This window comes from Castellaniella sp. WN, from assembly GCF_054457555.1.
This window is the reverse complement of record NZ_JBTKZC010000002.1, coordinates 508,279-565,949: the sequence shown is the minus strand read 5'-3', so window position 1 is coordinate 565,949 and position 57,671 is coordinate 508,279. Positions and strand designations below refer to the sequence as shown.

Here is a 57,671-nt window from a genome sequence, read left to right as displayed (position 1 = left end):
AAGGCCGCTGCGCCTTCGAGGCCGCTCACAAGGTCACGGACGCCGACCTGCGGCGGCTCGAGCCGCTGCACCACGACCTGCGCCGCTACGCGGAGCAGGGCTCGATCGACGACTACTACGCGGCCAATGCGCGGATCCACGTCGCCATCCAGGATCTGGCCGACAACCGCTGGCTGTCCGGCCTGATCGACAACCTGCGCCAGGTGCTCAGCCTGTCGCGCCACCGCAGCCTCAGCTATCCGGGCCGGATCGACGAATCCTGCGCCGAGCATCTGGCGATCTTCGCCGCCCTGAAGGCGCGCGATCCCGAAGGCGCCGAGGCCGTGACCCGCAAGCATCTGATGCGCCAGCTCGACGCCCTGCGCGCCCTGGCGCGCAGGGACGAACCGGCCGCCGACCCGTCGGCGCTCCATGCGGCCGGGGCCGCGGAGACCCATCATGAACGTCGCTGATCCGAAGCCGGCCGCCCGCGTCGCCGACCCCGCCGAATCCTCCGGGGAGCGGGCCGTCGTCTCCGCCGCCGAGCCGGCTGTCGCCCGGTCCGGCGGCCTGCTGGCGCGCCTGGGCCGCTGGCTGGAGCGCGACCACCTGCCCGATCCGGACGCGTTGCGCGCGCTCTACGAGGCGTCCCTGACCGACGGCGGCGCCAATCAGCTGGCCCGCCAGTGGGCGGAACGCTACCGGGCCGCCGACGCCGACGAGCGCCGCTCCCTGCTGGCCTGCCTGGTGCGCGCCGGGGTGGACATCGAGCCGCGCGGCGACCGGGGCGCGCGCCTGTTCCGCCGCCTGTACGCGCAAAGCGACCGGCTGGAACTGATGGTGGAACTGCGCGCGGACATGCTGCGTTGGCGCAACCAGGTCGCCGGGCTGTCGGTCCTGGAGCAGGAACTCGCGGCCCTGCTGTCGAACTGGTTCGATGTCGGCATGCTGGAACTGCGCCACATCAACTGGGATTCGCCCGCCTCGTTGCTGGAAAGGCTGATCCGCTACGAGGCCGTCCACGAGATCCGGTCCTGGGACGATATGCGTCGCCGGGTGGCCGCCGACCGGCGCTGCTACGCCTTCTTCCATCCGCGCATGAGCGACGTGCCGCTGATTTTCGTGGAGGTCGCCTTCGACGGGCAGATGGCCGCGAACGTGCGGGCACTGATCGACCCCTCGCGGCCGGTCGAAGGGCTGGACAAGGCACGCTGGGCGATCTTCTATTCGATCTCCAACACCCAGCGCGGGCTGCGCGGCATCAGCTTCGGCAATTTCCTGCTGAAACGGGTGATCGAGGAATTGCTGGACGAACTGCCGCAGCTCAAGTCCTTCGCCACCCTGTCGCCCATCCCCGGCTTCGCCGACTGGCTGGGCCGCCAGTCCGGCGAGGACATCCAGGCGCTGCTGAAGGACAAGGCCGAGCGTCAGGCCGCGGCCGACGATGCGGCGGCAGGCGCTCACTGGCTGGAACGCCTGCGCACCGCCGCGCAGGGCGAGGCGCCGGACGCCGTGCGCCGCAGCGGATTACGGCTGGCGGCGCACTACCTGACGCAGCTGCGCGACGGCGAGCCGATCGACCCGGTGGCCCGCTTCCATCTGGGCAACGGGGCCCGCATCGAGCGCCTGAACTGGGCGGCCGACGCCTCGGCCCGGGGGCTGGAGCAATCCTGCGGCATGATGGTGAACTACCTGTACGAACCCGAGCAACTCGATGAGAATAGGGCGCGCCTGGCCGCCGGCAAGCCGCGCGCGTCCCGGGGGGTGCAATGGCTGTGAATTCCGGATCCGGCGCGGGGCGCGTGCATGCGCGTATCGAGGGCGCGGTGGCGACCGTCACGCTCGACCATCCCGGGCGGCTGAACGCCATCACGGTCGCCATGTGGGGCGAACTGGCGGACGCCTTCGGCCGCCTGTCGGCCGACCGCGACCTGCGCTGCGTGGTCGTGCGCGGCGCGGGCGGGCATTTCGCCGCCGGAGCCGACATCCGCGAATTTCCCCGCGAACGAGCCGATCTGGACGGCGTCATGGCGTACCACCGGCGCACCATCGCCCCGGCCCTGCGGGCGGTGGCGGATTGCATCCATCCGGTGGTCGCGGCGATCGAAGGTGTCTGCGTGGGCGGCGGACTGGAGATCGCCAGCCGCTGCGACCTGCGCCTGGCGGCCCGGGGGGCGCGCTTCGGCGCGCCCATCAACCGCCTGGGCTTTCCCATGGCGCCCGACGAGATGCGTGGGTTGCTGGAACTGGCGGGACGCGCCGTGACGCTGGAAATCCTGCTCGAGGGGCGGGTGTTCGACGCCGGCGAAGCCCTGGCCAAGGGCCTGCTGACGCGGGTCGTGGCGGCCGATGACCTGGAAACCGAGCTGGCGGCCACGGTGGCACGCCTGTGCGCGGGCGCCCCGCTGGCCGCGCGTCTGAACAAATCGACCGCCGCGCGCCTGGCCGGCGACCCGGCCCCCCTGAGCGACGCCGAATGGCGCGCCTGCTTCGCTTACGCCGACGGGCCCGATCACCGGCGGGGCGTGCAGGCCTTTCTGCAGGGCGCAGACCCCGCTTTCACAGGAGAATGAATTGGAACGCGACGCGAATGCGAATCTCTACAACGTGCTGCGGGGCGGCTTTCCCGCCGACCTGGACGCCGTGGCGATCGAAACTCCGGAGCGCGTCTACAGCTGGGCGGACATCGACGCCATCAGCGGCCGCATGGCCGCGCTGCTGCGTTCGTTCGGCGTCCCGGCGCACGCGCGCGTCGCCGTCCAGGTCGAGAAAGCCCCCGAGGCTCTGATGCTGTACCTGGCGACCTTGCGCGCGGGCCTGGTCTACCTGCCGCTGAACACGGCCTACCGCGAGGCCGAGGTGGCCTATTTCCTGGGGGACGCCGAGCCCGCCGTGGTGGTCTGCGGGGACGGTGCGAAAAGCTGGTGCGAACCCCTGGCGCGGGCCAAGGGCGCTGTCCAGGTGCTGACCCTGAACGCCGACGGCCGTGGTTCCCTGGCAGAGGCCGCCGCGCCGATGGACCCGGTGTTCGAGACCGCGCGCAGCGCCCCCGGGGACCTGGCCGCCATCCTGTATACCTCCGGCACCACGGGGCGCAGCAAGGGCGCCATGCTGACGCACGCCAACCTGGCTTCCAACGCGCTCACCCTGCGGGACTTCTGGGGCTGGCGCGCCGACGACGTGCTGCTGCACATGCTGCCGATCTTCCACGTCCACGGCCTGTTCGTGGCGTCCCACGGGGCGATGCTGGCGGGCGCGCGCATGATCTGGCTGCCGAAGCTGGACGTGGACCAGGCCCTGCGCTACCTGCCGCGCTGCACCCTGATGATGGGAGTGCCCACCTACTACGTCCGCCTGCTGGCCGACCCTCGTTTCACGCGCGAGACCTGCGCCAGCATGCGGCTCTTCATCTCAGGCTCCGCGCCGCTGCTGGTGGACACGTTCCGCGAGTTCCAGAATCGTTCCGGCATGACCATCCTGGAGCGCTACGGCATGAGCGAGACCGGCATGATCACGTCCAACCCCTGGGATCCGGCGCGCGGCGAGCGTATTCCCGGCACCGTGGGGCCGGCGCTGCCCGGCCAGGCCGTGCGGGTGGTGGACGATGCCGGCCGGCCCGTCGCGGTCGGCGAGCCGGGCCATGTCCAGGTGCGCGGTCCGAACGTGTTCTCCGGCTACTGGCGCATGCCGGAAAAGACCCGCGAGGAATTCACCGCCGACGGCTGGTTCCGCACCGGCGACATCGGCATGCTGGGCGGGTCGGGCATTCCCGACGATTATCTGAGCATCGTGGGCCGCAGCAAGGATCTGATCATTTCCGGGGGCTACAACGTCTATCCGAAGGAGATCGAGATGGTCATCGACGCCATGCCCGGCGTCCAGGAGTCGGCCGTGATCGGCGTGCCGCACGCGGATTTCGGCGAAGCCGTCGTGGCCGTGGTGGTGCCGCGCGCCGGAGCGTCCGTCGATCCGGCCGCTGTCCAGGCGGGCCTGAAGTCCGGTCTGGCCAATTTCAAGGTGCCGAAAAGAATTCATGTGATCGATGCGCTGCCGCGCAATGCCATGGGCAAGGTCCAGAAGAACGTGCTGCGGCAGCAGTACGCGGACCTGGAATGAGAAGGGGCGTTCGATAGGCCCCGGCGGGGCCATGGCCGCGCCCGGACCCGGGCCGGCGACCTGCATAAAAATCATCAGGAGACAACTATGAAGCGACACATGCTATGCGCCATGCTGGGGCTGGCCCTGGCGGTCGGCTCGGGCACTTCCCTGGCCGAGACCACCTTGCGGGCCTCGCACCAGTTCCCGGGCGGGCAGGGCGATCCGCGCGACGAAATGGTGCAGATCATCGCCCGCGAGGTCGAGGCGGCCAACGTCGGGTTGAAGATCCAGGTGTTCCCGGGTTCTTCGCTGTACAAGGCCAACGAGCAATGGGGCGCGCTCACGCGTGGACAGCTGGACATGGCGGCCTTCCCCCTGGATTACGCCTCGGGCCGCGTGCCGCAGTTTTCCGCCACCCTGATGCCGGGCCTGGTGCGCAACTACGACCACGCCCAGCGCCTGAACCAGTCCAATTTCATGAAGGACATCAAGGCCCTGGTCGAGAAGCAGGGCGCGGTGGTCATCGCCGATGCCTGGCTGGCGGGCGGCTTCGCCTCCAAGAAGAACTGCATCACCGGGCCCGACACCATCAAGGGCCAGGTCATCCGGGCGGCCGGCCCGGCTTTCGAGCAGATGCTGGCGGCGGCGGGCGCGTCGATCTCGTCCATGCCTTCGTCCGAAGTCTATTCGGCCATGCAGACGGGCGTCCTGGACGCGGCCAACACGTCCAACGACAGCTTCGTCTCCTACCGTCTGTACGAGCAGGCCAAATGCCTCACGGCGCCGGGCGACAACGCGCTGTGGTTCATGTACGAGCCGGTTCTGATGTCCAAGAAGGTCTTCGACAGCCTGGAGCCCGGGCAGCGCGAGGCCATCCTGGCGGCGGCGAAAAAGGCCGAGGATTACTTCACCGGCGAGGCGCGCAAGGGCGAGCAGAAGATGCGCGACATCTACGCCAAGGCCGGAGTGGAGGTCGTGACCATGACGCCCGAGGACTATCAGGCCTGGATGGCGGTGGCCAAGCACTCCTCCTACCGCATGTTCTCCGAAAAAGTGCCGGGCGGCGACGAGCTGCTGAGGAAGGCGCTGGCCGTCCAGTAGCGGCCGGACGCGGACGCCGCCGGGGAACGGCGGTGTCCGCGCGCGGTCCGTCCGGGGGATGCCGGCGGCATCCCCCGCCTTGCGCGACACACAGGGAGGTCGCATGAATCGAGTCTTTACGCGCTGGGTGGAGAGCCTGACGCGCGCCTGCGGCGTGCTGTCGGCCTTGCTGCTGGTGTTCGCGATGCTGGTGGTCTGCCAGATGATCCTGATGCGCTACGTGTTCCGCGCGCCCACGATCTGGCAGACCGAGGCCGTGGTGTTCGGCGCCACGGCGGCGATCTTCCTGGGCGCGCCTTACGTGCTCATGACCAAGGGGCACGTCGGCGTGGATTTCATCCAGATGCTGGTGGGCGACCGGACCCGCCGCTGGATGGACCGCGCGGGCGCCTGGCTGGGCCTGGCGTTCTGCGTCCTGATGACTGCGGCCACGGGGCTGCACCTGTTCGAGGCGCTGGAAGGTGGCTGGACGACCTCCAGCGTGGCGGCCGTGCCGTTGTGGATGCCGCTGGCGCCGGTGGTGTTCGGCTTCGTCCTGCTGAGCCTGCAGTACGTCGTCGAAATCATGAAACTGTCGGGAGAGCCGTCATGACGCCCACCCTGGCGGGAATCTGCATCGTCCTGGGCCTGTGCCTGATGCTGGCGACCGGCATGCCCATCGCCTTCGCCCTGGGGCTGGCCGCCGTGGCCGGCCTGTTCCTGGACATGGGGCCGGGCGTGATCTATGTGCTGGCCGAAACCATGTTCGCCGGGATCGCCAACCTGGGCTATGTCGCCATTCCCATGTTCGTGCTGATGGGGGCCATCGTGGCCGGCACGCCGGCCGGCGGCGACCTGTACAAGGCCCTGGACCGCTGGTTGCACAAGGTGCCCGGCGGCCTGGTGCTGTCGAATATCGGCGCCTGCGCGATCTTTTCCGGCATGACCGGGTCCAGCCCGGCCACCTGCGCGGCCATCGGCAAGATGGGCATTCCCGAGATGCTCGGACGCGGCTACCCGGCCTCGGTGGCCACCGGTTCGATCGCGGCGGGCGGCACGCTGGGCATCCTGATCCCGCCCTCGGTCACCATGATCGTCTACGGCATCTCGACGCAGACCTCGATCGGCCGGCTGTTCCTGGCGGGCGTGCTGCCCGGGATCATGCTGACCGCCCTGTTCATGGCCTGGGCTCTGTACGACGCCCGGCGCAAGGGCTTCCGCTTCGGCGCCGGGACCCTGAACTATTCCTGGCGCGACAAGCTGGCCGCCCTGCCCAAGGTGCTGCCCCTGCTGCTGATCATCCTGGGCATGCTCTTCGTGCTGTACGGCGGGGTGGCCACCCCCTCCGAGGCCGCCGGAGCCGGCGCGCTGCTGACGCTGGTGGTGGTCGCCCTGATCTATCGCCTGTTCCGCATGAAGACCTATGTCGATGTGTTCGGCTCGGCGATGCGCGAAAGCGTCATGATCATGATGATCATGGCCTCGGCCGAACTGTTCGCCTTCGCCCTGTCGTCGTTGTTCATCACCCAGTCCCTGGCGGCGGCGATCGCGGCGCTGGAGATCAACCGCTGGCTGCTGATGGGGCTGATCAACGTCTTTCTGCTGGTGGCGGGGATGTTCCTGCCGCCGGTGGCGATCATCGTCATGGCCGCGCCGCTGCTGCTGCCCATCATCACCCAGGCGGGCTTCGATCCCTACTGGTTCGCCGTGGTGCTGACGATCAACATGGAGATCGGCCTGATCACGCCGCCCGTGGGGTTGAACCTGTTCGTCCTGAACGCGATCGCGCCGGACGTGCCCACCCAGGAAATCCTGAGGGGAGCGCTGCCCTACGTGCTGGTGATGATGGCCGCCATCGTGCTTCTGTGCCTGTTCCCGGGCATCGTCACCTGGCTGCCCGACCTGATCATGGGGGCGGCGATCACGTAGGCGCGCCGCCCGGCCCCGCCCGCCGGGACCGGGTTCAGCCGGCCGCCGCCGGCCGGGCCCGCGCCGCCGACCGCCGCGGCGGCGCTTCCAGCGCCCGCATTTCCTCCTCGATGCGCTGCGCGGCCTTGATCATCTGGCGCAGGGGGTAGGCGATGGTCGCGTAGTCGCCCTCGGTCTCGATGACGTTGGGCGGCGCGGCCTCCCGGCCCGCCAGCGCGTCCTGCGTGGCCGTCAGCGCTTGCCGGATGCCTTCGGGTTCGTCGTCGATCAGGGCCAGGTGCGGGATCACGGCGGCGATCTGCGAGGCCAGCGTATGGTTCTGGATCAGCAGGCGGTTCAGTTCGGGCACGTGACGCTGGCGGCTGACGGGCTCGTCCATCATGCGGTAGAAGGCCGAGGCGAAGTTGCTGAAGGCGATGTGCACGTTCTTGCGGGCCAGCCGCCAGCGTACATCGGCCTCGCCGGATTCCGGGGCGTTCTCCGCGCCCGCCGCCCGCGCGGCGCGGCAGGCGTGGACGTGGTCCAGCCCGGCCTGCAGGAAGGCCTGGTTGGCGGCTCGCAGCGCCCGGGCCAGATCGCCCAGGGTGTTGCGTTCCCAGGATGGCAAGATGTAGCTGCAGGTCAGCGCCAGGATGCTGCCGATCACGGTGTCCGCCAGGCGCTCGCCCACCACCGCATTGGACCCCGGCGCCAGGAAATGGAACACCAGCAGTACGAACAGGGTGTTGAATACCGCCGACAGGGTGTAATTGACCTGGACCAGGCTGTATCCGAGGATACTGCAGGCCACCAGGATGAGCAGGTAGGCGAGGGGGTTCCGCACCAGGGCGAACAGCAGCAGCGACAGGCCGCAGCCGATCAGCGTGCCCGTCAGGCGCCAGCCGTTGCGCTGGCGGGTCAGCGCGAAGCCGGGCTTCATGATGATCAGCACCGTCAGGATGATCCAGTAGCCGTGGCCCGCCATGCCCGGGTCCAGCGCGCTCACCAGCGGGGCATGGGCCAGCAGGGCGCCCACCATCATGGCCAGCAGCGCAGCGACCGCCACGCGCAGCGCGTAGCGGAAATGCGCCGACTTGGGGTTCAGATTGCGCGTCAGCAGGTCCGCGCGCCATTTCTGCCGTGTCAGGAAGCGGTTCAGAGTCTGGCTCGCGCGGGCCGGGTCGGTTTCCGGCGGGACCGGGTTCACGGAATGGTCCGCCATGCGGTCGACCTGGCGGGTCATGTTGCGCAGCCGGCGCAGCACCTGGACCAGCAGGGCGTAGAGTTCCGGGTCGGACTGCGGCATGCCGCCCTCGCGCAGCTGCTGCAGCTCGAACTCCAGGGCGCGCAGTTCGGCCTTGACACTGTTGCGCACCCGGTGGCGGCGGTTGCGCGCTACGTTCAGGGCCAGGCCGGCCACGTTGGCGGCGAGCTTGAGCATGGCGTCGCGCACGAACAGCAGGATGTCGCTGTCGGGCAGCGCGCGCCGCAGGGTGGCATAGTCCGTGTGGGTGGCCACCATGCTGTCGAGCAGGTTGATCATGTCGACGAACAGGTTCAGCAGCCCCTGGCGCAGGCGGTCGGCGTGGGAGGCGGTGCCGCGCGGTTGCTCGCGCAGCACCATGTCGCGGGCGGCCTGGTGGGCCTCGGTCATGAGCGCCTGGCGGCGGATCAGCTTGCGGTAGCTGTCGTCCAGATCCTGGTGGATGTCGTAGAAGCGGGCCCGCGCGGCAATGTAGTCGGCCGTGGCGAACAGCGCCACGGACAGAACCTGCTGTTCCTCGCGGTGCCACAGCAGCCGGTGGGCGGCGGCGCTGTAGAGCAGGTAGAAGGCCCCGCCCAGGAACGAGGTCAGCGTGTGCTCCAGCACGTCGGCCGGTGTCAGCGGCGTGCGCAGGGTCAGGGTCATGATCAGCAGGCAGGCGAAGCCCAGCAGGCCGCCGTGCTTGCCGTAGACCGTCAGCATCGAGAAGCCGAAGCACAGGACGGGCACGGTCAGCCAGACGGCCAGGACGTGGCTGGAGGCCAGGCCGGTCAGGAACGTGGTGACCGAGCCCAGGCAGAGGGCGGCGAACATGCCGTTGATGCCGTAGCGCCGGGGGCCTCCGGGCTGGTCCAGGATGGCCACGCAGGCGGCGCCGACCGCCGCCACGAAGCCGCCGGCGTGCCAGCCGAAGACCCCGGACAGCACCAGGGCCGGCAGCAGCACGCCCGTGGCCTGGCGCAGCCCGCCGAAGAAATGGTGGCTGTAGAAGAAGCGCTGCAGCTGCGGGGTGGACAGGATCATGCGGCCGGCATCCGGTGTCGGGGTGGTGAGCGGAAGTATAGAGAACACTTGGCCGGAGTATCTAGTTACTCCGGCAGGCGGGGGCAGGTCATGAGGCCGATACCCGGGAGGGCGAGGATTCTTTATGCTTTCCATCAGTGGATTTCCCGCTGACGAGATCGAGGCGCCATGACTACTCCATCCTCCCGAAAAGCCCTGTCCGTGCTGATCTCCAGCACGTTTGCATTCACGATCTGTTTTGCCGTCTGGATGATGTTCGCCGTGCTCGGCATTCCCATCAAGACCCAGCTCGGCCTGTCCGAAACCCAATTCGGCCTGCTGGCGGCCATGCCGGTGCTCTCCGGTTCGCTGGTGCGGGTGCCGCTGGGCATCTGGACCGACCGCTACGGCGGACGCATCGTCTTTTTCATGACCATGATCGCGGCCGTGGTGCCGATCTGGCTCATGTCCTACGCCACCCAGTACTGGCAGTTCCTGGTCCTGGCCCTGTTCGTCGGCCTGGTGGGTGGTACCTTCTCCGTGGGCACGCCCTACGTGGCCCGCTGGTTCAAGCGCGACCGGCAGGGGTTCGCCATGGGCGTGTTCGGCGCCGGCAATTCGGGGGCGGCGCTCACGAAGTTCGTGGCGCCGGCGCTGATCGTGGCCGCCGGCGGCGCATGGACCATCGTGCCGCAGGTGTATGCCGTCGGCTTGCTTGTCACGGCCTGCCTGTTCTGGGTGTTCAGCGCCACGGACCCCGCCCACCTGCAGGCCGCTTCGAACACCGGCTTCCGGGCCCAGATGAAGCTGCTGCGTGATCCCCGGGTCTGGCGCTACAGCCAGTACTACTCGGTGGTGTTCGGCGGCTACGTCGGTCTGGCGCTCTGGATGGTGCACTACTATGTCGATGAATACGGCTTCAGCATGAGCACGGCCGCCTTTCTCGCGGCCTGCTTTTCGCTGCCGGGTGGGGTGCTGCGCGCCCTGGGCGGCTGGATTTCCGACCGCTTCGGCGCCTATCGCACGACCTGGTGGGTGATGTGGGTGGCCTGGGTCGCGTTCTTCATCCTCAGCTATCCGAAGACCGACTTCACGATCCAGACCGCTTCCGGGCCGCTGTCCTTCCACCTGGCGCTCAGCCCGACGATGTTCACTATCCTGATGTTCGTCGTGGGGATTGCGATGGCGATCGGCAAGGCTTCCGTGTTCAAGTTCATCTCCAACGACTACGACGGCAACATCGGTGCGGTTTCCGGGATCGTGGGCCTGGCTGGCGGCCTGGGCGGCTTCATCCTGCCGATCCTGTTCGGCGCGCTGCTGGACTTCACGGGCATCAATTCCAGCTGCTTCATGCTGATGTATGGCACGGTCTGCGTCTCCCTCGTCTGGATGCACTACAGCTTCCGCGGCGAAGGGCAGCGCGCGCCCCGGTCCCGGGCGACGGGGCTGGCCGCCGACGCCGCCTGATTCCGCCTTCTTCACTTCACCGCGCGGCCGGACTCCGCCCTCCCGAAGCGGACCGGCCCGGCAAGGAGGACTGCCGTGCACGACATCCAGCGACTCCTGGGCGGTTTCAAGGGGTTCCGCAGGCGCTACTACCAGGAAGATCCTTCCTTGTACCGGAGCTTGTGCGAAGGCCAGCGGCCGGCCACGCTGGTGATCGCCTGCTGCGATTCCCGGGTGGATCCGGCCCTGATGCTCGGGTGCGAGCCGGGCGAATTGTTCGTCGTGCGCAATGTGGCCAACCTCGTGCCGCCGTATGGCCGGGGCGAAAGCCACCAGGGGGTGCTGGCGGCCATCCAGTTCGCGGTCGAGCAGCTTGCCGTCGAGCGCATCATCGTTCTGGGGCACAGCCAGTGCGGCGGCATCCACGCCCTGATGAAGCAATCCTTCACCACACGGGCTGAAGCGGGCGTCGTGGGACGCTGGGTGTCCGTGGCCGAACCGGCCCGGCGCGAAGTCATGGCCCGCATGCCGGGCGCCTCCCTCGAGCAGTGCTGCCGGGCCTGCGAGAAAGCGGCCATCCGGATCTCGCTGCGCAATCTCGAAAGCTTTTCCTGCGTGCGCGAGCGGCGGGCGCGGGGGACGCTGTCGTTGCACGGCTGGCACTTCGACATGGCGCGCGGCGAGCTCGAGGTCTATTCCCCTCGGGTGGATGCCTTCCTGCCCTTGTGCCTGTCCGACCCCGGCACGCGGCGGGAGGCGCCGGCGGCCCGGTCCGCGAGGCCCGGTGGCGGCATCGGCCGGGCCGCCGCTATACTGGCCTGACGGGCCGTTCCCTGGTTGCGAGTCCCGTCTTTCCGGCCGCGTGCCGGGGCTTTTTCCTTCCGCATGGACTAGGGCCTGTTCACACTAATCAAGGAGATCGCGTTGGGTTTGAGCGCAGTCGAGCGCAAGGCGTCCATCGCGGCAAGACTCAATGTCTTGCGAGGATGGACATACGCGCGGCGCCAGGCGCCTTGTTCAATCTGATTTTTCATGGCTTCGCGACTCCTTGATTAGTGTGAACAGGCCCTACCCGAACCCCCCCTACCTGGATTCACCGGTCTTCCGCTATCGCCTCTCGACGCGCATCATCGCGACCTCGGCGGTGGTGCTGGTGATCGTGCTGGGGATGATCGGCTGGACCTTGTGGCTGTCCTGGCAGCTCGAAGGCGCCGGCGCGGCGATCAATGACACCGGCAGCCTGCGGATGCGGGCCAACCAGGTCGCCATCGCCCTGTTGCGCGACACGACGCGGCGGGGCGAGCCGTCCACGGCGCGCGGCGCAGCCGGTGCCGGGCCGGTGGGCATCGCCGCCGCGTCCGGTCCGCCGGATCTGGATGACCTGCTCTCGGCCCAGGAGCGGATTCTGGGACTCATCCGCGAGGGGGATGCGGCCCGACCCCTGGCCCTGCCGCACGATCCCCGGATCCGGGCCCAGATGGGTCAAGTCACAGCCCTTTGGGACGAACGGCTGGTACCCGCCGCCCGGGCGGTCCGGGCGGGCGAGCCGGTCCGCATCTACCTGGACCTCCTCCCGGGTTTCGTGGCCCAGGCCGACCACCTGGTGCGCATGATCGAGGGCGACAGCGCCCGCAAGACGAGCCGCCTGCGCTTTTCGCAGGGGATGCTGATCGCCATGGCTTGCGCCGGGACGCTCGCCCTGGTGTATCTCCTGTACCTGTGGATCATCCATCCCGTGCGTCGTCTGCAGGGCGGCCTCCAGCGCATGGCGCGGCGGGAATTCGGCGTGCGCCTGCCGGTGGACCGGCTCGACGAGTTCGGCGTGCTGGCCCGCGGATTCAACCGCATGGCCGACGAGCTGCAGGGTCTCTACAGCGACCTGGAGGCGCGGGTGGCCGAGAAGACCGCCCAGCTTGCCAGTCAGAACGAGGTTCTGTCCGCGCTCTACGACATGGCCGCCTTCCTGAACCGGCCCAACGACATCGAGGCGGTCTGCCAGGGCTTCCTGGACCGGGTGATCCAGCGCTTCGGCGCCGACGGCGCGGCGATCCACCTGCGCGGTCCCCGGGGGGACCGGGCGCGGATTTCCATGACCGCCGGGCGGGAAGACGCGAAGCGCTTTCCTGAATCGGCGGTATTCCGGGTCTGCACCCAGGAGGATGAACTGGGCGAGTTCAGGCTGTATTTTCGCGAACCGCATCCCCTGGGAGCGGAGCAGATCCATCTGCTGGAAACCCTGGGGCTGCATCTGGGGGTGGCGGTCCAGAACCGGCGCCTGAGCGGTCAGGCGCGCCAGCTGGCCATGGAGCAGGAGCGCAATCTCGTCGCGCAGGGGCTGCACGACAGCATCGCCCAGGGTCTGAACTTCCTCAATCTGCAGTTGCAGCTGCTGGATCGCGCGGCGGACCGCGCCGACCTGGACGAGATCCGCGAAATCGTGCCGTTGCTGCGTACCGGCGTGGACGAAAGCTACCAGGATGTGCGCGAGCTGCTGAACAACTTCCGCACTCAACTGGGCGAAGGCGGGCTGCTCGACGCGGCGGAAGAGGCCGTGGCCCGGTTCCGCCGCCAGACCGGGATCGAGGTTTCATTGCGTTCCGACGGCCTGATGGGCGGGGCGCCCCTGACGCGGGTGCAGCAGCTCGAGGCCCTGTTCATCCTCCAGGAGGCCCTGTCCAATGTGCGCAAGCACGCCGAGGCCAGCAAGATCGACATTCACCTGAGCAACCGCACCGATTTTCGCATGGAGATCACGGACGACGGGATAGGCTATGATCCCGACAGTCTCGCCGATCGGCCCGAAGGGCATTTCGGCCGCCGTATCATGCAGGAACGCGCGCGGCGCATGGGCGCCACCCTCACGGTCTCGACCGCGCCCGGCCAGGGGGTCTCGATCGTGCTGGAACTGCCGGCCAGGCAGCGCCGGCTGGCCTGATGAAACCATGCGCGGATCGGGCATGTATCCTGGGGTGAAAACATGATCAGAATCCTGCTGATCGACGACCACAGCCTGTTTCGCACGGGCATCCGCCTGCTGCTGCAGCGGTATCCTGAATTCGACATCGTCGGCGAGGCGGCCGACGGCCTGGAAGGCATCAAACGGGCCCGCGCGCTGACGCCCGACGTGATCCTGCTGGACTTGAACATGCCCGGGCTCTCGGGGCTTGCGACCCTGCAATTGCTGGCCCAGGACGTGCCCGATTGCGCCGTGCTGGTGCTGACCGTGTCCGAGGACGCGGAGGACCTGGGCCAGGCGCTCCAGGCGGGGGCCAGCGGCTATCTGCTGAAGAACGTCGATAGCGATGCGCTGGTGGCCGCCATCCACAAGGTGGCGGTGGGCGGGGCCACGATCGCCGACGAGATGACCGGCAAGCTGGTCGAGCAGTTCCGGCGCCGGTCCGATCCGGCGCTCGGCGGCCGGGGCCAGCGGGATCGCCTGACCCAGCGCGAACGCGAGATCGTCCAGTGCCTGGCGCGCGGCGAAAGCAACAAACTCATCGCCCGCAACCTGGATCTGTCCGAGAGCACGGTCAAGATCCACGTCCAGAATATCCTGAAGAAGCTCGACCTGAGCAGCCGGGTCCAGGTGGCGGTGTATGCCGTCGAGCACGGCCTGCTCGACGATGCCTGATCGGGGGAGCCGTCCGCCCGGCGTGCCGTGCGCGGCCGTCAAAGCGCCAGGTTGATCCGGTCCGCCTGTTTCTCGAAGAAGTGGTAGCCCGAGGCCCCTTCCGACAGCAGATCCAGGAGCGTCTCGCCGTCGCGCACGCGGGTGCCGCCCACGATCCGCACGCCCCGTTTGCGATAGGGGCCCGGCAGCAGGGGCGCCGTGGGGCCGATGACGGCGATGCGTGTTCCGGGACGGGCGAGCGCCAGCAGATCGTCGAGCGTATCGTTGATCAGCGTGGTGGCGGTGCTGATCAGGATGTCGCCCCAGGGGACGACATCGGGAGCCGTGCCGGCGGGCGCGTAGTGCGGAAGTTCTTCGGGTTTCAGCGTCGCGGGGTCCATTTCCAGCACCCGGTAGTCGCGGCCTTCCCGACGGAAGGCCCGCATGTAGGGGGTGAAGGCGCCCACCAGCACGGCCTTCTCCCCTGGCCGCGGCATCAGCGCATCGCAGGCGTCTCCCGCCGAGATGTCGGCATCGCCCGGAGGGCCATCGCGCCGCCAGAGCGTTTCGATCAGGGCATTGAGGGTTGCGATCGCCAGGGTCCGGCGCATGGGGCCGATCCTGGGGTCGAGATCCTTGAGCGCGTCCGGCACGGGACGCCCGCGCAGCTTGCCGGGCGTCGGCAGGGCGCTGAGAGAACTGGAGCAGCAGACGGCGGCGGGAATGTCCTTGATCGGCGAGGCCGACAGGCCGCAAGCGCCATTGTCCAGAAGGACGCCGGTGAAGAACAGGCCGACCACGGCCCGTTCAATCTTCAGTCTCCCGGCATCGTCTCCCAGCCGGGCCATGGTTTCCGCCTGAAGGTCCTGCAGCAAGGAGGAGGATGTATGCATGATGGGTTTTCCTGTGGGCATGGCTTGGTCGGCGGTGGATCTCAGGGCCGGACGGCGTAGTGCAGCAAGGTCGGTCCATAGCTGCCTTGCAGGGTATCCTGGCGGGCCTGAGCCAGTCCCGCCGCTTCCATCCGTTCGCAGAATTTCTCGACGTGGCACAGCGGGTGGGAATCCGTCAGGATTGCCTGGTCCATTTGTCCCAGCCCTCCCTCGGCGGGCGCGCAGGCCGGTGCGCAGAACCAGTGCGCCGAGCAGACGAGGCCCCCGGGCGCCATCCGTTCGGCCAGAGCGGACAGGTCGTCGTTCAAAGTCCGGCGCCGCGTGTACTGGCTGTGGAACAGGATGGCCATGTCCCAGGAGGTGCCGATGCCGGCGCCGGCCGGCGGCCCGTCCGGTTCGACACGGCAGCGATCCGCCACGCCGAACCACGCCAGGTTGGCCCGTGTCTGTGAAATCGCCGCTTCCGGCACTCGAATCAGCGCCTGCCGCGCGGGCAGGGTCAGAATCAGCCGGGCGCCCAGCAGGCCGTTGCTGGCATCGCAGCACATCAAGTGGTCGATCTGCCTGCCCCGGCAATGCGCCGCGAGCCAATCGGCCAGAGCCCAGGCATCGTCACGGAGTGGATGCTGCAGGGCGGGAACACGGCGGGTCGTCAAGGGCGCCAAGGACTCATGGCGGGTTTCGCGCATGAAGTCATCCAGCCTGGCCCAGCGGCCGTCGGGCTGGGCCAGGGCGTCCAGATATTCGCCGACATACCAGGGGCTGTCGCGCAGCAGCAGCGGACGGGCCTGGGGATCGAGCGCGTACCGGTTGTCCGCATCCTGTCGCAGGCAATCGATATCGCACAGCGCCTGGAGCCATGCCGACAGGTGCGCGCCGCGCAGTTCCAGCGCTTGTGCGATCTCGGGGCGAAGCAGCGGGCCATGCGCGTCCAGTCGTTCGAAGAGGCCCAGGGACAGGGCGCTGCGCAGAATCTGGAAGGCTTTGTGGCCGTCGATGAGGGATTCGAGCGCGGGTATTCCGGCGGGGGGTGTCGGCATTGCGCCGGCGGCCGAAATGGAGGGAACCTGGGGTTGCAGGGCGGTGGGTGCGGTCATGGAAGGGCTCCGGTCGAGGTTGATGAGGTGTCGGGTCCGCCGCCGAGGATTTCGTCGATCTGCGTCGGGGTGAGCGGCGTGCCGTACAGGTCCCTGTAAAAGGCTTCGACCCCGGACACCAGCGTCTTGCGGTCGATGCGATCCGGGTGGAAGACGGAGGCGGCCCAAAGCACGGTCAGCGCCTGTTCAGCCGTCCGGTTGCCCCACATGTGGGCGCCGGCGGGCGTGACGGCGATGCGGTGGTCCCGGATGGCCGTCACGCGGGCCAGACGTGGGTCGCGCAGCAGCAGATCGACGTCCCCGCGGCTGGGCACGATCATGATTTCGGGATCCCAGGCCAGAATCTGTTCGGGGCCGAAGGCCCGGGTCTCGATCGCCATGCCGTCGTCCGTGACGCTCTGGCCGCCGGCCGCGGCGATCCACCATTCCGCGACGCGATGGGGGCGTGTCATGGATCGGGGGTTCAGATACAGTACACGGGGGCGCCGCACCGTGGCGCCGCCCAGGTGTTCATGCACCAGGGCCAGGGTCGCATCGAAGGATGCCCGATAGTTTCGCGCCTGCTCCGTGCGGTCCAGGGCGAGCCCCAGCAGGTCGATCGCCTGTCGGACATCTTCCGGGTCGCGCCAGGCCAGCACCAGGGCGGGAATGCCTTGAGCCTCCAGCTGATCGGCCGTGCGGCGGTCCATGGTGAGCGCCAGATCCGGCCTGGCCTGGATCAGGGCCTCGATGCGGATGGACCTGTCCGGGTTCTGCAGGCTGGGCAAGTCGCGCAAATGGGGAGCGAACCGGTATTGGTATTCCCATTGGGGGTGGCGGGCGAAATCCGGCAGGCCGTTGATGATGCGGTTTCCGGCTCCCAGGGCGAAGACCATGCTGTTGATGACGGGAACGGAGCCCAGCGTGGCGATGCGCCGGATCGGTTGTTCCAGGGTCACTTGCCGGCCGGCCATGTCCCGCAGGACCGGGGCCGCCGGCGCGGGGAATGGTTTTCCGGCCAACAGTATTGCTGTGACGCAGAAAGCCAGGATGCGTTTCAACATGAGGCGCCTTTCATTCGGGGAGTGCAGGCGCATGGCGCGCCTTCGTGAAAACTGATGTGGATGGGGTGGTCGTAGAGCCGGCCCAGCAGCTGAGTGTCCAACAGGCTGCGGGCGGGGCCGCAGTGTGCGAGCCGGCCGTGCTCCAGAACGGCGGCCTGTGCATCCAGCAGCCAGGCGTGTTCGGGCTGGTGGGTCGTGAGCAGTACCGCCAGGCCTTCCTCGTTGAGCGACCGGATCAGCGCCAGCATCCTTCCCTGGTTGCCCAGGTCGAGACCGGCCATGGGCTCGTCCATCACCAGCAATGAAGGTTCCTGCGCCAGCGCGCGGGCCACCAGGGCCAGCCGCTGCTGGCCGCCGCTGATCCGGTCGAAGCGTCGTGCGGCCAGGTGGGCGATGCCGACACGGTCCAGGGCGTGTGTCGCCATGGCCAGGTCGTGGGCGCCCGGCAAGGCCAGCGGCGACAGATGGGGGGTGCGGCCCAGGAGGACGAGGTCGCGCAGGGACAGGGCGGGCGCCGCGGTCTGCTGGGGCACGTAGGCCATGGCGCGGGCCCGCTGTCGGCCTCGCAGCGTGTCGCCGCCGGGATCACGAAGGACGATGCGGCCCTCCTGGGGCTCCAGCAGTCCCGTCACGCAGCGCAGCAGAGTGGTCTTCCCGGTGCCGTTGACACCCAGCAGACACAGGCTGTGGCCGGCGGACAGCCGCAGATCGATGTGCCGCAACACGGGCGTTGCTTGCCGGGGATGGGAAAATGTCAGGCGGGATATTTCTAGGACCATGTGCGTTTCGCCCGGACCAGGATGGCGATGAACAGGGGAGCGCCCAGGATGGCGGTGATGATGCCCAAGGGCAGTTCAATGGCGAAGGCCGTGCGGCACAGGGTGTCGACCGTCACCAGGAACAGGGCGCCCAGGAGCATCGATGCCGGCAGCAACAGGGGATAGGATGTGCCGACCAGCAGCCGGGCCAGGTGGGGGACCAGCAGGCCGATCCAGCCGACGATGCCGGCCACGCTCACGGCGGCGGCCGTCGCCAGGGTGGCGGCTGCGATCACCAGCAATCGGACGAGACCCACGCGCACTCCCAGCGTTCTTGCCTCGTCGTCGCCCGCCTCGATGACCTGGGTAGGCCAGCGCAGCAGCATCAGGATCGCCAGTCCGGACAGGGCCGGCGGGGCCGCGACGGCCAGGTCGTGGGGAGTGGCCCGGGCCAGGCTGCCAAGCAGCCAGAAAACGATGGCGGGCAGGGTGTCCTGCGGATCGGCAAGGTATTTCAGTCCCGAGGTAAAGGCCTGAAACAGGGCCGAAATGACCAGTCCGGACAGGATCAGGATCAGGATCGAGCCCCGTCCGAGACGTGTCGAAAGCGCCAGGGCCAGTGTGACGGCCGCGAGGCCCCCCGCGAAGGCCGCCGACTGGACGGCCAGGGCGCTGGCTTGCGACAGCATGGCCAGCGCGGCGCCGAAGCCGGCGCCGGAGGAAACTCCCAGCAGCGCGGGCGAGGCCAGGGGATTGCGAAACAGTGTCTGGTACGCGGCTCCCGCCGCCGCCAGGCTGGCGCCCGTCAGCACGGCGGCGGCGATCCGGGGCAGCCTGATGGACCAGACGACGTCGCTGGCGGCCAGTTCCGGCGATGGCGACCAGAGCAGGGCGGCCACTTGTCCCGGCGGAATCGGGTAGTCGCCCCGGCCCAGGGCCAGCACGATTCCCGCGGCCAGCAAGGCGGCCAGCGCAAGCAATGCCGGACGGCCGGCGGCGTAGGGTCTGGACATCGGGTCAGAACCGCCCGGACAGGGACATGACGACCGTGCGGGGGGCGCCGGGATAGTAGCTGGTTCCGCCGCCGACGGCGTAGTCCGAGGAATTGATGACGCCGATGTAGCGTTTGTCGAACAGGTTGGATACCGTCAGTCCCAGCGTGGCGTCCCGGATGCCCATGAAGCGGCTGAAATCATAGTAGATTCCGGCGTCGACCACGGTATGGCCCTCGACGCGTTCCCATTCTTCCGTATCGCCGAAGCGCGGGCCGATATGGTTGGCCGCCAGCATCAGGGTCCAGGCTCCCGGCCGCCATATCGCGGTGGCCTTGGCCATGTGGCGTGGAGAGTCCTGCATCTGCTTGCCGCCGACCGGCACGACGGTGCCGGCCTTGGTGGTGATGTCATCGTCGTAGGACGCCTTGTTCCAGGACCACGACAGGTAGAAGTCGAGGTCCGCGACGGGACTCAGGCCCAGTTCCAGTTCCAGCCCCTTGGCGGTCGCGCGGGCCACCGACTGGTGATATGACACGCCGATGTCGGGATCGTACATGTTCAGCTGCTTGTGCTTGTAGCGCGTGTAGTACAGCGTCGAGGCCAGGTAGCCCAAGGGGAAGTCGTAGCGCAGGCCCAGGTCGTAGTTGTCGGACTGTTCGGGACGCAAGTCGTTCCAGATGTCGTTGAAATGCAGGCCCGCCGCCTGGAAGGCGCTCTTGTTCTGGGTATAGGTGCTGGCGACCGATCCCCAGTTCTGCCGCCCGTAGGTCCGGCCGTAATGGGCGCTGGCCAGCAGTGCTGGTGTGATATGCCAGGCAATGCCGGCATTCGGCAACCACGAGCGGTAGGTGCGTCCTTCGGAGAACATGTCGCCGCTTGGCGTGACGCCGTCCGCTTCGAAGTACTGGAAAGACGGATCCTCGTACTGCATGTAGCGCAGGCCGCCGCTGATCTCCACGGACCCGTGACGCCAGGTCGCCGTGGCGTAGGGGTTCATGTATTTGTGGCGGGTGGTTTCGGCGAGCGTGCTCCATTGGCGGAATCGAAGGGATCCGTCCGGCTGGATTTCATAAGATGCCCGGTCTGTGGGCGGGGGGGGCGCCGCACTGGACTGATACCAGTATCCGATCCGCCACTCGCCCCAGTCCGGACGGGACTCGTAGTGCAGGTCGAAGCCGTAGTTGTCGTGATCGATGTTCCAGCGATTGACGCCGGGTTTGTTTTTGCCCAACTCGTTGGCGCCGCCCGAGAGCACCCAGCCTTTCTCCTGCCAATAGTAGGGCTTGAATACGATCCCGTCCCGGTCGCTCAGGGCGATGCGCAGATCGCCGATCAGGGCCTTGTTGGTCAGTTCCTGGCGGTTGAACCCGTAGTAGAGGATGTCGTCCTTGGCGGATCCGGTCAGGCGATCGTTGTAGACGATGTCCTGGTACAGGGATTCGTCACGGACCTGGTCGTAGTTCAGCGGTCGGATCGAATCCCAGCGGATCTCGTGGTGGACGCCATAGATCTGCGCCTGGATCCGGGGCGTGATGTCCAGGGCGAGGGCGGCCTCGACATTGGTCCGCCGTGAATCGCCCGGGCCGCGCCACTGGTCCGCCCTCGTGTCGGAAAATGAGAGGAACCCGCGAGCCGCGTGATCCCCCAAGTCTCCCGTATCCAGCCGGACGAACGATCGGCGGAAGTCATAGGTGCCGAAGGATTGCGAGGCCTGGACGCCGAAGGCATGTTCAGGCCAGCGCAGTTCCGAGTCCACCACGCCGGAATTGGAGAAACCGAACCCCTGGTCGGCTTCGACGGGCCCGCGGATCAGGGTCACGCCCCTCAGGTTCTCCAGGTCGATCAGGTCGGCACCGCCTTTGCCATTGGCGAATCCGGGCTCTCCTGCGATCGGCAGGCCGTTCAGGGTTCTTCCGATGTGGGTCGAGCTTTTGCCTCTCAGGCGGAGACTGGCGGGGCGGCCCAGCCCGTAAGGATCCGCGCTCTGAAAGTTCACCGAGGGAGCCGCGCGCAGCGCATTCCATGGATTGCTCTGGGCGGGGCCGCCGAGCAGGCGAAGTCCCTCGGCATCGACGTGGGTCGTAGTCTCGCCGGCGGCACCGGGCGCGATCGGTTCCCGGGCAGTTTCCCCGCGTACCTCGACGGGCGCCAGCGTGCCGACCGCCCGGCGTTCTTCCAGGATTTCTTCCTGGGCCGCGAGCGCGGCACCCGCCCAAAGACCGTGGGCCGCCGCTATCGACGCCAGCCAGAGCGGTGTCCGCTCGAATCGCATGAACAGACTCATGTCATCCCATCGTTATAAAGTTGACTATATTTCGATGGTCAGAGTGTATTTATCATGAATATATGTATCAACATATATAACGATTGATTCACCAAACCTTTGACGTGGGGCAATAAAAGCGATCCGGGAACCCGCGTCCCGTGTTGACGGCATTCCCGACGGTTCGCTTGCGGCCGATGTTGCAACGCGGTAAATTAGCCGCTCGGTCGGCTCCATCGCGGTCGACCGATGTGGCGAACGCTCCCGGGTCACACACCCGGTTTTTTTCGCCTTCCGTCTTCATGTCCCAGGATGTGCCACAAGCGCGGTCCGGGGCGTTCATTTCCACCACGTTGCGCCCCATGGGCGCGTGTGTCTCGTGCCAAGGGGCGCAGACTGGTCCCGCAATGTGTCCGGGCAAAGCGATTCCGTGAATCGCCCAGCGTCGGATCATGTCGCGGATCGCCGGGACTGGCCCGGGCTGCCGACAGGCCGCTTGGTGCCCGACACGGGTCAAGAAAGGAATCATCATGGAACTCAATGGCGCCGACATCGTCGTGCGTTGTCTGATCGAGGAAGGCGTAGACCATGTGTTTGGCTACCCCGGCGGCGCGGTCCTCTACATCTACGACGCGATCTACAAGCAGGACAAATTCCAGCACGTGCTCGTGCGGCACGAACAGGCGGCCGTCCACGCCGCCGATGCCTATTCCCGATCCTCCGACAAGACCGGCGTCTGCCTGGTGACCAGCGGGCCGGGCGTGACCAATGCCGTCACCGGCATCGCCACGGCCTACATGGACTCGATCCCCATGGTCATCATCAGCGGCCAGGTACCCACGCACGCCATCGGCCAGGACGCCTTTCAGGAATGCGACACGGTCGGCATCACCCGGCCCTGCGTCAAGCACAATTTCCTGGTGCGCGACGTCAAGGATCTCGCCGACACCATGCGCCGCGCTTTCTACATCGCGCGCTCCGGCCGTCCCGGCCCGGTGCTGGTGGACATCCCCAAGGACGTCTCCGTGGCGATGTGCAAGTACACACCGCCGCGCGGCCCGGTCCAGTTGCGTTCCTACGCGCCGGTCACCAAGGGCCACCAGGGCCAGATCAAGAAGGCCGTGCAGATGCTGCTGGCCGCCGAGCGTCCGATGATCTACGCCGGCGGCGGGGTCGTGCTGGCCGACGCCGCCGACGAACTGCGCAAGCTGGTCCGGCTGACCGGCGCTCCTTGCACCACGACCCTGATGGGCCTGGGCGCCTATCCGGGCACGGACGAGCGCTTCGTCGGCATGCCCGGCATGCACGGCACCTACGAAGCCAATATGGCGATGCAGAACTGCGATGTGCTGATCGGCATCGGCGCGCGCTTCGACGACCGCGTCATCGGCAATCCCAGGCATTTCGCCCAGGTGCCGCGCAAGATCGTGCACGTGGATATCGACCCGTCCTCGATCTCGAAGCGGGTGCGGGTGGACGTGCCCATCGTGGGCGACGTCAAGGAAGTCCTGCAGGATCTGATCGGCCTGTACGCCCAGTCGATGGCCGAGCAGGGCCTGACCGAACAGCGTCTGGACGCCTGGTGGAAGCAGATCGATACGTGGCGTGGCCGCAAGTGCCTGGACTACGAGAGTTCCGACACGGTCATCAAGCCGCAATTCGTGGTCCAGAAGCTGTGGGAGATCACGCGCGGCCAGGCTTTCGTCACGTCCGACGTGGGCCAGCACCAGATGTGGGCGGCCCAGTACTATCCCTTCCCGGAACCGCGCCGCTGGATCAATTCCGGCGGTCTGGGCACCATGGGCGTGGGCCTGCCCTACGCCATGGGAGTGCAGATGGCCAATCCGGACCGCGACGTCGCCGTCATCACCGGCGAGGGCTCGATCCAGATGAACATCCAGGAACTGTCCACCTGCAGCCAGTACCGCCTGACGCCCAAGATCCTGTGCCTGAACAACCGCTATCTGGGCATGGTGCGCCAGTGGCAGCAGATCGAATATGGTTCGCGCTATTCGGAATCGTATGTCGATGCCCTGCCGGATTTCGTCAAGCTGGTCGAGAGCTACGGCCACGTCGGCATGCGCATCGACAAGCCGGCCGACGTCGAGCCCGCTCTGCGCGAGGCGTTCACGAAATACAAGGACCGTCTTGTGTTCATGGATTTCATCACCGATCAGACCGAGAACGTCTGGCCCATGGTGAAGGCGGGCCGCGGCCTGACCGAAATGCTGCTGGGTTCCGAGGATCTGTGAGGGGATAAGACATGAAACACGTGATTTCCATCCTGCTGGAGAACGAACCCGGCGCTCTGTCGCGCGTGGTGGGGCTGTTTTCGGCGCGCGGCTACAACATCGAAACGCTGACCGTCGCGCCCACCGAGGACGCCACCCTGTCGCGCATGACCATCGTCACGGTCGGCTCCGACGAGATCATCGAGCAGATCACCAAGCACCTGAATCGCCTGGTGGACGTGGTCAAGGTCGTCGATCTGTCCGAAGGCCCCCACGTCGAGCGTGAACTGATGCTGATCAAGGTCCGCGCGGTCGGCAAGGAACGCGAGGAAATGAAGCGCATGGCGGAAATTTTTCGCGGGCGCATCATCGACGTCACCGACAAGACCTACACCATCGAACTGACCGGGGTGCAGGACAAGATCGCCGCCTTCATCGGGGCGCTGGACCGCACCGCCATCCTGGAGACGGTCCGCACCGGCGTGTCCGGCGTGGGTCGCGGCGAACGCGTACTGAAGTTGTGAGCCCCGCTGTACCTACCTCGCAGCTTGCAAGCTGCTCGGATTCGTCAGGCACGAAATAGTCCGCAGGGACTATTTCATCTCCTGCCTCATCCCAACCTCTCTTTTCAGAATTAAAAAATCGGAGTTTCGACATGAAAGTTTTCTACGACAAAGACTGCGACCTGTCCCTGATCAAGGGCAAGACCGTCGCCATCATCGGCTATGGTTCCCAGGGCCACGCGCACGCGCAGAACCTGCATGATTCCGGCGTCAACGTGACCGTCGGCCTGCGCAAGGGCGGCGCTTCCTGGAAGAAGGCCGAGAACGCCGGCCTGGCCGTCAAGGAAGTCGCCGAGGCCGTCAAGGGCGCCGATCTGGTCATGATGCTGCTGCCCGACGAGAACATCGCCCAGGTCTACCGCGGCGAGGTCGCCGCCAACCTGAAGGCGGGCGCCGCGCTGGCCTTCGCCCATGGTTTCAACGTGCACTATGGCCAGGTCGTGCCGCGCGCCGATGTGGACGTCATCATGATCGCCCCCAAGGCCCCGGGCCATACTGTGCGCAGCACCTACACCCAGGGCGGCGGCGTGCCGCACCTGGTGGCCGTGCACCAGGACGTCTCGGGCAAGGCCCGCGACCTGGCCCTGTCCTACGCCATGGCCAACGGCGGCGGACGCGCCGGCATCATCGAGACCAACTTCCGCGAGGAAACGGAAACCGACCTGTTCGGCGAGCAGGCCGTGCTGTGCGGCGGCACCGTCGAACTGATCAAGGCCGGCTTCCAGACCCTGGTCGAGGCGGGCTATGCGCCGGAAATGGCCTATTTCGAGTGCCTGCACGAGCTGAAGCTGATCGTGGACCTGATCTACGAGGGCGGTATCGCCAACATGAACTATTCGATCTCCAACAACGCGGAATACGGCGAATACGTCACCGGCCCGCGCGTGGTGACCGACGAGACGCGCGCCGCCATGCGCCAGTGCCTGGCCGACATCCAGTCCGGCGTCTACGCCAAGAACTTCATCCTGGAAAACGCCGCCGGTGCTCCGGAACTGACCTCGCGGCGCCGCCTGAACGCGGAATCGCAGATCGAGCAGGTCGGCTCCAAGCTGCGCGCCATGATGCCCTGGATCGCGGCCAACAAGCTGGTGGACCAGTCCAAGAACTGATCATCGCCCGGCTGGGGCCGGGTTCCGACCCGGTCCGGGAAACGGCCGGGGCTGCCTGGATAGGGCGGCCCCGGCCGTTTTCATGTTCAGAAACGGATGTTCAGATGCGCCTGGGCGCCGTGGTCATGGCTGCGCGAACCGAATTGCCCCGTGTAGGCGACGCCCAGCGTGGCGGATTTTCCGATGATAAAGTCCAGGCCGGCTTCCAGGACGGCGGCATCCCGGTCGATCGGCACACCGGCGACGGTGTAGGCCTCGCCGCCGGAGAAGGCCAGCGTCGTGCGTGGCGTGGTGTCGCCGGCCGCATGGCGCCAGCCGATCAGGCCGCGCGCCGTCCCCGTTGCGTGGCCCAGGTCGAAGGGCATCGCGGCCCGCAGGCCCAGTGTCGTGAACGTCGTGTCCGTGTTGCCGGACGCGCTGTGCAGCGCCGCGGCGCCGCCCTGTTCGGTGAAAGCGTCGGTGTGCTGTCGCAGGTACGCCAGATTGGCGAACGGTTCGAACGAGGCGGCCGCCGTGTCGATGCGGTAGCCGATTTCGCCAAAGGCCTGGAAGGTGCGGGCGTCGTAGTCGGCCGTCAGACGGTCGGTATAGCCGGGGAAGGCGACCGGGCGCCGGGTGGAAACCTGGTGCCAAGTGTAGATCGCACCGGTCCGCAGGTTGAGCGCGCCTTGCCGCGTGCCGCCGTAAAGACCCAGGTGAACGTTGTCACTCGACCCGGACGCGTCGCTGCCGTCGGTGTCGAAACGGTCGTGACTGTAGCCGGCCAGGATGCCCAGGCGCAGCCTGGGCGCCACCAGGCCGTCGACGCCGGCCAGAAAACCGCTGCTGGACCGGTGCAGACCGGCGGCGTTGTCGTCGCTGTCGCTGCGGCCCCAGGTGCCGAAGGTCGAACCCCAGGCGCTGAAGCGCCCGGTGTTGGCGGGTGCGTGCGGAAATCCGGGCGTCGCCGGGCCGCCGCTGTCCGCGACGGTATTGCCATAACCATAGGCCAGCAGGTTCGGGGCGGCGGCACGGGCGCCCCCCGTGCCGCCCGCACCCTCCGACCCCAGGACGGACTGGAGGCGCCGGCTGAGTGCGTTGCCGACACTGCGGCTGCCGGCGCTCAAGACGTTGCGGGCCGAGGCATGGATCTCGCCCGAAAGCTGATCGAAGGCAGAGCGTGCCTGATCGGCGGAGAGATTGGTCACTGCGTCGTAGACCGTATTGCCCGCGCCCAGGTTTTCCACGCCGGCGCCGGTCGCGCGCTGGTTGGACGTGACGCCGACGGCCGGGAAACGGACATCGTTTCGTGCCATCGACAGGGTGATGCGGTTGGCGTCGTAGCGGAGCGAAGGCGTCAAAAAGGCCAGGTTCGAGGTCACGCCGTCGAACACGCCGTTGACCTGAGCGGCGCTCAGGATGGTGTAGTCGGTTCGGGCCGCGTAGTTGCCGGTCCCCGCCAGCACCTCCACGGTTCCGCCATGGATCGTGGCTGTGCCGCTGGCCTCGATCCGGTCCGATTGCCCTGCCGCGTCGACCTCGACCTGGTAGATCGAGCCGGGGTTGAAGGTGACGTCGGCGACCTTGAGGGTGCCGATGGAATTGCCCGGCGCGAGCGCGGCGCCGGACTGGACCGTGACGTTGCCCACCGTGCCGGTGCCGCCCAGGAAGCCGCCATTGACCGCGATGTGCCTGGCTGTGCCGTTGACCAGCAGCCCGCCGTCTTCGACCGTCCAGTCCTGGCTGCCCGCGCCCGTGAGCGTCCAGGTGCTGGCGCCGGTTTTCTTGAAATCATTGAAAGCCTGGAATTGCTGCCCGAAGCCGATCCTGGATACGTCAAGGCCTGTCGTGGCGTCGGTCGTATTCCCGCCCAGGATGAGCGTGTTCGAGCCGGGGCCGACGACCTTGCCATCGATGGACCAGCCGGCCTGCAGTTCGAGGCTGTTGACGGCGCCGTTGAATTCGATGGCGGTGGCCCGGGTGAGGCCGTCTCCGGACAGGCCGCCGCGGATGGCGCCGGCATTGATGAGGGTGAGGTTGTTGCCGCGGATGCCCGCTCCGCCTTGGCCGGTGATGCCGTCGGCGCCGACGGCGCCGTCGGGGCCGGTGATGCCGCCGCCCGTGCCGCCGCTGCCCCCGTTGCCGCCGCCGCTCCCGCTGCCTCCATTCCCGCCGTTGCCGCCGGAAATGGAGCCGCCACGGCCATTGATGATCGTGGTCATTGCCCCTTGTATGCCTGCTCCCCCGTCACCGCCGTTGCCGCCGAAGCCTCCAGCGCCTCCTGTGCCGCCGTCGTTGCCCACACCACCATTACCGCCGTTGCCGCCGAGGCCGCCGGCGCCCCCGCTGCCGCCGTCGCCGCCGGAGATGGCGCCGTCGTTGATGATCCTGAGGTTCGGCATCGCAATCTGTATTCCCACCGCGCCGGCCCCGCCTGTGCCGCCCTGGCCGCCCTTGCCGCCATCCTGGGCTGGCTGGCCTCCGTTGCCCGCCCCACCGATGCCGCCCGCGCCCCCATCGCCGCCCGCGATGCGCGCGCCGGTCTGGTGGGTCAGGGAGCCTGCGCCGGCTGTCAGCTTGATGCCCGTGCCGCCGTTGCCGCCCATACCACCGTTGCCCCCGCCTTGGCTGGTGCCAGTGCCGAGCATCTGGCCCTTGCCGCCGGCACCGCCCTGGCCGCCGGCACCGCCGAGCACGCTGGCGCTGCTGTCCAGAGAGGGGGCGGAGAAGTCCAGACCCATGCCGCCATCGCCGCCTCCACCGCCGCCGCCGCCCTGGGCGGCGACACCTCCGCCGCTGCCCGCGCCACCGTTTCCACCGTGGCCGGCCGTCATGTTGTCGCCGCTCGTCAAGACCGCGCCGGAAAAGGAGCCGCTTTCGCCATTGCCGCCCATGCCGCCATTGCCGCCGGTGCCGGCGGTGGCATCGGCCCCGCTGGCGCCGTGGGCGCCAGTCCAGTCCCCGGCGGCGGCGGGCACGCATAGGCTTGCCAGCGTCAGCGCCGCGCCGGCAAGCGTCAGGGGCCGGACGCTCACGCGGGGTTTTTTCGAATGTTCGTGGTTCGGTGGGTGGGCGCGCATGGCGTGTCTCCTCGGGGCAGGCCGATGTCTTTATTCCGGTATCTTTCTTTAAGGGTATCAAAATGGTGCCGCGGCAGGCACACGGCCTGAACGTGCCGGTCCTTGAGTGTCCCGCGTATCCGGGTGCCGCTCTGGCGATATCCGGCCGGTCGATCCGCCAGTTGTAGTCTGTTCAAAAAATCCCGTCATTTGGGTTATTCTTGCGCCTACCATGAAAATCCCCCCTTATCCCCACCCCCTGATCGCCCGCGAAGGCTGGCCCATCCTGGCCGGCGCGCTGATCGTTTCCCTGCTGGCGACCTGGTGGTCGCCCTGGGCGTCCGTCCCGTTCTGGGTGTTCACATTGTTCGCCCTGCAGTTCTTCCGCGATCCCGCGCGCGAGGCGCCCGAGGGCGAGGGCCTGGCGCTGTGCCCGGCCGACGGCCGCATCGTCTGCGTCGAGGACGCGGCCGATCCCTACGCGGGGGGGCGTCCGGCCCTGAAGATCAGCGTCTTCATGAATGTCTTCAATGTCCACTCGAACCGCGCCCCGGTCGACGGCGTGGTTCAGTCCGTCCAGTATTTTCCGGGCAAGTTCTTCAATGCGTCCCTGGACAAGGCGTCCCTGGAAAACGAGCGCAACGCCATGGTGCTGCGTACTGCCGACGGCCACACGGTCACGGCCGTGCAGGTCGCGGGCCTGGTGGCCAAACGCATCCTGTGCCACGCCCGGGCCGGCCAGACGCTGTACGCGGGGCAGCGCTACGGCTTCATCCGCTTCGGTTCGCGGGTGGACGTATACTTGCCTCCAGGGACACGCCCCAGGGTCGCCCTGGGCGACAAGGTCAAGGCCACCCGCACGGCCCTGGCCGAACTGCCTGTCGTCTCGGCCGGCGGCGATGACGCCCCCGCCGCCTGATCCGCACCTGATTCAACGCACGAGATCCAAAATACAACTGATGCCTGACGAACCGCAGCGCCGCCGCAGCATCTACCTGCTGCCCAACGCTTTCACCACCGCCAATCTGTTCGCCGGCTTCTACGCCGTCGTCCAGGCCATGAACCAGCACTTCGAGGTCGCCGCCATCGCCATCTTCCTGGCGATGGTGTTCGACAGCATGGACGGGCGCGTGGCCCGGCTGACCAACACCCAGTCCGTCTTCGGCGAGCAGTATGACTCCCTGGCCGACATGATTTCCTTCGGCATGGCGCCCGCACTGGTGATGTACGAATGGTCGCTGCAGGGCCTGGGCCGCTGGGGCTGGCTGGCCGCCTTCGTCTATGTGGTGGGGGCCGCCCTGCGCCTGGCGCGCTTCAACGCCAACATCGGCAAGGTCGACAAACAGTACTTCCAGGGCCTGCCCAGCCCGGCGGCGGCGGCTCTGATCGCCGGCTTCGTCTGGCTGTCGGTGGACAACAAGCTGTCCCTGTCCGACGGCCTCATTCCCTGGGTCGCCTTCGGGACGACGGTCTACGCCGGCGTGGCCATGGTGTCCAACGCGCCATTTTTCAGCGGCAAGTCCTTCGCGCTGGGCCGCAGCGTGCCGTTCTGGGTCATGCTGGTGGTGGTGGCGGTCTTCGTCTTCGTGTCCAGCGACCCACCGGTGGTGCTGTTCGGCCTGTTCGTGCTCTACAGCCTGTCGGGCTGGGTGTTGCTGCTGTGGCGCGTGCGGCGGGCCCGCCGTCTGGGGCAGCGCATGCGGGACTCAAATCCGCTATAATCTTTCCGCGCCACGATCTGCGTGGCGTTTTCATTTGATCCCACGGCAGCGCGCCTCGGTGCTGCCGCTTGTCCATTGAGGAATAAAATGTCTGTTGCAGATATCGTCAAGTCCGACATCGTCGCGCAATTCCAGCGCGCCGCCAGCGACACCGGCTCCCCCGAAGTCCAGGTCGCCCTGCTCACGGCCCGCATCAACGAATTGACCGGCCACTTCAAGACCCACAAGAAAGACCACCACTCGCGTCGCGGCCTGCTGCGCATGGTCAGCCGCCGTCGCAAGCTGCTGGACTACCTGAAGGGCCGCAACCCGGATTCGTACCGTGCGCTGATCGAAAAACTCGGCCTGCGCAAGTAATGCCCGGGGGCTTCGCTCCCCTTGCACGAGCCGTGCACGCTGCGACGTTTCGCGCAGCGTGCGCGGCTTTTTGTCATGGGTCGCCGCAATCGGCCCCGCCTCCGGTGGGCGGGTCGCGGGCAGGAGCCCCGCAGGCGTCCCTTTTATAGGATCAGAAAATGTTCAACAAAGTGAGCAAGTCGTTCCAGTACGGCCCGCACACCGTCGTCCTGGAAACCGGCGAAGTCGCCCGCCAAGCCGGCGGCGCGGTGCTGGTGTCCGTCGCCGACACGGTGGTGCTGGCCACGGTGGTGGCCGCCAAGACCGCCAAGCCCGGCCAGGATTTCTTTCCGCTGACCGTCGATTACGTCGAAAAGACCTATGCGGCCGGCAAGATCCCCGGCGGCTTCTTCAAGCGCGAAGGCAAGCCCTCCGAAAAGGAAATCCTGACCTCCCGCCTGATCGACCGCCCGCTGCGCCCGCTGTTCCCGGACGGCTTCTACAACGACGTCCAGATCATCATCCACACCGTGTCGGTCAATCCGGAAGTCGATCCCGACATCCCCGCCCTGATCGGCGCCTCGGCCGCCCTGGCGATCTCCGGCATTCCCTTCAACGGTCCGGTGGGCGCCGCCCGCGTGGGCTACATCGACGGCCAGTACGTCCTGAACCCCGGCGCTTCGCAGGTGCGCGGCGAGTCCCAGCTTGACCTGGTGGTGGCCGGGACCGAAGCCGCCGTGCTGATGGTCGAATCCGAAGCCAGGCAACTGTCCGAAGACGTGATGCTGGGCGCCGTGGTGTTCGGCCACGAACAGATGCAGACCTGCATCAACGCCATCCACGAACTGGTGGCCGAGGCCGGCAAGCCCGAATGGGATTGGCAGCCCGCTCCGCGCAACGAAGTCCTGGCCACCGCCGTGCGCGCGGCCGCCTTCGAACCCCTGAAGTCCGTCTATCAACTGCGCGACAAGCAGGAGCGCACCACACGCCTGCGCCAGGTCTGCGCCGACGTCAAGTCCAAGCTGGCCGAGCACGCCGCCGCCCGGGGCGATGCCGCCCCCGACGGCGTCGAGGTCGAGAACATGCTGTTCGCCCTGGAATCGGAAATCGTCCGCGGCCAGATCCTGAACGGCGAGCCGCGCATCGACGGGCGCGATACGCGTACCGTGCGCCCGATCAGCATCCGCCTGGGCGTGCTGCCGCGCGCCCATGGCTCGGCGCTGTTCACGCGCGGCGAGACCCAGGCGCTGGTGGTCACCACCCTGGGCACCAAGCAGGACGAGCAGATCATCGACTCGATCATGGGCGAATACCGTGACCGTTTCATGATGCACTACAACATGCCGCCGTTCGCCACCGGCGAGACCGGCCGCTTCGGCGTGCCCAAGCGCCGCGAGATCGGCCACGGCCGCCTGGCCAAGCGCGCCCTGTCGCCGCTGCTGCCCGCCGCGGAAGACTTCCAGTACACCCTGCGCCTGGTGTCCGAGATCACCGAATCCAACGGTTCCTCGTCCATGGCCTCGGTCTGCGGCGGCAGCCTGTCCATGATGGACGCCGGCGTGCCGGTCAAGGACCATGTGGCGGGCGTCGCCATGGGCCTGATCAAGGAAGGCGGCAAGTTCGCCGTCCTGACCGACATCCTGGGCGACGAGGATCACCTGGGCGACATGGACTTCAAGGTCGCCGGCACCGTCAGCGGCATCACCGCCCTGCAGATGGACATCAAGATCCAGGGCATCACCAAGGAAATCATGCAGGTCGCGCTGGCCCAGGCCCGCGAAGGCCGCCTGCACATCCTGGGCAAGATGCGTGAAGCCATCGACGGCTCCCGCCAGGAACTGTCCGACTTCGCGCCGCGCATGCTCAGCATCAAGATCAATCCGGAAAAGATCCGCGATGTGATCGGCAAGGGCGGCGCCACCATCCGTGCGCTGACCGAGGAAACCGGTTGCCAGATCGACATCAGCGACGATGGCAGCATCACCATCGCCAGCGCCGACCTGGATCGCGCCCACGAAGCCGAGCGCCGCATCAAGGAACTGACCGCCGACGTCGAAGTGGGCCAGGAGTACCAGGGCACCGTCCTGCGCCTGCTGGATTTCGGCGCCATCGTCCAGGTCCTGCCGGGCCGCGACGGCCTGCTGCACATCTCGGAAATCGCCAACTACCGCATCGCCGATATCAACGACGTGCTGAAGGTCGGCCAGTCCGTGCGTGTCAAGATCCTCGAGGCCGACGAGCGCGGCCGCCTGCGCCTGTCGGTCAAGGCGATCGGCGGGATCGAGGCCCAGGGCGGTCCCGCCGCTCCGGCCGCGCAGTAACCCGGCCATGTCCGCCGGCCCCCGGGTCGCGCGGAACGAGAAACGGGGGCGCCTCGCGGGGCGCCCCCGTTTCGTCTGGATCCGGCGGTGATCAATAAGCGGCCGTTTCCGTCAGCCGTGGCGGCGCCGGCGGGTGTTTCCCCAGATATTCGTGCTGGAACAGGCGCATCCGCAGCGCGCTGCGGTACTCGCCGTTGATGAAGAATTCGTCCTTCAGCTCGCCTTCGGTCTGGAATCCCATCCGGGTGTAGATGCCGATCGCCTTCTTGTTCTCGGTGTCCACGATCAGGTAGAGCTTGTAGAGGTTCAGCACCTTGAAGCCGTATTCCATCGCCAGCCGCGTGGCGCGGGTGGCGAGGCCCCGGCCCTGGTGTTCCGGTGCGATGATGATCTGGAATTCCGCGCGCCGGTGGACATGGTCGATTTCCACCAACTCCACCAGGCCGGTCCTTTCGCCGTCGCTTTCGACGATGAAGCGCCGTTCGCCCTGATCATGCACGTGCTGGTCGTACAGGGATTGCAATTCGGAGAAGGTCGCGAACGGCTCTTCGAACCAGTAGCGCATCACGCTGGCGTTGTTGTCCAGCTGATGCACGAATTGCAGGTCCGCCCGCTCCAGCGGGCGCAGTTTGGTGTGTTCGGCATGCATGGTCGATATCCTTTCCTTTTGCGTGCTGCCGGCGGGCGCGTCAGCGCGCGACCAGCACGATCTTGCCGACTTGCTCGCCCGCATCCATCATCGCGTGGGCGCGCGCGGCCTGGGCCAGCGGGAAGGCCGCGTGGATCGAAGGCCGGACCATGCCGGATTCCAGCAGCGGCCAGACCCGTTCGCGCAGCGCCCGGGCGATGCGGGCCTTGAATTCCACGGGGCGCGCCCGCAGTGTCGAGCCCGTCACCGTCAGGCGGCGGCGCATCACCTGGCCGCAGTTCAGCGTCCCGCGCGCGCCGCCCAGCAGCGCGATCATCACCAGCCGGCCATCGTCGGCCAGGGCTTCGATGTTGCGTTCCAGGTAGCCGCCCGCGACCATGTCCAGGATCACGTCCACGCCGCGGCCGTTCGTCAGCGCCTTGATCTCCGCGACGAAGTCCTGCGCGCGGTAGTCGATGCCGCGCGCGCAGCCCAGCGCTTCGATGGCCCGCACGCGCTCGGTGCTGCCGGCGGTGGCGTAGACCGTGTGGCCGAAGGCGCGCGCCAGCGCGATGGCCGTCGTGCCGATGCCGCTGGCGCCGCCGTGGACCAGCAGGGTCTCGCCGGGCGCCAGCGCGCCTCGGTCGAAGACGTTGCTCCAGACCGTGAAATAGGTTTCCGGCAGCGCGGCGGCCTCGATCATGGACAGGCCGGCAGGCACGGGCAGGCACTGCACGGCGGGCGCGGCGCAGAATTGCGCGTAGCCGCCGCCGGCCACCAGGGCGCAGACGGCATCGCCCAGCTTGAATCCGGCCGATTCCGGTTCGCCGCCGACGATGCGTCCGGCCACTTCCAGGCCCGGCAGGTCGGACGCGCCGGCGGGGGGCGGGTAGCTGCCCTGGCGCTGGAAGACGTCGGGCCGGTTGACCCCGGCGGCTTCGACTTCGATCAGCACCTCGCCGGGGCCGGGAACGGGGACGGGGCGGTCCGTCGGTTGCAGGACTTCGGGGCCGCCCGGCGCAGTGATTTCAATGGCTTGCATGTGGCGCTCCTTTGGATGTGCAAGCGGCATTATGCGCTACACTCTCGATCTTCGATGTGGAAGCGTGCCAGAGCGGTTGAATGGACCGGTCTTGAAAACCGGCGATGGGGCGACCCATCCGTGAGTTCGAATCTCACCGCTTCCGCCAATCGCGTTCGGGCGGCCCCGTCGTCACCCGGGACAGGGCAGTCACGACATGGATCACTGCATCAAGGGCCGAAGCGTGCTGACGCCGGAAGACCGGGGCTGGACGCGCCGGGCCATCCACATCCTCGAAGCCGACGGCCGGCGTTCCGCCGACACGCATCTGGTGAAGCCGGATTTTCCGGGGCTGCGCGGCATCGACATCTATTTCAAGGACGAGAGCACGCACCCGACCGGCAGCCTCAAGCACCGCCTGGCGCGTTCCCTGTTCCTGTACGGCATCTGCAACGGCCGCATCCGCGAGAACACGCTCCTGGTCGAGGCCTCGTCCGGCTCGACGGCGGTGTCGGAAGCCTATTTCGCCCGCCTGCTGGGCCTGTCGTTCGTCGCCGTGATGACGCGTTCGACCAGCCAGCAGAAAATCGAGGCGATCGAACGGTTCGGCGGACGCTGCCATTTCGTGGAACACGCCCGGGAAGTCTACGGCGCGGCCCAGGCCATTGCCGACGAGGCGGGCGGCTACTACCTGGACCAGTTCACGCACGCCGAGCGCGCCACCGACTGGCGCGGCAACAACAACATCGCGGAAAGCATCTTCCGCCAGATGTCGGGCGAATTCCATGCCGTCCCCGAGTGGGTGGTCATGAGCGCCGGCACCGGAGGGACCTCCGCCACCCTCGGGCGCTTCATCCGCTACCGCAACCTGGACACCCGGCTCTGCGTGGTCGACGTCGAGGGCTCGGCCTTCTACGAGGCCTGGCAGAGCGGCGACGTGAACATCACGGCGGCGGGTTCGCGCATCGAAGGGATCGGGCGTCCGCGCGTCGAGCCTTCCTTCATCCCGACCGTCATCGACGAGATGATCCGCGTTCCCGACGAAGCCTCGATCGCAGCCGCGCACGTGTTGTCCGACCGGCTGTTCCGCCGCGTCGGCGGATCGACGGGGACGAATTTCATGGGCGTGCTTTGCATGGCGTCGCTCATGCGGCGGCAGGGGCGGACAGGATCCCTGGTCACCCTGATCTGCGACAGCGGCGACCGGTACGCCACGAGCTATTATGATGAAGCCTGGCTGCGATCGCAGCGACTGGACATCGGCGGATGGCGCAAGCGGATCGAGCATTTCCTGGACACTGGAGAGGGAAGCCTCTTGTGAGTCGGCGATCGGCGGCCGCCATCCTGGGGCTGCTGCTGGGGGGACTGTCGCCGGGACTCGCTCCGGCCGCACAGGCCGTGAACTGTGACGGCGCCCGTTCCCTGCGCCTGAACGAACCCGTCGTCGTCAGTCCCGAGGAACTGGCCGAGTTCCACGCCTTGCCTCCCCTGCGCATGCTGGTCCTGGACGCGCCGCCCATGGTGCGCCGCGACGTGGGCCGGGGCGTCTATTCAGGTATCGGCATCGATGTCTGGTGCTTCATCGCCAGTCGGCTCGGGCTGCGCTATGGTATCGAGCCGGAGCGGGGCCGGACCGTGGCGGAGCGGATCGGCCTGATCCAGACGGGCGGCGCCGACGTCCTGATGCCATTGAGCCAGCGGCCGGACCGCGCGCAGCACGGCCTGTTCACCCGGCCTTATTACGAAAGCCGCTATGCCGTCATCGCCCGCAAGGGGTGGCAGCCGCCGATCTACCGGATGGGCGACCTGGCACGCTATCGTGTCGGCGTCGTGCATGGCGCCGCGTTCGAGCCCATCCTCCGGGATCTCGTCCCGGCGGGACAGTTGCGGATCTACGACCAGACCTCCAGCGACGGCCTGTTCCAGGCCCTGCGTGATGGCGAGATCGATGTGGCCGTGTTCAACAAGAGCATCTTCACGGAAAAGCGCTACAGCCACGAATATTTCGACCTGGAGATCGTCCTGGCCCTGCAGGAATATCCGCGCGCCTACCGGTTCTACTTCAGCGATACCCCGGAGCATCGGCGCCTGGTGCCGGTGTTCGATCGCTATCTCGCGGCGATGGACTTGTCGGAGTCCATCGCGCGGCATGAAGAGGGCGAGGGCCAGCTCATCGAGCGCTATGTGGCCCAGCGCAGCCAGCGGGTCCTGCTGCAGATCGCCGGGGGCGTCGCCGCGCTCCTGGCCCTGGCGTCCTTCCTGACTCTGCGCCGCTACCGCCGGCTGTCCCGTCTGCTGGCCGAGCGCAACCAGCACATCCTGCGACAGCGGGAGGCCCTGCAGGCCGCCAATCTGGAACTGGAAAAGCAGAGCCAGACCGACGGCCTGACCCATCTGGCCAATCGCCGCCATTTCGACCAGACGCTGGCGCGCGAGCATGCGCGTTGGCGGCGCATGGGATCTCCCCTGAGCCTGATGATGCTGGATGTGGATCATTTCAAGAGCGTCAACGACCACTTCGGCCATCAGACCGGTGATGATTACCTGCGCGCCATCGCCCGGGCGCTGCGCGACAATGCGGTCCGGCCCGCCGACCTGCTGGCGCGCTACGGCGGCGAGGAGTTCGCCTGCCTGCTGCCCGATACCGGTTCCGAGGCCGCATGGGCCGTTGCCGAGCGCATCCGCGAGGCGGTGGCGCGGCTCGCGCTGCCGAATCCCCGGGCGGGCGTCCCCCATGTGACCGTGAGCATCGGCGTCGCCACCCTGGAAGGCGGGCGCGCCGGCGTGCGGGAGCTCCTGGCCGGCGCGGATGCGCAGCTGTACGCCGCCAAGCGCGCCGGGCGGGATCGGGTTCGCGCCGTGGTGCTGGGTTGACGGGCGGGCAGGCAAGGTCTCTTTCACCGCCGGGCCGCCCTGCCTTATTCTGTACAATGCCGCATCACATCACGCCCGAGTGGTGAAATCGGTAGACACAAGGGACTTAAAATCCCTCGCCGCAAGGCGTGCCGGTTCGATTCCGGCCTCGGGCACCAACAGCAAGGCCACCTCGCTTCGAGGTGGCCTTTTTAGTTGTGAAGAATTGCCATGCGAGCGCGTCGGGCGCTCGACATGATGACTATCGACATCAGATCTTCCGCCATGGAAGTTTTCCATGATAAGATAGTAACAAATCACTTACTTCATGGAGTCCGAGCAGTGAGCGAACGTCCTCAATATCTGCCCGCTGAAGAGCGGCGCGCGGCCACAGTGCAAGCCGTGGTGGACCTGGCAGCGGAGCAAAACCCGGCCGAGATCACGACGACGGCCATTGCTGATCGAATGGGTTTGACGCAGGGCGCGCTGTTTCGCCACTTCCCCACCAAGGACGCGATCCTGGAGGCAACGATGACCTGGGTCGGTGAGCGTCTGCTGGTGCGCGTGGACAAGGCGGCCGAAGGCGCCGCGTCCCCTGCCGCGGCGCTCGAAGCCATGTTCATGACGCACATCGACTTCGTGGCCAAGCATCCCGGCGTGCCGCGCATGCTGTTCGGAGAACTGCAGCGCTCCGGCGAAACGCTCGCCAAGCGGATGGTGCAGACCTTGCTCCGTCAATACGGACAGCGCCTGCGCCGCCTCATGGAAACAGGCAAGGCGCAGGGCGAATTGGATGCGGATCTGGACGTGGACGCCGCTGCCGTGTTGTTCATCGGCACGATCCAGGGACTGGTCATGCAGTCGCTGCTGGCCGGCGAGGTCGATCGCATCCGCCGTGACGCGCCAGCCGTGTTCGCCATCTATTTCCGTGGCATCGAGCGCATCCGATGAAACACCTCCCGGCGCGCGCGCGACGAGACCACCGTGAAGACCCGGGTATTTCCCCGATCAGGAAAAAGCCATGAAGATGACCACCACGCATCCGCGACGCGACACCTGGAACCGGCTGGCCTCCCTGTTCGCCATCGGTTTTGGCCTGCTGACTCTTCGGGAGGGCGGCGCAGTTCTGTTCATCGACGGCGCGGCGCGCCAGGCCGCCGGCCACTACGTGCCTTTCGTGCTTTGGTTCAATTTCCTGGCCGGGTTCGCCTATATCGTCGCTGGCGTCGGCTTGTGGATGCATCGGCGCTGGGCCGTGTGGCTGGCGATCGCCATCGCGATGACGACCGCGCTCGTGTTCCTGGCTTTCGGAGTGCATGTGGTTCTGGGTGGCGCCTGGGAGCGGCGCACCGTGGCCGCCATGACGCTGCGCACGCTGGTGTGGGCTGGCATGGCGGCCGTGGCCTGGCGCCGGTCAGCGGTGAATGCGCCGGCCGCACGCGGGCACTGAGCGCCTCTAGCGGAAACCCCCTCCATGAAAACTCCAAACCTCCCCACCAGGAAAATCCGTTGGGTCGTCATCGCCGCCGCCGTGCTCGCTCTCGCCGGCGTGCTGGCGTTCCAGCTATCGCGCGGCCCTGGCAAGGAAGATTCATTGCGCCTCTACGGCAACGTCGACATCCGCGAAGTTCAACTGGCCTTCCGCCAGCCCGGGCGTGTCGTGCAAATGGCTTTCGATGAGGGCGATGCCGTTCACGCCGGTGAACGCATGGCCGCGCTTGATGCGCAACCCTATCGGGAGGCGCTTGCGGCGGCGCAGGCCCAGGCCCGGGTGGCGCAGGCGGAACTGGCCAAGCTGCGCCGCGGCCTGCGACCGCAGGAAATCACCCAGGCGCGCGAAGCCCTCAGGCAGGCCCAGGCGCTCGCCACCGAGACCGAGCGCAATTTCCAGCGCCAGAGTGGCCTGCTGGCATCGGGTGCCAGCAGCCAGCGCACGGTCGATGCCGCCCGCACGGCACGCGACCAGGCGGCCGCTGGCGTCGAAGCGGCCAAGGCGGCCCTGTCGCAGGCATCCGAAGGTTTTCGCAAGGAAGACATCGACGCGGCGGAGGCTCGCCTTGCGGTCGCGCAGGCCGCCGTGGCGCAAGCCACTACCGCCCTGGCGGATGCCGAATTGATGGCGCCCAGCAGCGGAACCGTCATTGCACGGGTGCGTGAGCCCGGCAGCATGGTTGCAAGCCAGAGCACGGTCTACAGCCTGAGCCTGGACAAGCCGGTTTACGTGCGCGCCTACGTGGGCGAGCCGGACTTGGGGCGTATCGCGCCCGGTACTGTGGTGCGCGTCAAAAGCGATTCATCAGAGAAGGTCTATCGCGGCCAGATCGGCTTCATCTCGCCGCGCGCCGAGTTCACCCCCAAGACGGTGGAGACGACGGATTTGCGCACGGATCTGGTGTACCGCCTGCGCATCGTCATCGACGAAGCCGACAGCGACGGTGCCTTGCGCCAGGGCATGCCGGTGACGATCGAGGTCGAGGCGAACGCCGGTACCGGTATCCCGGCGGGGGAGCGTTGAAATGCGGGCAGGCCCCGTCATCGCCGCCGCGCCCGCTGGCGCGGGCGAAAAAGACGCCGCCGTCGTCATCGAGGGCATGGGCAAGCATTTCGGCGACGTCAAAGCCCTGCGAGGCTTGAGCGCGCGCATCCACTATGGGCGGCTGACGGGTCTGGTCGGCCCCGACGGCGCCGGCAAGACGACGTTGATGCGGATTCTGACCGGCCTCCTGGTGCCGGACGCCGGCCACGTCACCTTGGCCGGCCATGACGTGGTCAGGGACAACGACGCCATTCACGTCGCCAGCGGCTACATGCCGCAGCGCTTTGGCCTGTACGAAGACCTGTCGGTGATGGAGAACATGCGCCTGTACGCGCGGTTGCGCGGCATGGATGCGGACCGCAACGCCGATCTGTTTGCCGAACTGCTCGATTTCACGCGGCTCGGGCCCTTCACCAAACGGCTGGCCGGGAAGCTCTCCGGTGGCATGAAGCAGAAGCTGGGCCTGGCCTGTGCGCTCATGGCGCGGCCCAAGGTGCTGCTGCTGGACGAGCCGGGCGTGGGCGTCGACCCGGTCAGCCGCCAGGATTTGTGGCGCATGGTGCAGGCGCTGACCGACGAGGGCATGGCCGTGGTCTGGTCCACCGCCTATCTCGACGAAGCCGAACGCTGCGAGAGCGTACTGTTGCTGAACCAGGGACAGCTCCTGTTCGATGGTCCGCCGCAAGCACTGACCGCGCGGCTCGAAGGCCGCAGTTTCCGTCTGGAAGACGTCGGTGCCGAGCGCCGGGCGGTCCTGACCCAAGCACTCGACCTGCCCAGCGTGAGCGATGGCGTGATTCAGGGTGCCGGCGTGCGCGTGGTGTTGCGCGAGGGCGCGGACAGGGGGCAGGTCCAGGCCCTGTCCGATCAGGTGCGGGCGCGGCTGGCGCAGGTGCCTGCGCGCTTCGAAGACGCCTTCATCGATCTGCTCGGTGGCGGCCCCGGCGGCACATCGATACTGGCCGAGCGCCTGCCGCCGGTTGAGCGGGGTTTCGACATTGCCGTGTCGTGCCGCGGCCTCACCAAGCGTTTCGGCGAGTTCACCGCCACCGACAACGTCAGCTTCGAGGTGCAAAAGGGCGAAATCTTCGGCCTGCTCGGCCCCAACGGCGCCGGCAAGTCCACCACTTTCAAGATGTTGTGCGGCCTGTTGAAACCCACTGCCGGCGAAGCGCATGTGGTGGGCCATGATCTGCGCCGCGCCACCGGCGCAGCCAAGAGCCGGCTCGGCTACATGGCGCAGAAGTTTTCGCTCTACGGCCTGCTCTCGGTGCGGCAGAACCTGGAATTCTCGGCCGGCGTCTACGGACTGGAAGGCACCACCCGGCGCGAGCGCATCGCCGAGATGATCGAAACCTTCGGTCTGGGGGACTGGCTGTCCGTCTCGCCCGATTCCCTGCCGCTGGGGCACAAGCAGCGCCTGGCATTGGCCTGTTCGCTCATGCACAGGCCCCCGGTGCTGTTTCTGGATGAGCCCACTTCAGGGGTGGATCCCATCACCCGACGCGAATTCTGGACCCATATCAACGGTCTGGCCCGCAAGGGCGTGACCATCATGGTCACCACCCATTTCATGGACGAGGCCGAATACTGCGACCGCGTGGCCATGCTCTCGCGTGCGCAACTGATTGCGCTGGATACGCCCGATGCGCTCAAACGTTCGGCGATCGGTCCCGAACGGCCCGACCCGACGATGGAGGACGCCTTCATTCACCTGGTGGAGTCGGCGGACCGCGAGATGGAGGCCGCCCCATGACCGGCCCTGCGAAGCACAAAGGCGGTAGCGGATCACTGCGGACCGACTTGCGTCATTTTGAGCCGCGGCGCCTGATTGCCCTGGTCGTCAAGGAAAGCCACCAGGCGCTGCGCGATCCTTCGACGTTGCTGATCGCGTTCGTGCTGCCGGTGATATTGCTGCTGCTGTTCGCTTATGCGGTGTCGCTGGATGCGAAGGAGGTCCGTGTCGGCGTGGTTCTGGAGTCGCCCGGCGCATCGGCGCAGTCGCTGGCCGCGGCGTTTTCGGGCACCCGCTTCCTGAATACGCACTTCGCCCATGACCGGCGCGAAGTGGCCGACCAACTGGTCTCCGGCGACCTGCGCGGCTACGTGGTGATTCCGCAGGATTTCGAGCGGCGTCTGGCCCGGCGTGGCAGCGAACCGCTGGTGCAGATCGTCACCGACGGTTCCTACCCCAATACCGCCAACTACGTCGAAAACTACGCTCGCGGCGTGGTCCAGTCCTGGCGCGCCGGTCTGGATGTCGCGGCGCCCGCGCAGGCCGTCGTGCTGGAACCACGCTACTGGTTCAACCCCGAGCTGGAAAGCCGCCGCGCGCTGATCCCCGGTGCCATCGCCATCGTCATGACCATCATCGGCACCATGCTGACCGCGCTGGTGGTGGCGCGCGAATGGGAGCGCGGCACGATGGAGGCCGTGCTGTCCACACCCGCTTCGGTGGCCGAAATCCTGATCGGAAAGCTGCTGCCGTATTTCGTGCTCGGCATGCTGTCCACGCTGGGCGCGGCGGCGCTGGCGGTGTTCGTGTTCGGCGTCCCGATGCGGGGCTCCTTGCCGGTCCTGTTGCTCCTGTCGGCGGTGTTCATGGTGCCGGCCCTGGGCCAGGGCCTGCTGATTTCCTCGCTGGCGCGCAACCAGTTCCTGGCCGCGCAGATCGCGCTGTTCACGGGCTTTCTGCCGGCTTTCATGCTGTCGGGCTTTCTGTATGAGATCGACGCCATGCCCGCGCCGATCCGGGTCATCACCCGGCTGGTTCCGGCGCGTTACTTCGTCGATTCGCTGAAGACGGTGTTCCTGGCCGGCGACATATGGGCCGTGTTCCTGCCCAACCTGGCGGCCATGGCGGCGATCGGAGCGCTGTTCTTCATGATCGCCAAGCGCGCCACGCGCAAGAACCTGGAGTAAGACCGTGTCGGGCTCCGCATTCTCATTCACCCGCCTGCGCGCCCAGTTCGTCAAGGAAGTGCTCAGCGTCCTGCGCGACCCGCGCAGCCGCATGGTGGTGTTCGTGCCGCCGATCCTGCAGTTGCTGGTGTTCGCCTTCGCCGCGACGCTGGAAGTGCGCAACGTCGATATCGCCGTCTACAACCAGGATGCGGGGCGCTGGTCGCACGAACTGGTCCAGCGTCTGGACAGCGCCCGCTTCATCACCCACGTCCGGCATGTCGACAGCCAGCGGCGGCTGCATGAACTGATCGACCGTGGCGAAGTGATCGCCGCGCTCGCCATCCCGGTGGATTTCTCACGCTCCATCGCCGCCGGAGAAAGTGGCCGCGCGCAGGTGCTGGTCGATGGCCGGCGCAGCAATTCGGGGCAGATCACCGTGGCCTATCTGTCCACCATCGCCGCCGATGTCGGCGCCGAGGTCGTGCCCGACGCACAAGCGCCAACGCCCGTGGTCGTGCGCCACGGGTTCAACCCGAATCTGGTCTACCGCTGGTTCATCGTGCCCGGGCTGACGGGCATCCTGGCGCTGTTCAGCGCGCTGCTCATCACCTCGCTGTCGATCGCGCGCGAACGCGAGCTCGGCACCTTCGACCAGTTGCTGGTGTCGCCCACCTCGACGCCCGAGATCATCATTTCCAAATCACTGCCGGCACTCGCAATTGGCATCGTGCTGGGCCTGTTCATGATCGGCGTGGGCGTATTCCTGTTCGGCATTCCGTTTACCGGCTCGTTTGCGCTCCTGCTCGCCAGCCTGGCGCTGTTCATTCTGTCGGTGGTCGGCATCGGTCTGATGATTTCCGCGGTCAGCATGACGCAGCAGCAGGCCATCCTGGGGGCGTTCGCCATCGGCGTGCCGGCGGTGCTGATGTCCGGCTTTGCGACGCCTGTGGAAAACATGCCCGTCGCCCTGCAATGGCTGGCGCAGGCCATTCCGCTGACTCACTTCCTCATCATCGTCGAAGGCAGCTTTCTCAAGGCCATGCCGCCCGGCGACATCCTCGCCAGCCTGTGGCCGCTGGCGGTCATCACCCTCGCCACGCTGACGATGGCCACCCTGTTCGTCCGAGGACGCCTGCAATGAAATCCAAGACTCGCGCTCCCTTGTTTCGCGCAATCGCCGCCGGCCTGGCCCCTGGGCGCGCGCGTCCGCTCGCGCTGACCTTGTCCTGCGTGCTGCTGACTGCCTGCGCAACTGTAGGCCCCGACTACCGCGAGCCACCGCCGGTCGACGTCGGCAGCGGTTGGACCTTGCCGCTGGCAAGCGAATCCCGGTCCGCGGACTTGAGCCAATGGTGGTCCGCACTGGACGATCCGGTCCTCGATCGCCTGATGGCCACGGCGCTGGCGCGGAACCTGGATCTGCGCCAGGCTGTGGCACGCATCGATGAGGCACGCGCCCTGCGCGATCGTGTGGCCGGCGAGGCATTGCCCATCGCGAACGCCGGCGCGAGTGTCGACCGGCGCCGCCAAAGCGAGAACGGCGCCTTGCCCGTCGGCTCCATTCCCGGTCTTGACGCTACGCAGACCATTTACGATGCGGGTTTCGATGCGGCCTGGGAGGCAGACTTGTTCGGAGCCAGGCGGCGCGCCCTTGAAGGCGCCAGCGCCCGCCTGCGGGCGACCGAAGCCGAGGCGCAGGGCGTGCGCATGCGCATCGTTGCCGAGGTCGCGCGCACCTGGTTCACCGCTGTCGGCGCCCGCGACGAATTGCACGCACAACAGGCCACGCTGGACACGCTGCGGCAGACCCTGGAATTGGCGCGCCTGCGGCATGCGCGGGGCGATGCGTCGGCCGCCGACGTGGAAGCGGTGTACGCCCAATGGGCGGCGGTCAACGCGCTCATCCCGGATATCCAGGCGCGGCAGCGCGCCGCGGTGCTCAGCCTGGGCGTGCTGCTGGGCGCACCGCCGGAGCGGGAGCTGGCATTGCTCGATGGCCCCTCGACGCCGGGCACGCTGCGGGCGCTGCCGGTGGGGGAGCGTGCCGATCTGCTGCGCCGGCGCCCTGACGTGCTGGCCGCGGAACGGCGTCTGGCCGCGAGTTCCGCCGACATCGGCGTGGCCACGGCCGAGTTGTTCCCCAAGCTCTCCATCGGTGTCGGCGGCGGGTTCCAGGCGCTCAGCGCAGGCAATTGGTTTGATGCCTCCAGTTCGCGCTTTTCCATCCTGCCGTTGATTTCCTGGCGTTTGTTCGACGGTGGCCGCGTTCGCGCCGAGATTCGGGCACGCGAGGCGGCCGAGCGGAAGGCCGCACTGGCCTACGAGCAGGCCGTGCTGACGGCGCTGGGAGACGCCGAGCGCGCGCTGGGCGACTACCACGGCGGGCTGGACACACTGGAGCGTCGCGGCATGGCACTGGGTGCCGCGCGCACAAGCTATGGCCATGCCAGGGCGCGCTACGCGGCGGGCGATATTGCATTGGTCGAACTGCTGGCCGCCGAGCGCGGCCTGCATGAGGCTGAAACCGCAGCCGCGCGGGCACACACCAACGCGGCCGTGCAATTGGTGGCGCTGTACAAGGCCCTTGGTGGTGGCTGGGACGCACCCACGGCGGCATCGGCCTCAACCCATCCGCCCCGGAGCGCCGCCGCTCCAGTCGCGTTTCCGGGTCCATGACTCGACGCGAGGAGAACACCGGCGTCCGGGCCATTGGATCAAGGGCCTGATCGACTCCTTCGTGGAATCCGCCGCCAAGGGCGACGAGCGGACCTCGCGCGCGGGCGCCCCGGTGCGGGACATCGTCGGCGGCATCAACCGTGTCGCCGACATCATGGGGCGAGATCGGCGCGGCCAGCCGAAACTTTATGCGCACAATGATACAGGATGAGGCGTCTTCGCCGCCAGAATGTCAAGTATTATCAATTTTTGCCGGCGCGCATTTTTTGCCTATCTTTCGTTCTCGAATTGTCTATTAGTGTAACTCCCCTTGTTGAAATAATAATACTTAAGTTTGGTACATCGCCGAGATAGAGTCACCGCCGCGCTCGAGGGTCTGGCCTTGATGTGCGGCGTATCGCGTCCGGCATATCGGGAATTGTTTCCATATGGCGGACGGATTTAGGCAAGGGAGTGATGGTTGCATATTCCGGCTGAGCCCATAATTTTTGATACACAGAATGTCGCGCCTTCCGACCGATTCCGGTTCTGGTGCGATTTCATTTCGCGGCGCTTGCTGGCGCTGGACATGCGGTCGGCCAGTCAGTCCGACTATACAGGGCACATCGAGGTTCACGGGCTGGAGAATGCGTGCATGATATTTGCGCGCGGCGACAGCTGCTGTTCCATCAGAGGACGAAAAGAGATCGCCCTCAGTTCCGAATATTCGCCGGATTGGCTGTTGATGCGGATTAATGCGACTGCCCATATCGCGCATTGCGAGCGGGAGTCCCACCTGCAGGCGGGGGATCTGATCCTGATCGATGCCAGCCGGCCTTATGAGCGCGCCGATTCGCCCATCGATTGCACTGTCCTGGCCATGCCCGATGCCTTGCTGAGCGGCTGGAAAGAGGTCTTCGTCGATTGCGCGGGACATCGCTTTTCGTGCGGGCAGGGCTGGGCGAAGCTGCTGTCGGCCCATCTCGCCGGAGTCACCCCTGAACTGATGAATTCCATCGGCAGGCATGCGGCGATGAAATCGATATTCACGAAAAACCTGGTGTGCATGCTGGTCCAGATGCTGCTGCATGAGTCCCCGGGCGTGACTGGCGAGAAACAGGAGGGCATGTGCTCCGAGCGGGCGCGCAACAGCCTGTATAACCTCATGTTGCTGTGGATACAAGAACATCATGATGATCCTCTGGTGACCGCGGAACATCTGGCCCGGGCTTTCGGTGTGTCTTTGCGGCAGGTGCACAAGCTTTTTGCCACCTATTCAAAAGGGCGCGGATTTCTGGCCCATCTTCAGGCCGCTCGTTTCGAACATGTGGCCCGGCTATTGAGCAGCGAAGCCGATGCCGGCACTTCGATCGCGGATATTTCCTGGCGCTGCGGTTTTGCCGACGTCAGTTCCTTCGGCCGCCTGTTCAAGCGCCATTACGGCATGACGCCGGGCGCCTATCGCTGCATGCGGCTCAAGACGGGATCTGGTCCTTCAAATCGGCAATAGGATGTCGCGGCGATTCCCCCGGGAATCTCTGAACAAGCCCTCGCGCCGCATGCATCCGCATGCGTAGTTTGTCCACCTCATCGCTTGCAAGCGGTTCGGATTCGTCAGACACATTGCAGTCCCCGCGGACTGCAATGTGTCCGGACTTCTCCTCGCCATGGCACCGGCTATGGCTGCGGTGCGCGCCTTGCATCCAACCCGAATCCGCAGCGCCTGCTTGCCGCTCGATTTATTCAGAGGTTCTCCAGGCGGTCGAATATCAAACATCGTCAATTTTCCCCGGGCTGCGTTTTTTGCAACGCCAGTGTGCGGGAATTGCCTATTTGGGTAACGCCCATTACCAAAATAATAACGCTCCCATTGTCATGGTTTCAGATGTAAGTGTCTGGCGAGTGAATAGGCGCGAATTGAAAGCCGCAGTCGGATTCAGAGAATTTCTTTAGTCGCAATACGAGCGAGGGGAACAGGGTCATAGTATGAACAAGATATACAGCAAGGTGTGGAGCAAGGCGCGCGGCCAGATGATCGTGGCTTCAGAATTGGCCAGCACCGCAGGCGGCGGTGTGCGCACCGGTACCGTGAGCGGCGCCAAGGCGCTGTTCGGCGCGAGTTGCGCCATCGTCGCTCTGGCGGGCGCAAGCGCCGCTTACGCGGGCAGCGTGGTGGTGGGCGGCGGCACCACCACTGGCACTAGCCCTTACGACGCAACGGCGGGGGGCACCGACGCGATCGCCATCGGCACGGGTTCCGACGCCAGCGGTCAGGACGACGTCGCCATCGGGCGTGGCGCGAAGGCCTCCGGAAAAGGGGTGTTGGCACTGGGCACCGTAAGCCAGGCAAGTGCCGACTACGCCACGGCGATCGGCAACACCTCGTGGGCATCTGGCGCTAACTCCACCGCCATCGGTTACAAGGCTATCAGCAGTGGCACCGGATCGACGGTATTAGGCCACGGCAGCAATGCCACCGGGCTAGGTTCCACGGCGCTGGGCGCGTACACTGTTGCAACGGGGGACAGGGCCATCGCCATTGGCGGGGATGCCAGTGGCTTTTCGATCACACGTGCGCTCGGGGCGGACTCCATCTCCATGGGCAAGGCCGCGCAGGCACAGGCGACGGCGGATGCCTCCATCGCCATCGGCAGCGCCGCGACAACTTCGGCATCGAAGACGATCGCCATCGGCAACGCGGCGCAGGCCAGCAAAACGCAGGCCATCGCCATGGGCGACGGCGCGCAGGCCAGCGGTGACACTTCCTTCGCCGCCGGCGTGGGCGCGAAGGCGGAGGTGGAAGACGCGATCGTCATCGGCAACGGCGCGCGTGCCTTCGATGCGGCGGGCCCTGCGGGGGGCGCCACAGGGACTATCGCCATCGGCTCGGCGTCGGTGGCTGACCACGCGGGAACCACGGCCATGGGCCGCGCGGCGCAAGCGTTGAATGGCCAGGCCACGGCTATTGGTGCGGCGACATCAGCAAGTGGCCTGGGCGACACGGCCATCGGTTTTCAGTCCACCGTGACAGACGGCGGTGGCGTTGCATTGGGCTATAATGCAGGCGCAGCTGGCGGTAACGCGATCGCCATTGGCTTCAATACGAAAGCTTTAGATACTGGCGCCCTGGCGTCAGGCGCGGGGGCGAACGCGGGCGGCGTTGACAGCACCTCCATCGGCACCTACTCGGGCACGAATGGAAATGAAGCTGCCGTCGCGCTGGGCGCATACTCGCAGGCGGCGGCGGTGGTGGCCACGACCGACGTCACGATCAACGGCACGAAATACGACTTCGCGGGCGCGGCGCCGACCAGCACGGTCAGCGTCGGCAACGCGGGCTTCGAGCGCACCATCACCAACGTGGCGGCGGGTCGCATCAGCGACACATCCACCGATGCGGTCAACGGCTCGCAGCTCTACGCCGCCAACCAGGCGCTGGAAGACGGGTTGACGCACTATTACAGCGTCAACGATGGTGGCGGCGTGCCGGGCGGCAACTACGACAACGATGGCGCGACCGGGCTCAATGCCATCGCCGCCGGCGTGGATGCGACGGCCAGCGCCGCCAGCGACATCGCCATCGGCAAGGATGCGAAGGCCAGTGGTGTCGCCGATCTCAACGGGAACATCGGCAACGCGATTGCCATCGGCGGGAAGTCGGAGGCGCTCACCTACGATGCCATCGCGCTGGGCAGCAAGGCGAAAGCATATGGATCCGAGACGGTAGCTATCGGGCCCGGCGCGGTGTCCGGAAGCGCTAGCGATGCTAATGTCGTGAAGACCACCGCGGTCGGTTTTGGCGCAACGGCCAACGCTGGCTACGCGGTCGCGATGGGGTCGTCCGCCGCCGCCACCGGCTTCAGCTCGGTTGCCATCGGTAATTTCCCGCAGGTCTCGGGCACCGACTCGGTCGGGATCGGCACGTGGGCCAATGTATCGGCTCCTATAGATCAGGCCCATAAATAGATTGAAATTCTGTCGATCTGATGCGATGCTTTGCGGATGGAAAAAGATGATGCAAGAAAGCTCAGTCCGGCCGAGCAGCATGAGAGGCGTCGGCAGGTGATTCGTGCGTACAAACGCGGACGAAGCAAACCTCAGATCGCCGTTGACGTTGGGCTGAGTCACACGGCGGTGAGCAAGGTGATCGCACGCTATGAGGCGGGGGGGATGCTGTCGCTGGCACCCCGTCGGCGTGGCCGTCGCCGTGGCGAGGATCGCGCACTGACCGCCGAGCAGGAACAGACGGTGTGCCGCATCATCTGCGACAAACGCCCCGAGCAGCTGAAGATGGACTTTGCGCTGTGGAGCCGTGCGGCGGTTATGCAGCTGATCGAGCGCGAGTGTGGTGTGACGCTGCATGTGCGCTCGGTGGGCAAGTATCTGGCCCGCTGGGGCTTCACCCCGCAGAAGCCGATCAAGCGTGCTTACGAGCAATCGCCCGCCGCGGTGCAAACCTGGTTGGAGGACACGTATCCGGCCATCGCCGAACGTGCCAAGGCCGAGGGCGGCGAGGTCCACTGGGGTGACGAGACGGCGCTGGTGAACACCGACGTGCGCGGTCGCAGCTATGCGCCCAAGGGCAAGACTCCGGTGGCGATGGCCATTGGCGGGACGCGGCAGAAGCTGTCGATGATCGCCAGCGTCACCAACCAGGGCAAGGCACGCTGGATGATCATTGATGGCGCGTTCAATCACGAAAAGTTGATCGAGTTCTTCGAGTCGCTGGTCCAGGATGCCGGGCGCAAGGTGTTTCTGATCCTGGACAACCTGGGCGTGCATCACTGCAAGCCGGTGAAGGCGTGGTTGGCCGCACACTCCGATCAGATGGAAGTGTTCTATCTGCCCAGTTACAGCCCCGAACTCAATCCCGAAGAACGCTTGAATGCCGATCTCAAACACGTCATCGGGCGCAAGGTTCCGATACGCACGAAGGCCAAACTACGCGCCGCTGCAGAAGAGCACATGCAAGTCGTCGCCAGCGAGCCGGCACGTGTCAAAGCCTACTTCCAAGACTTCCACGTCAAATACGCTGCGTAAAACTGTTTGAGGGCCGGATCAATAAGAGCGTCGCTCTCGGCGCTTACAATACTGTCAGCGCGGGGCAATCCGCCGCCGTTGGCAACGACAACAAGGTTGCGAACACCAAAGCGTTCGTGCTCGGCGGCAAAGTGACCACCACGCAGGACAACAGCGTGGTGCTGGGTTATGAGTCCACCGACCGCGAGGCCACCACCGAAACCGGCGTGACCCTGCGCGGCACGGCCTACACCTTCGCCGGCCAGGGCTCGCCGGCCAACGGCGTGGTGTCGGTCGGCGACGCAGGCAAGGAGCGGCAGATCATCAACGTGGCCGCGGGTAAAGTCTCGGCCGACTCGACCGACGCGGTCAACGGCTCGCAGCTCTACGCCACCAACGAGGCGGTCAACAGCATCGTGACCGGCGGCGGTGGCATCAAGTATTTCCACGCCACTTCGGCTGCTCCGGATTCGGCTGCCACCGGCGCGGATTCCGTCGCTGTCGGCCCAAATACTACCGCCAGTGGCAAAAACTCCATCGCCATCGGGGCCAATAATGCCCTGACGACCACCGCCACCGGGGCTAACTCGGTGGTGGTTGGGGCGAGTTCCTCGGCGGTTGCTGATAACGCTACGGCGCTTGGCGCTGGCGCGAATGCATGGGCGAACGCCTCCATTGCTATTGGCCGCACATCCTCGGCAGGGGGAGCTTCCTCAGTCGCCATTGGCGACGCCTCCCGGGCGCTGGATATACAAGCCGTCGCACTAGGGTACGGTACCAACGCGAATAAGATGGCAACGGCGCTCGGCAGCGGCGCCCAGGCGAAGGGCATCGGTTCTATCGCCATCAGCGGCGATCCCAGTGCTTTCTTCAACACCGGCGCAGATGCATTGGGGGCCGACTCCATCGCCATCGGGCAGCAGTTGAAAGCCGATGCCGCGAAAGCGATCGCGTTCGGCTACAGGGCGCAGGCCACGGCGGCGGCGGACACCTCCATCGCCATGGGCAACACCGCGAAAACCTCGGCATCGAAGACGATCGCCATCGGCAACGCGGCGCAGGCTGGCGGGGCGCAGGCCATCGCCATGGGCGACGGCGCGCAGGCCACCGGCACGCAGTCGATCAGCATCGGCACCGGCAACAAGGTCAGCGGCAACAACTCCGGCGCCATCGGCGACCCGACCATCATCACCGGCAGCGGCACCTATACCGTGGGCAACAACAACGGTACCGTCAGTGCCAACAACGCCGGCGCATTCGGTAACGACAATACCCTGACCGGCGACAACAGCCGCATCGTGGGCAACAGCAACAGCGTCACTACCGTCGACACCTTCGTGGTCGGCAACGGCGTGACCGCCACCCAAGCCAACAGCGTGGTGCTGGGCAATCTTTCCACCGACCGCGAGGCCACCACCGAAACCGGTGTGACCCTGAACGGCACGGCCTACACCTACGCCGGCCAGGGCTCGGCGGCCAATGGTGTGGTGTCGGTCGGCGCGGCGGGCGCGGAGCGCCAGATCATCAACGTGGCCGCGGGCAATGTCTCGGACACCTCGACCGACGCGATCAACGGTTCGCAGCTCCACGCCACCAACCTGGCGCTGGAGGATCTGGGCGACCACGCGGTGCAGTATGACGAGAACCCGGACGGCACGGTGAACTACGACAGCGTGACGCTGGGCGATGGTAGTAGTCCGGTCTCGACCGACGGCGGCGTGACCGGCGGCACCACGATCACGAACGTGCATCAGGGTGACGTCAACGCCACCTCGACCGACGCGATCAACGGCGCGCAGCTGTACCAGATCGCCGGCGATACGTCGAACACCTATATCACGAGCAACGGCCGTGGCATCCGCTACGTGCGCACCAACGACACCGGTCTGCCGGAGGACGATGCGCACGCCACCGTGGCCGGCGCGACCGCGCTGGGCTACAACGCGACCGCCAGCCATGAGCAGAGCGTGGCCATCGGCCGTGACAGCGTGGCCGACGGCAGCAAGCTGGCCAATGCCGCGTACAACCCGGGCACGGGCACGCTGGCGGGCGCCACGGCGGTGGGCGAAGTCAGCATCGGCACGGCCGGCAGCGAGCGTCGCTTGACCAATGTGGCGGCGGGCGCGGACGACACCGATGCGGTGAACGTCTCGCAATTGAAGTCCCTGGCCAGCGACATGGCGGCAGCCGATGCGGGCAACGTCAAGTACGACAAGAACCCGGATGGCACGGTCAACTACGACAGCGTGACGCTGGGCGATGGTAGTAGTCCGGTGTCGACCGACGGCGGCGTGACCGGTGGCACCACGATCACCAACGTGCATCAGGGTGAGCTCTCCGCCACCTCGACGGACGCGGTCAACGGCTCACAGCTCTTTGCGGCAACGGCGGCGGCGACCACGGAAGTGACGGCCGGCAACAATGTGACGGTGGAGAAGACGGCCGGCAGCGATGGCCATGCGATCTACAAGGTCAACGCCAAGGGCACCACGGTCTCGGCCGGTTCGTCGGCGCTGACCGTGACCCCGGGGGCGGAGGACGCCAACAACGTCACCGACTACGCGGTGGACCTGTCGGCCGAGACCAAGACGAAGCTGAACAACTCGGTCCAGTACGACGACGCCACGCACACCAGCGTGACGATGGGCGGCCCGACGTCGATCGATGGCGGCGTGACGGGCGGGACCACGATCACGAATGTGCATCAGGGCGACGTATCGGAGAACAGCACCGACGTGATCAACGGCTCGCAGCTGTACCAGATCGCCGGCGACACCTCGGTCACCTACATCACCAACAACGGCGCGGGTGTGAAGTACGTGCGCACCAACGACACCGGACTGGCGCCCAACGATGCGCATGCTTCGGGCCAGGCGGCGACGGCGGTGGGCTACAACGCCCAGGCGTCCGCGACCAACAGTCTGGCGCTGGGCCGCGACAGCGTGGCCAGCCACGACGGCGCGGTGGCGCTGGGTTCCGGTTCGGTGACCAACCGCGACAACAGCGTCTCGGTCGGGGCGCCGGGAGCGGAGCGGCAGATCACCAACGTCGCCCCGGGCACCGCCGGCACCGATGCGGTGAATGTGGACCAGCTGAATGCCGCCCAGGCGGGTGTCGGCAACCAGATCGCCAGCGTCAGGAGTGACATGCGCTCTTTGGACAACCACCTGAGCGCGGGCGTGGCTGCGGCCATGGCCACGGCTGGTCTGCCGCAGGCCTATCTGCCGGGCAAGAGCATGCTCAGCATGGCGGGGGCGACCTGGAACGGCGAGAGCGGCATGGCGCTGGGCCTGTCGACAGTCTCCGACAATGGCAAATGGGTGGTCAAGGGTTCGGCCAACAGTTCGTCCAGAGGGGATTACGGCGCGGCGGTCGGCGTGGGGTACCAATGGTAAGGCGCAGGCGCGGTACGACCGGGCCGACAACAGGAATCAAGCGAATGCTAAACCACAATATGCATATGAAGTTTTCCCGTGGCCTGCGGGTCACCCTTGGGGCGACGTTGCTGGCGACGCTGCTGGCGGGTTGCGGCAACCTGAGCAAGGTGAGTTCGGCGGGTTCGACCGACAAGCCGGTATTTCCCGATCCGGGCTCGGTCACCTTCAGGGGCGGGTCCTGGCCCAATCTGGACAATCTGCGCCAGGTGCAGGCCGGCATGAGCAAGGACCAGCTCTACAACCTGCTGGGCAGGCCGCATTTCGCGGAAGGACTGTTCGGCGTGCGGGAGTGGGACTATCTGTTCCATTTCCATACGCCCCAGGGAGAGCGGACGTGCCAGTACAAGGTCCTGTTCGACAAGGACATGCTGGCCCGCGGCTTCCATTGGAAGCCCGAGTCCTGCGCCGGCATGCTGGATGCGGCGCAGTCCGCGCCGGAGGTGTTCTCCATGAAGAGCGACGTGCTGTTCGGATTCGGCAGCGCGGCGCTCACGTCGGCCGGCGTTGCCGAAGTGCGGCGCGTGGCGCAGTCTCTGCGCGACCGCCGGATCGATACGCTCGATGTGTTCGGATACACCGACCGGATAGGGGGCGAGCAGGCCAACCAGGCGCTGTCCCGGCATCGCGCCGAGGCCGTGCGCCGGGAATTGCTGGCCTCGGGCTTTGCCGCGAACCAGGTCCGGGCGGCCGGCAAGGGCGCGAGCCAGCCCGGGACGCAATGCGGCGGCACGGATCGCAAGCAATTGATTGCGTGTCTGGCGCCGGATCGGCGGGTTGAAATCGTAGTGAACGGTCATTGAAAAAGGATGTGAAGATGATGCGAGTATTGGTTGTTTCTTTGTGCGCGGTGCTGCTGGCGGCGTGTCAGCAGATGCCATCCAAGGGGCGGACATCCGCCACGGCCCAGACGACCGCGGCCCAGCCGGCCGCGGCGTCCCAGCCGCGATCCGCCGGGGTGGAATTCCGTCTGGCGCAGTCCCAGCCGGCGAACGGCCTGCGCCCGCTGCAGGTGGGTAACCAGACGCTGCACTATCTGCCGTCTCCCGTCATGACGGGCAGCGATCTGGTGCGGGCCGTGCCTATGAAAAGCAAGCAGGGACAGCCGTTCGTCCGCTTCGAATTCAGCCCGCAGGGTGCGCAGCGGCTGGCCGGGTTGACGCAGCGCAATGTCGGGCGCTGGCTGCTGATCACGGTGAACGGCAATCTGGTGGCCGCGCCGCGCATCGGCGGGCCGATGACTGGAGGCGTCATGAATATGTCTACCGATACGGAACGCAATGCCGTGCTCATCGCCAATGAGGTGAATGGTTCGGTGAGTAGTCCGGCGGGCCGCAAGTAGTCCGATTGTGGCCAGCGCGCGGCCCGGATGGTCATCCGGGTCTGCGCATCGTGGATTGTCGTGGCGGGGGCATTGTGTGAAAGGGAATTTTTTTGGAGATGCCGCAACCGGCAGTCCGCCATATCGCACCCAGCCAGGAGCCTCGTTCGTGACCGGCTCCCGGGTGCTGATCCGGGTCGGTGATCTGGCTGGGCCGTCGATGAGCCATGGCAGCGATCTGTCCCGGCGAGTCATGCAGGAGTTGCGCGCCCGGCTGGTCGCAACGCATATTTCGCATCGATTCATCCTGCTCACGGGCGAAGCCCTCGAAGTCGATCTGGCCGGGATCTGGCCATTCAGCGTATATTCCTCGACGCTGGTCGATCAATACTGGCGGTCGCTGCACGCCGATCTGGGCGAAGCGCCGATCCGCTGCGGGGCGAGCCACGTCTATCTCCGGCTGCGGATTTCCCTGTCCGGTCTGGGTTCGCATGAAACGCCGCAAGACGATTCCGATCCCGTTCGCCCGACCCTTTCACCGTTCCAGTCCAGCCAGGCGCTGTGCGAAGAGACGGCCCTGTGCACCGCCTGGCTGGACGATCTGCGTTCCGGCCGTCTGGAATTGGCGTTCCAGCCGATTCAACACTTCCCCTCCCGAAATGGCGATGCCTGCCTGTATCACGAAGCGCTGCTGCGCACGAGGTCGGATGAGGCCGCCTCGCCCGCCGAGGCCATCGAAGCCCTGGAACGCCAGGGCCTGGTCGCGCGACTGGATTGGAGCGTCCTGTGGTCCGTCATCAGTCTGCTGGAAGCCCATCCCGCCCAGCGGCTGGGCTGCAACGTATCGGCCGTTTCGCTGAGGCCCGACGCCTGGTGGCGTGAACTGATCCGGTATCTGTCCCGTCGCCGGAGCGTCGCGTCCCGGCTGTTCATCGAGTTGACGGAAACCAGCCCCATCGCGCATCCGGAATCCGTCTCGCGGCTGATGCATGAGCTTCAGGACATCGGCGTGCGTATTGTCCTGGACGATGTCGGCAGCGGATTTGCCGCGCTGCCGGTCCTGGCCGGCGTCCAGCCGGACGTGGTCAAGATCGACCGCTCGCTATTGGAACAGGCACGGCAGGGGCGGATCGGCCTGGCGTCATTGACGCACATTGTGCGGACTTGCGCCAGCCGCAGTCCCTGCATCGTCATCGAGGGCGTGGAAAACCAGACCGACCTGTGCCTGGCGCAAGAGGCTGGCGCCCATGCCGTCCAGGGCTATTTCCTGGGGAAACCGGAGCGGCGCCCTGACTGGAACCATGGGGAGCCGTGCGTGGTGATGAACCGCCTCAAGGAATACTTGACGAATCCGCGCGCCAGCGACGGTGCCGCTTGAGCACCAGGGGCGTGGCGTATTCGTGATGAACGGGGCTGATATGACAGCCCCTGGAACCGGGAAGCGGCCGGGCGCGCGGTCAACGGTCTTTTCCGGGGAGCATCCGTGTCAGGGTGCCATCGTGGTCGATGAAATGGTGCCATAGGGCGCCTATGATGTGCAGCGCGACCAGGCCGACCAGGATCGGTCCGGCAAATCCCGCGTGGACCGTGTGGATGGCCTTGGCCATCGCCTTGTCCTCGTCCAGCCAGACCGGGATGGAAAACAGGCCGAAGACGCTCACGGATTGCTGGACGAATTGCGACATCAGCAGACCGGCGATCGGCAGGGCGAGCACCAGGACGACCATGGCCCAGTGGACCGCCGTCGCCAGGCGCAATTGCCACGCCTGTCCGACAGGTTGCGGTCGACCGCTGCTCAATCGCGCGGCCACCCAGGCGATCATCAAGGCCAGGGCCGTCACCCCGAAGCTCTTGTGGAAGAACATGAATTGTCCCTTGGCAGGGTCGCCGCGCTCGTAGCCGCTGGCGATGAGCACACAGGTCACCGCCGCTGCGATGACGATGAACAATGCCCAGTGCAGGAATTTGAGCGACGGATTCCAGGCGGTGGTTGTGGCAGGCATGTGATCCTCCTCTTGGTCTCGACGATACAGGCGGATGATGGAATGGTGGAATGGCGGTTCTGACTATAGCCTGAATAGGAATGCATTTTGCACGCACAAGATACAGGATGTGATGATCTGCCCGGAAGGAAGGAGAGGGAAGTGCGCCGGCCTCGTTCGCAGCGGGCTCGAAGATGAAGCGGCCAGGCCAGCGGGGGGGGGGGGCAGCGGGGTCGGCGCGGTACGCGCAAACACGCTACAATTCAGGGTTACTCTTTGCGGGGCCTGGCCTGCTTTTCCCCGAAAAAAGCGGGCGCACGCCGCAATCATCCCGGTTTGACTGGATCGACGACACCAATGAGCCACACTCGCAAGCGCCTCGTCATGGGCAATTGGAAGATGCACGGCAGCCTCGCGGCCAATGCGGCGCTGCTCGACGGCCTGGTCGCGGGCGCGGCGCGTGCCGGCGATACCCGACTGGCCGTGTGCGTCCCGTTCCCCTACCTGGCGCAGGCGCGCGACGCTCTGGCGGGCACGCCGATTTCCTGGGGCGCCCAGGACGT

The 57,671-nt window shown here is 66.7% G+C and carries 47 protein-coding genes, 2 tRNA genes and 1 pseudogene (2 of these 50 only partly in view); 38 read left to right on the top strand and 12 right to left on the bottom strand.

The features are described from left to right. The 7 genes from ACTPOE_RS16490 to ACTPOE_RS16460 form a co-directional block, all read left to right on the top strand. Positions 1-452, top strand: the 3' portion of a protein-coding gene (locus ACTPOE_RS16490; RefSeq protein WP_458873302.1) for a GntR family transcriptional regulator. Its footprint begins 271 nt before the window's first position; 452 of the gene's 723 nt are visible here — the last part of the coding sequence; its start codon lies off the left edge, out of view; it ends in the stop codon at positions 450-452. Beyond that, positions 439-1,758, top strand: coding sequence for a malonyl-CoA decarboxylase domain-containing protein (locus ACTPOE_RS16485; protein WP_458873301.1), 1,320 nt, complete (start codon positions 439-441; stop codon positions 1,756-1,758). Before ACTPOE_RS16490 ends, ACTPOE_RS16485 begins: the two co-directional genes overlap by 14 nt. Beyond that, positions 1,749-2,552 (top strand): enoyl-CoA hydratase-related protein, encoded by an 804-nt coding sequence (locus tag ACTPOE_RS16480; RefSeq protein ID WP_458873300.1) that lies wholly within the window; start codon positions 1,749-1,751, stop codon positions 2,550-2,552. The genes ACTPOE_RS16485 and ACTPOE_RS16480 overlap by 10 nt, the downstream gene beginning before the upstream one ends. A gap of 1 nt (position 2,553) precedes the next feature. Next, complete coding sequence (locus ACTPOE_RS16475; RefSeq protein ID WP_458873299.1) at positions 2,554-4,095, top strand: malonate--CoA ligase; 1,542 nt, start codon at positions 2,554-2,556, stop codon at positions 4,093-4,095. Positions 4,096-4,182: 87 nt separating this feature from the next. Next, positions 4,183-5,178 carry a TRAP transporter substrate-binding protein gene (locus ACTPOE_RS16470; protein WP_458873298.1) on the top strand — a complete coding sequence of 332 codons (996 nt, stop codon included), beginning with the start codon at positions 4,183-4,185 and terminating at the stop codon, positions 5,176-5,178. Positions 5,179-5,281: 103 nt separating this feature from the next. Then, positions 5,282-5,770 (top strand): TRAP transporter small permease subunit, encoded by a 489-nt coding sequence (locus tag ACTPOE_RS16465; RefSeq protein WP_458873297.1) that lies wholly within the window; start codon positions 5,282-5,284, stop codon positions 5,768-5,770. Continuing rightward, positions 5,767-7,086, top strand: coding sequence for a TRAP transporter large permease (locus tag ACTPOE_RS16460; protein WP_458873296.1), 1,320 nt, complete (start codon positions 5,767-5,769; stop codon positions 7,084-7,086). Before ACTPOE_RS16465 ends, ACTPOE_RS16460 begins: the two co-directional genes overlap by 4 nt. A 34-nt stretch (positions 7,087-7,120) precedes the next feature. On the opposite strand, the gene ACTPOE_RS16455 is transcribed toward ACTPOE_RS16460, so the two are convergent. Further along, positions 7,121-9,352 (bottom strand): FUSC family protein, encoded by a 2,232-nt coding sequence (locus ACTPOE_RS16455; protein WP_458873295.1) that lies wholly within the window; start codon positions 9,350-9,352, stop codon positions 7,121-7,123. Positions 9,353-9,520: 168 nt separating this feature from the next. On the opposite strand from ACTPOE_RS16455, the gene ACTPOE_RS16450 reads away from it, so the two are divergent. Next, positions 9,521-10,798: an MFS transporter gene (locus ACTPOE_RS16450; protein WP_458873294.1), complete on the top strand. Its 1,278-nt coding sequence runs from the start codon at positions 9,521-9,523 to the stop codon at positions 10,796-10,798. Positions 10,799-10,873: 75 nt separating this feature from the next. Beyond that, positions 10,874-11,599 (top strand): carbonic anhydrase, encoded by a 726-nt coding sequence (locus ACTPOE_RS16445; protein WP_458873293.1) that lies wholly within the window; start codon positions 10,874-10,876, stop codon positions 11,597-11,599. A 68-nt stretch (positions 11,600-11,667) separates the two neighbouring features. Here ACTPOE_RS16445 and ACTPOE_RS16440 read toward each other — a convergent pair whose 3' ends face one another. Continuing rightward, positions 11,668-11,811 carry a hypothetical protein gene (locus ACTPOE_RS16440; protein WP_458873292.1) on the bottom strand — a complete coding sequence of 48 codons (144 nt, stop codon included), beginning with the start codon at positions 11,809-11,811 and terminating at the stop codon, positions 11,668-11,670. A gap of 17 nt (positions 11,812-11,828) precedes the next feature. Here ACTPOE_RS16440 and ACTPOE_RS16435 point away from each other — a divergent pair, with 17 nt between their 5' ends. Together ACTPOE_RS16435 and ACTPOE_RS16430 are read left to right on the top strand one after the other, a co-directional pair. After that, positions 11,829-13,712, top strand: a complete 1,884-nt coding sequence (locus ACTPOE_RS16435) for a type IV pili methyl-accepting chemotaxis transducer N-terminal domain-containing protein (protein ID WP_458873519.1) — start codon at positions 11,829-11,831, stop codon at positions 13,710-13,712. 42 nt (positions 13,713-13,754) lie between these two features. Continuing rightward, positions 13,755-14,408, top strand: a complete 654-nt coding sequence (locus ACTPOE_RS16430; protein ID WP_458873291.1) for a response regulator — start codon at positions 13,755-13,757, stop codon at positions 14,406-14,408. Between the two features lie 38 nt (positions 14,409-14,446). Here the strand turns inward: ACTPOE_RS16430 and ACTPOE_RS16425 are convergent, their stop codons facing one another. Genes ACTPOE_RS16425 through ACTPOE_RS16400 form a run of 6 tightly spaced genes read right to left on the bottom strand, consistent with a single transcriptional unit; the run spans position 14,447 to position 21,457 of the window. Further along, complete coding sequence (locus tag ACTPOE_RS16425; protein WP_458873290.1) at positions 14,447-15,280, bottom strand: Rossmann-like domain-containing protein; 834 nt, start codon at positions 15,278-15,280, stop codon at positions 14,447-14,449. A 41-nt stretch (positions 15,281-15,321) separates the two neighbouring features. Beyond that, positions 15,322-16,377 (bottom strand): methyltransferase family protein, encoded by a 1,056-nt coding sequence (locus tag ACTPOE_RS16420; protein ID WP_458873289.1) that lies wholly within the window; start codon positions 16,375-16,377, stop codon positions 15,322-15,324. Further along, positions 16,374-17,420, bottom strand: a complete 1,047-nt coding sequence (locus tag ACTPOE_RS16415) for an ABC transporter substrate-binding protein (RefSeq protein ID WP_458873288.1) — start codon at positions 17,418-17,420, stop codon at positions 16,374-16,376. Before ACTPOE_RS16415 ends, ACTPOE_RS16420 begins: the two co-directional genes overlap by 4 nt. After that, positions 17,414-18,199 (bottom strand): ABC transporter ATP-binding protein, encoded by a 786-nt coding sequence (locus ACTPOE_RS16410; RefSeq protein WP_458873287.1) that lies wholly within the window; start codon positions 18,197-18,199, stop codon positions 17,414-17,416. The genes ACTPOE_RS16415 and ACTPOE_RS16410 overlap by 7 nt, the downstream gene beginning before the upstream one ends. Beyond that, positions 18,190-19,191 (bottom strand): FecCD family ABC transporter permease, encoded by a 1,002-nt coding sequence (locus ACTPOE_RS16405; protein ID WP_458873286.1) that lies wholly within the window; start codon positions 19,189-19,191, stop codon positions 18,190-18,192. The genes ACTPOE_RS16410 and ACTPOE_RS16405 overlap by 10 nt, the downstream gene beginning before the upstream one ends. A gap of 4 nt (positions 19,192-19,195) precedes the next feature. Then, positions 19,196-21,457 carry a TonB-dependent receptor gene (locus ACTPOE_RS16400; protein WP_458873285.1) on the bottom strand — a complete coding sequence of 754 codons (2,262 nt, stop codon included), beginning with the start codon at positions 21,455-21,457 and terminating at the stop codon, positions 19,196-19,198. A 509-nt stretch (positions 21,458-21,966) separates the two neighbouring features. On the opposite strand from ACTPOE_RS16400, the gene ACTPOE_RS16395 reads away from it, so the two are divergent. From ACTPOE_RS16395 to ilvC, 3 genes are all read left to right on the top strand, one after another. Further along, a complete protein-coding gene (locus ACTPOE_RS16395) occupies positions 21,967-23,688 on the top strand; it encodes an acetolactate synthase 3 catalytic subunit (protein WP_458873284.1) in 1,722 nt (573 codons plus the stop codon). A gap of 11 nt (positions 23,689-23,699) precedes the next feature. After that, positions 23,700-24,191, top strand: a complete 492-nt coding sequence (gene ilvN / locus ACTPOE_RS16390) for an acetolactate synthase small subunit (protein WP_323025020.1) — start codon at positions 23,700-23,702, stop codon at positions 24,189-24,191. A gap of 131 nt (positions 24,192-24,322) precedes the next feature. Next, a complete protein-coding gene (ilvC, locus tag ACTPOE_RS16385; RefSeq protein WP_458873283.1) occupies positions 24,323-25,339 on the top strand; it encodes a ketol-acid reductoisomerase in 1,017 nt (338 codons plus the stop codon). A gap of 86 nt (positions 25,340-25,425) precedes the next feature. Here ilvC and ACTPOE_RS16380 read toward each other — a convergent pair whose 3' ends face one another. After that, positions 25,426-28,398, bottom strand: coding sequence for an autotransporter family protein (locus tag ACTPOE_RS16380; RefSeq protein WP_458873282.1), 2,973 nt, complete (start codon positions 28,396-28,398; stop codon positions 25,426-25,428). 211 nt (positions 28,399-28,609) lie between these two features. On the opposite strand from ACTPOE_RS16380, the gene ACTPOE_RS16375 reads away from it, so the two are divergent. From ACTPOE_RS16375 to pnp, 4 genes are all read left to right on the top strand, one after another. After that, positions 28,610-29,296, top strand: a complete 687-nt coding sequence (locus ACTPOE_RS16375) for a phosphatidylserine decarboxylase (RefSeq protein ID WP_458873281.1) — start codon at positions 28,610-28,612, stop codon at positions 29,294-29,296. A gap of 40 nt (positions 29,297-29,336) precedes the next feature. Beyond that, positions 29,337-30,098, top strand: a complete 762-nt coding sequence (pssA, locus tag ACTPOE_RS16370) for a CDP-diacylglycerol--serine O-phosphatidyltransferase (RefSeq protein WP_458873280.1) — start codon at positions 29,337-29,339, stop codon at positions 30,096-30,098. 87 nt (positions 30,099-30,185) lie between these two features. Beyond that, positions 30,186-30,455, top strand: coding sequence for a 30S ribosomal protein S15 (gene rpsO / locus ACTPOE_RS16365; protein WP_043683847.1), 270 nt, complete (start codon positions 30,186-30,188; stop codon positions 30,453-30,455). A 158-nt stretch (positions 30,456-30,613) separates the two neighbouring features. Beyond that, positions 30,614-32,755, top strand: a complete 2,142-nt coding sequence (gene pnp, locus ACTPOE_RS16360; RefSeq protein ID WP_458873279.1) for a polyribonucleotide nucleotidyltransferase — start codon at positions 30,614-30,616, stop codon at positions 32,753-32,755. A 91-nt stretch (positions 32,756-32,846) separates the two neighbouring features. Here pnp and speG read toward each other — a convergent pair whose 3' ends face one another. Next, entirely contained in the window at positions 32,847-33,413 is a 567-nt protein-coding gene (gene speG / locus ACTPOE_RS16355) for a spermidine N1-acetyltransferase (protein ID WP_458873518.1), read from the bottom strand. 31 nt (positions 33,414-33,444) lie between these two features. Next, complete coding sequence (locus ACTPOE_RS16350; RefSeq protein WP_458873278.1) at positions 33,445-34,425, bottom strand: NAD(P)H-quinone oxidoreductase; 981 nt, start codon at positions 34,423-34,425, stop codon at positions 33,445-33,447. A 58-nt stretch (positions 34,426-34,483) separates the two neighbouring features. Here ACTPOE_RS16350 and ACTPOE_RS16345 point away from each other — a divergent pair. The 19 genes and pseudogenes from ACTPOE_RS16345 to ACTPOE_RS16255 all read left to right on the top strand — a co-directional run bounded on the left by ACTPOE_RS16345 (position 34,484) and on the right by ACTPOE_RS16255 (position 56,504). Further along, positions 34,484-34,573 (top strand) — tRNA-Ser (locus tag ACTPOE_RS16345). A gap of 48 nt (positions 34,574-34,621) precedes the next feature. Then, the gene (locus tag ACTPOE_RS16340) at positions 34,622-35,725 is read left to right on the top strand and encodes a PLP-dependent cysteine synthase family protein (protein WP_458873277.1); all 1,104 of its coding nucleotides are present in this window, start codon (positions 34,622-34,624) and stop codon (positions 35,723-35,725) included. Continuing rightward, positions 35,722-37,278: a transporter substrate-binding domain-containing diguanylate cyclase gene (locus ACTPOE_RS16335; protein ID WP_458873276.1), complete on the top strand. Its 1,557-nt coding sequence runs from the start codon at positions 35,722-35,724 to the stop codon at positions 37,276-37,278. Before ACTPOE_RS16340 ends, ACTPOE_RS16335 begins: the two co-directional genes overlap by 4 nt. Positions 37,279-37,351: 73 nt before the next feature. Further along, positions 37,352-37,436 (top strand) — tRNA-Leu (locus ACTPOE_RS16330). A 163-nt stretch (positions 37,437-37,599) separates the two neighbouring features. Beyond that, entirely contained in the window at positions 37,600-38,208 is a 609-nt protein-coding gene (locus tag ACTPOE_RS16325; RefSeq protein WP_458873275.1) for a TetR/AcrR family transcriptional regulator, read from the top strand. Positions 38,209-38,278: 70 nt separating this feature from the next. Next, positions 38,279-38,707: a hypothetical protein gene (locus ACTPOE_RS16320; protein WP_458873274.1), complete on the top strand. Its 429-nt coding sequence runs from the start codon at positions 38,279-38,281 to the stop codon at positions 38,705-38,707. A 24-nt stretch (positions 38,708-38,731) separates the two neighbouring features. After that, the gene (gene hlyD, locus ACTPOE_RS16315) at positions 38,732-39,772 is read left to right on the top strand and encodes a secretion protein HlyD (protein WP_458873273.1); all 1,041 of its coding nucleotides are present in this window, start codon (positions 38,732-38,734) and stop codon (positions 39,770-39,772) included. 1 nt (position 39,773) lies between these two features. Further along, positions 39,774-41,549, top strand: a complete 1,776-nt coding sequence (locus tag ACTPOE_RS16310; RefSeq protein WP_458873272.1) for an ATP-binding cassette domain-containing protein — start codon at positions 39,774-39,776, stop codon at positions 41,547-41,549. 47 nt (positions 41,550-41,596) lie between these two features. Continuing rightward, a complete protein-coding gene (locus ACTPOE_RS16305) occupies positions 41,597-42,715 on the top strand; it encodes an ABC transporter permease (RefSeq protein ID WP_458873271.1) in 1,119 nt (372 codons plus the stop codon). Between the two features lie 4 nt (positions 42,716-42,719). Further along, positions 42,720-43,838: an ABC transporter permease gene (locus ACTPOE_RS16300; protein ID WP_458873270.1), complete on the top strand. Its 1,119-nt coding sequence runs from the start codon at positions 42,720-42,722 to the stop codon at positions 43,836-43,838. Continuing rightward, positions 43,835-45,373, top strand: coding sequence for an efflux transporter outer membrane subunit (locus ACTPOE_RS16295; protein ID WP_458873269.1), 1,539 nt, complete (start codon positions 43,835-43,837; stop codon positions 45,371-45,373). The genes ACTPOE_RS16300 and ACTPOE_RS16295 overlap by 4 nt, the downstream gene beginning before the upstream one ends. 61 nt (positions 45,374-45,434) lie before the next feature. Further along, entirely contained in the window at positions 45,435-45,584 is a 150-nt protein-coding gene (locus ACTPOE_RS16290) for a hypothetical protein (RefSeq protein WP_458873268.1), read from the top strand. Between the two features lie 249 nt (positions 45,585-45,833). Beyond that, the gene (locus tag ACTPOE_RS16285) at positions 45,834-46,862 is read left to right on the top strand and encodes a helix-turn-helix domain-containing protein (RefSeq protein ID WP_458873267.1); all 1,029 of its coding nucleotides are present in this window, start codon (positions 45,834-45,836) and stop codon (positions 46,860-46,862) included. A 476-nt stretch (positions 46,863-47,338) separates the two neighbouring features. Then, positions 47,339-49,318: an ESPR-type extended signal peptide-containing protein gene (locus ACTPOE_RS16280; RefSeq protein WP_458873266.1), complete on the top strand. Its 1,980-nt coding sequence runs from the start codon at positions 47,339-47,341 to the stop codon at positions 49,316-49,318. A gap of 36 nt (positions 49,319-49,354) precedes the next feature. Continuing rightward, entirely contained in the window at positions 49,355-50,392 is a 1,038-nt protein-coding gene (locus ACTPOE_RS16275) for an IS630 family transposase (RefSeq protein ID WP_458870376.1), read from the top strand. Between the two features lie 302 nt (positions 50,393-50,694). Continuing rightward, a pseudogene (locus ACTPOE_RS16270) lies at positions 50,695-53,766 on the top strand (YadA-like family protein); the annotation flags it as partial. A gap of 65 nt (positions 53,767-53,831) precedes the next feature. Then, entirely contained in the window at positions 53,832-54,608 is a 777-nt protein-coding gene (locus tag ACTPOE_RS16265) for an outer membrane protein assembly factor BamE (protein WP_458873265.1), read from the top strand. A gap of 14 nt (positions 54,609-54,622) precedes the next feature. Next, positions 54,623-55,147: a SecDF P1 head subdomain-containing protein gene (locus ACTPOE_RS16260; protein WP_458873264.1), complete on the top strand. Its 525-nt coding sequence runs from the start codon at positions 54,623-54,625 to the stop codon at positions 55,145-55,147. 148 nt (positions 55,148-55,295) lie between these two features. After that, positions 55,296-56,504 (top strand): EAL domain-containing protein, encoded by a 1,209-nt coding sequence (locus tag ACTPOE_RS16255; RefSeq protein WP_458873263.1) that lies wholly within the window; start codon positions 55,296-55,298, stop codon positions 56,502-56,504. Between the two features lie 79 nt (positions 56,505-56,583). Here the strand turns inward: ACTPOE_RS16255 and ACTPOE_RS16250 are convergent, their stop codons facing one another. After that, positions 56,584-57,129, bottom strand: a complete 546-nt coding sequence (locus tag ACTPOE_RS16250) for a cytochrome b (protein WP_458873262.1) — start codon at positions 57,127-57,129, stop codon at positions 56,584-56,586. 336 nt (positions 57,130-57,465) lie between these two features. On the opposite strand from ACTPOE_RS16250, the gene tpiA reads away from it, so the two are divergent. Beyond that, a protein-coding gene (tpiA, locus tag ACTPOE_RS16245) for a triose-phosphate isomerase (protein WP_458873261.1) crosses the window boundary here: on the top strand, positions 57,466-57,671 show its 5' end (the start). It continues 544 nt past the right edge of the window; only the first 206 of its 750 coding nucleotides appear in the window; its start codon is at positions 57,466-57,468; its stop codon lies off the right edge, out of view.

Coding starts and splice junctions, on each gene's coding strand:
- ACTPOE_RS16320 (WP_458873274.1), top strand. CDS start 38,279: ATGAAGATGACCACCACGCATCCGCGACGCGACACCTGGAACCGGCTG.
- ACTPOE_RS16465 (WP_458873297.1), top strand. CDS start 5,282: ATGAATCGAGTCTTTACGCGCTGGGTGGAGAGCCTGACGCGCGCCTGC.
- ACTPOE_RS16405 (WP_458873286.1), bottom strand. CDS start 19,191: ATGTCCAGACCCTACGCCGCCGGCCGTCCGGCATTGCTTGCGCTGGCC.
- ACTPOE_RS16280 (WP_458873266.1), top strand. CDS start 47,339: ATGAACAAGATATACAGCAAGGTGTGGAGCAAGGCGCGCGGCCAGATG.
- ACTPOE_RS16415 (WP_458873288.1), bottom strand. CDS start 17,420: ATGTTGAAACGCATCCTGGCTTTCTGCGTCACAGCAATACTGTTGGCC.
- pnp (WP_458873279.1), top strand. CDS start 30,614: ATGTTCAACAAAGTGAGCAAGTCGTTCCAGTACGGCCCGCACACCGTC.
- ACTPOE_RS16425 (WP_458873290.1), bottom strand. CDS start 15,280: ATGCATACATCCTCCTCCTTGCTGCAGGACCTTCAGGCGGAAACCATG.
- ACTPOE_RS16480 (WP_458873300.1), top strand. CDS start 1,749: ATGGCTGTGAATTCCGGATCCGGCGCGGGGCGCGTGCATGCGCGTATC.
- ACTPOE_RS16395 (WP_458873284.1), top strand. CDS start 21,967: ATGGAACTCAATGGCGCCGACATCGTCGTGCGTTGTCTGATCGAGGAA.
- ACTPOE_RS16470 (WP_458873298.1), top strand. CDS start 4,183: ATGAAGCGACACATGCTATGCGCCATGCTGGGGCTGGCCCTGGCGGTC.
- ACTPOE_RS16275 (WP_458870376.1), top strand. CDS start 49,355: ATGGAAAAAGATGATGCAAGAAAGCTCAGTCCGGCCGAGCAGCATGAG.
- ACTPOE_RS16260 (WP_458873264.1), top strand. CDS start 54,623: ATGATGCGAGTATTGGTTGTTTCTTTGTGCGCGGTGCTGCTGGCGGCG.
- ACTPOE_RS16420 (WP_458873289.1), bottom strand. CDS start 16,377: ATGACCGCACCCACCGCCCTGCAACCCCAGGTTCCCTCCATTTCGGCC.
- ACTPOE_RS16430 (WP_458873291.1), top strand. CDS start 13,755: ATGATCAGAATCCTGCTGATCGACGACCACAGCCTGTTTCGCACGGGC.
- ACTPOE_RS16295 (WP_458873269.1), top strand. CDS start 43,835: ATGAAATCCAAGACTCGCGCTCCCTTGTTTCGCGCAATCGCCGCCGGC.
- hlyD (WP_458873273.1), top strand. CDS start 38,732: ATGAAAACTCCAAACCTCCCCACCAGGAAAATCCGTTGGGTCGTCATC.
- ACTPOE_RS16440 (WP_458873292.1), bottom strand. CDS start 11,811: ATGAAAAATCAGATTGAACAAGGCGCCTGGCGCCGCGCGTATGTCCAT.
- ACTPOE_RS16375 (WP_458873281.1), top strand. CDS start 28,610: ATGAAAATCCCCCCTTATCCCCACCCCCTGATCGCCCGCGAAGGCTGG.
- rpsO (WP_043683847.1), top strand. CDS start 30,186: ATGTCTGTTGCAGATATCGTCAAGTCCGACATCGTCGCGCAATTCCAG.
- ACTPOE_RS16485 (WP_458873301.1), top strand. CDS start 439: ATGAACGTCGCTGATCCGAAGCCGGCCGCCCGCGTCGCCGACCCCGCC.
- ACTPOE_RS16250 (WP_458873262.1), bottom strand. CDS start 57,129: ATGCCTGCCACAACCACCGCCTGGAATCCGTCGCTCAAATTCCTGCAC.
- ACTPOE_RS16410 (WP_458873287.1), bottom strand. CDS start 18,199: ATGGTCCTAGAAATATCCCGCCTGACATTTTCCCATCCCCGGCAAGCA.
- ACTPOE_RS16265 (WP_458873265.1), top strand. CDS start 53,832: ATGAAGTTTTCCCGTGGCCTGCGGGTCACCCTTGGGGCGACGTTGCTG.
- ACTPOE_RS16380 (WP_458873282.1), bottom strand. CDS start 28,398: ATGCGCGCCCACCCACCGAACCACGAACATTCGAAAAAACCCCGCGTG.
- ACTPOE_RS16460 (WP_458873296.1), top strand. CDS start 5,767: ATGACGCCCACCCTGGCGGGAATCTGCATCGTCCTGGGCCTGTGCCTG.
- ACTPOE_RS16450 (WP_458873294.1), top strand. CDS start 9,521: ATGACTACTCCATCCTCCCGAAAAGCCCTGTCCGTGCTGATCTCCAGC.
- ACTPOE_RS16400 (WP_458873285.1), bottom strand. CDS start 21,457: ATGAGTCTGTTCATGCGATTCGAGCGGACACCGCTCTGGCTGGCGTCG.
- ACTPOE_RS16455 (WP_458873295.1), bottom strand. CDS start 9,352: ATGATCCTGTCCACCCCGCAGCTGCAGCGCTTCTTCTACAGCCACCAT.
- ilvN (WP_323025020.1), top strand. CDS start 23,700: ATGAAACACGTGATTTCCATCCTGCTGGAGAACGAACCCGGCGCTCTG.
- pssA (WP_458873280.1), top strand. CDS start 29,337: ATGCCTGACGAACCGCAGCGCCGCCGCAGCATCTACCTGCTGCCCAAC.
- ACTPOE_RS16340 (WP_458873277.1), top strand. CDS start 34,622: ATGGATCACTGCATCAAGGGCCGAAGCGTGCTGACGCCGGAAGACCGG.
- ilvC (WP_458873283.1), top strand. CDS start 24,323: ATGAAAGTTTTCTACGACAAAGACTGCGACCTGTCCCTGATCAAGGGC.
- ACTPOE_RS16310 (WP_458873272.1), top strand. CDS start 39,774: ATGCGGGCAGGCCCCGTCATCGCCGCCGCGCCCGCTGGCGCGGGCGAA.
- ACTPOE_RS16350 (WP_458873278.1), bottom strand. CDS start 34,425: ATGCAAGCCATTGAAATCACTGCGCCGGGCGGCCCCGAAGTCCTGCAA.